The organism is Amycolatopsis sp. NPDC006125 (genome assembly GCF_040614195.1).
In the GTDB taxonomy this organism is placed as follows: Bacteria; Actinomycetota; Actinomycetes; order Mycobacteriales; family Pseudonocardiaceae; genus Amycolatopsis_E; species Amycolatopsis_E tucumanensis.
On sequence record NZ_JBEXTZ010000003.1, the window covers coordinates 1 to 54,087 of the forward strand.

Sequence of the window (54,087 nt, forward strand, 5' to 3'; positions counted from 1 at the left end):
CCTGATTGTGTTTCAGTCGCCGAGCAGGCTTGTCAAGGCGGGAAAGCGTGCCTTGACAACCCTGGTCGGCGACTAAAGATCGGCTGTGGATCGGGGGCGGGGGAGGTCTGGTTGGGTTGGTCGCTTGCTTTTCGTTGCCGGGTGGCGGTTGGGGTTAGCCGTGGACGACTACGCCTCGGATGTTTTTGCCTGCCACCAGGTCCTCGTAGCCTTGGTTGACGTCTTCGAGGCGGTACCGGTTGGTGACCAGCTCGTCCAGCTTCAGCGTGCCCGCCTGGTAGAGGTCCAGCATCTTCAGGATGTCCCGCTGCGGGTTGCCACTGCCGAACAGGCTCCCCTTGATCGTCTTCTCCCACAGGGTGAGCACCGCGCCGGAGACGTGGATCGTCGCCTTCGCGGGGTCCGCCAAGCCGGTCACCACGACGACCCCGCCCTTGCCGACGACGTCGAACGCCGCCGACATCACCTCTTCGTCCACCACCCCGACCGTGACCAGCGCTTTGTCCGCGCCCTGTCCCCGGGTCAGCTCGGTGACCACCTCGTGCGCCTCCCCCGCCGTCGCGAAGGCGTGGGTGGCTCCCAGCTTCAGCGCGGTGTCCCGCTTGAACGCCAGCGGGTCGACCACCACGACGTTCTTCGCCCCGGCGTGCGCCGCGCCCTGCACCGAGTTGATGCCGATCCCGCCGATCCCGTAGATCACCACGGTCTCACCCGGCCGCACGTCCCCCGCGTACACCGCCGTGCCCCACCCGGTCGGGACACCACAGCCGACGAGCACCGCGGTCTCCAGCGGCACGCTTTCGTCCACTTTGACCACCGAGTGCTGCGAGATCGTCGAATACTCGGCGAAAGTGCCGAGCATGCACATCTGCCCGTAGTCGACCCCGCCCTGGTGGAACCGGAAACTGCCGTCCGGGAAGCTGCCTTCCAGGATCGTCGCACCCATGTCGCACAAGCTCTGATGCCCCGTGGCGCAGTAACGGCACGTGCCGCAGTTCGGGATGAACGAGCACACGACGTGGTCACCGGGCTTGACCTTCGTGACCCCCGGCCCGACCTCTTCGATGATCCCGGCGCCCTCGTGCCCGCCCACGATCGGGAACCGCGGCGGCAAATCTCCATCGGACAGGTGCAGGTCGGAGTGGCACAAGCCGGCCGCGACGTAGCGGATCAGGACCTCGCCCTCCCGCGGGCCGTCCAGGTCCAGCTCGGTGATCTCGAACGGGGTCTTGAAATCGGTGAGTACAGCTGCCTTGACCTTCATGCGGATTCTCCTCAGAGCGCGACGTTGACGGCTTTGGTCTGGGTGTAGAGGTCGATGGCCTCGGCGCCGAGCTCGCGGCCCCAACCGGACTGCTTGTACCCGCCGAACGGGATCGCGGTGTCGAAGCCGTTGTAGCAGTTGACCCACACCGAACCGGCCTTGATCTGCTTCGCCACCCGGTGGGCGCGCGAGATGTCCCGCGTCCAGATCCCCGCCGCCAGGCCGTATTCGGTGTTGTTCGCGGCCGCGGCGAGACCGTCCTCGGCCGAGAACGGGATCGCGGCCACGACCGGGCCGAAGATCTCCTCACGCACCACGCTCATGTCGTCGCGCACGTCCACCAGCACCGTCGGCTCGACGTAGTAACCGGAGTCGCCGTGACGGCCGCCGCCGGTCAGGGCACGGGCGCCGTCCGCGATGCCCTGCCGCAGGTAGCTGGTGACGCGGTCGAGCTGCTCCTGCGACACGAGCGGGCCCAGCTGCGTCGTCGGGTCCAGGCCCGGGCCGATCTTGACCTGGCTCGCGAACTCCGCGACACCCTGGGTGAACTCGTCGAAGATGGACTCCTCGACGAACAACCGTGTGCCGGCCACGCAGCACTGGCCGTGGTTGAACAGCCAGGCGTTGGCCGAACCGGGGATCGCGGCCTCCAGGTCGGCGTCGGCGAACACGATGTTGGGGCTCTTGCCGCCCAGCTCCAGCGACACCTTCTTCAGGTTGCCCTTGGCCGCGTCCACGATCTTCTTGCCCACCTCGGTGGAACCGGTGAACGCGACCTTGTCGACGTCGTCGTGCGCGGCCAGCGCGGCGCCCGCGTCCCCGAACCCGGTGAGGATGTTGACCACTCCGTCCGGGAAACCGGCTTCGCAGAACAGCTCGCCGAGCAGCAACGCCGTCAGCGGAGTCTGCTCGGCCGGCTTCAGGATGACGGTGTTGCCGGCCGCGAGCGCCGGCGCCAGCTTGAACGCGGCCATCACCAGCGGGAAGTTCCACGGGATGATCTGCGCGCACACGCCGACCGGTTCCCGCAACGTGTAGGCGTGCCACTGGCTGCCCGGGATCCACGGCACGGACGGGGTGATCGTGCGGCCCTCGATCTTGGTCGCCCACCCGGCGTAGTAGTGGAAGATGTCGGCCGCCCAGGCGACGTCGACGCCCTGCGCGACCGCCACGGACTTGCCGTTGTCCAGCGCCTCCAGCTGCGCGAACTGCTCGGCGCGCTCCAGCAGCAGGTCGCCGATCCGCCAGATCAGGCGCTGCCGCTCCGACGGCGTGGTGCGGGACCACGGACCGTCCTCGAACGCGTGCCGCGCCGCGGCCACCGCGCGGTCGACGTCCTCGGCGGCGCCGTGTGCCACCTCGGTGATCTTCTCCCCCGTGGCGGGGTCGAAGGTGGGGAACGTCCGGCCCGACGCCGCGTTCACCCACTGCCCGCCGATCAGCAGCTGCTTGGTCCCGGACACGAACTCCCGAACCGCCGGCCGCACCGCCTGCTCCGCTACCGCAGTCACACCAACCTCCTCGTCGTGGACGTGGCGGTAATGGTGACCTGCGCAACAGCGGGCTAACCGTGTCAAGTTGACACAGTGACCTCACACCGCGCGGGGCTGCGTCGTCGGACGGGCATGGACATCGCGTTGTGGATCATCGCGGCCGCGCTGGCGGCCGTCTTCCTGGCCAGTGGGGCCGTGAAACTGGCTCAACCGGCCGAAAAACTGGCCGCCACCGGGCTCAGCGTGAGCCTCGGCAAGACCATCGGGGTGCTGGAGGTGCTCGCCGCGGCAGGGCTGATCCTGCCCGCCGCGCTGGACATCGCGCCGGTGCTGTCGCCGCTCGCGGCCACCGGGCTGGTGCTGCTGATGGCCGGGGCGGTCGTGCAGCACGTCCGCCGCCGCGAAACGAAAGTCGTGGCGGTGCCCGTGGTGCTGCTCGTGCTGGCCGCCGTCGTGGCCTGGGGGTGGTTCGCGTGACCGCGTTCGAGGATGCTCGCGTCCCCGCTCACGGCGGGCGGCCGCTGGCGCATCCCGCCCGCGACGAGACACCCCTGCCGGGCAAGGTCAGCTCAGCCCGAGGCTCCGCACCCGCCGGTGCAGCGTCGAGCGGCTGATGCCGAGCAGCTTCGCGGCGTGGGCCTTGTTGCCGCCGCAGTCCCGCAGCGCGGCGGCGATCGCGTCGTGTTCGAGCTGCTCGATCGGCGTGAGGTGGCGTGCCCGGGGACTGCCCTGGTAGGCCTCCGGCAGGTCACGCGGCAGCACGTCACCACACGCACGGCCGGCCGCGACGTGCCGCAGCAGCGCCTTCAGCTCGCGCAAGTTGCCCGGCCACGGCTGCGCGGCGAGGACCTCCAGCGTGCGGGGCACGAACCGGAGGGTCGAGCCGAGGTCGGCCAGCATCGCCGCGACCAGTGCGGGCAGTTCGTCCCGCCGGGAGCGGAGTGGGGGCAGCTCCCGGCGGGCGATGCAGCGGCTGGCGAGGTCGGCGGCGGGGCCGGTCAGCTCGGACGGCGGCGGGCCGGTGAACGCGAACCAGCCGCGGTCCATGGCGGCCCCGACCCGGGCGGCCGCGTCGGCGGGCAGCAGGGCGATGTTCTCGATCACCAGCAGCCCGGTGTGCGACGCGACGAGCTGGTCCAGAGTGGGGGCCCAGTGCTGGGCGTCCACCGCGTCGAGCACGGCCAGCGCGGACTCCCCCGCCAGCTCGCGGGCCACCGTCGAACGGCCGGTGCCGGGCTCGCCGCTGATGAGGACGTGCGTGCGTTGTTCGCGGTAGGTGGTGAAATCCCGCTGCACCGGCCGCGGGGTGGCGCGTCGCGGGATCGCCTGCACCGCGGGCGGTTCCAGCTCGAACAGCACGCCGGACGCGCCGGTGATGCGCTCGAAGGACACGTCCGCGACGCGACCGGAGGACAGCCGGACGCTGCGGGCCTGCCGGACGCCGAACGGGGCGTCCATGGCGAGCCCGCGGAGGATCGCGTGGTCGGGGGCGTCGAGCAGGTCGGTGGCGGCGGCGTTGGCGAGGACGACGTCGTCGCCCAGCACCAGGACCGGGCGCAGGCGGTTGAGGGCGGCTGCCTGGTAGGCGGCGAGCATGCGCTGCTCGGCCGCGCGGGAGCCCTCCAGCAGGCGCTGCTCGATGTCGGCGACCGCGCGGCGCAGGAACGGGCCGAGCAGCGGGCTGGCGTGGTCGGCCGGGCAGGTGATGTCGAGGACGCCCTCCAGGCGGCGGGTCACCGGGTGCGTGATCGGGTGGCCGTAGCAGGCGAAGGCCTTGAAGCTGTCGATGAAGTGCTCGTGCCCGTGCACGGCGAGGCCTTGGCGCAGCTCGAAGACGGTGGCGATCGAGTTGGTGCCGGTGTTCTCCTCGGTGAAGCGCCTGCCGGGGACGACGCCGAGCCGGTCGAGGGTCGATTCCAGCCGGCGCTCGCCGAACCGCCGGTCGACGATCCAGGCGTCGCGGTCGGCGAGGATGAGGCTGAACGCGGTGTCGGCGAGCTCGCGGGTGGCCTGGTCGAGGACGGGTTCGGCGGCGAGAACGAGCCTGCTGCGGCGGTCGATGTCCGCGACGGTGAGCCGGTCGACCGCGGCGTCCGGCCGGAGCCCGGACAGCTCCGCCCGGCGCCACGACTTGGCGATCTCGGGCCGCAACGCTGCGCTGTCCATCCTCGCCTCCCTTGGCGCCGATGCCCGAGCCACGTTAGCAACGGTTAACGCCACGGGTCGAGCGCTTGCCCCCGTCCGGGGGTGCCGCTCCCCCGCCGAGTGTGGACTCGCCGCGCTGGGATGGGGCCCGCACGTCGGAGGGTGGGACTCGCCGCTCAGCCGGGGGGTGTCCAGCCGACGGAGCGAGAGCCCCGCGCCCGCGCACCCTCCGAGGGCACCTCACCCGGGAAGCGAAACCGGATGCCGCTCCCCCACGGAACGTGAAATTCACCGCGCCGGAGCGGGGACCCGCGCGCGGGCGCGTGGGGCTTGCCGCTCAGGCGTCGGGGGTGTGTCCGGCCGACAGGGCGTGAGCCCGCGCCCACGCACCCTGCGAGGGCACCTCACCCCGGAAGCAAAACCGGGGATGCCGCTCCCCCGCCGAGTGTGGAACTCCCCGCGCCGAACGTGGAACTCGCGCGCCGGAGGGGAACTCGCCGCTCAGGCGCCAGGGGTGTCCAGCGCCCGCGCGAGTACCTGCGCCAGGTGCAGCGCCTGCCGTCCGGTGAGGTCGTCGATCTGGGTGCGGCAGCTGAAGCCGTCCGCGAGGACCATCGTGTCCGGGGGCGCGGCCTCCACCTCAGGCACCAGCACCCGGTTCGCCGCGGCGACCGACACCTCGTAGTGCCCCTTCTCGACCCCGAAGTTGCCCGCCAGCCCGCAACACCCCGAGTCCAGCGTCCGGTTCCGCACACCCACCCGGCGGAGCAACCGCTCGTCCGCCGCGTTGCCCATCACCGCGTGCTGGTGGCAGTGCTGCTGCGTAATGGCCGTCGCCTCGACCTCCGGGAACGACACGTCCGGCGCGTACTTCTCCAGGAACTCCGCCAGTGTGAACGCCTGCGACGGCAACCCGTGCAGCTCGGAGTCGTCCAGCAGCTCCCGCGAGTCGTGCCGGAACACCGCCAGGCAGCTCGGCTCCAGGCCCACGATCGGCGTCCCCGCCTCCAGTTCCGGCCGCAGCACCCGCAACGTCCGCCGCAGCACGCGGCGCGCCACCCCGAGCTGCCCGGTCGAGATCCAGGTCAGCCCGCAGCACACCGACGACGACGGCAGCACCACGTCGAACCCGGCGTGCTCCAGCACCCGCACCGCGTCGTGCCCGACCTCGGGCGACAGGAAGTTCGTGAACGTGTCCGGCCACAACACCACCCGCGGCCGCCCCCGCTCCCGCGCCCGGAACCCGCGCCGGAACGTCCGCGGCGCGAACCGCGGCAGCGACCGCTCCGGCGTGATCCCGCCCGCCTTCTTCACCAGCCCGGACAACCGACCGCCCAGCACGCGGTTCGCCAGCCGCGGCGCGCCCGACGCCAGCCGCGCCAGCACCGGCAGGAACCCGAGCGTGTAGTGGCTCGCCGGGCGCAGCCGCCCCGCGTAGTGCTGGTGCAGGAACTCCGCCTTGTACGACGCCATGTCCACGTTGACCGGGCAGTCGGACAGACAACCCTTGCACGCCAGGCACAGGTCCAGCGCCTCCAGCACCTCGCCGGAGCGCCAGCCGTCGGTGACCGTCTCGCCGCGCATCATCTCGAACAGCAGCCGCGACCGCCCGCGCGTCGAGTGCTCCTCGCGCCCGGTGACCATGTAGCTCGGGCACATCACGCCGGACGACTTGTCGACACACGCCCCGACGCCGACGCACCGGCGGGTCGCGGTCGCCAGGCTGCCGCCGTCGTGCGGGTACTTCAACGTCACCGGCAGCGACCGCACCGGCCCGTCGAACCGCAGGTCCGCGTCCAGCTTCCGGGGCCGCACCAGGTTGCCCGGGTTGAGCAGGTCCGCGGGGTCCCAGATGACCTTGAACCGCTCGAACAGCGCCAGGATCTCCGGCGGGTACATCCGCGACAACAGCTCCGCCCGCGCCTGCCCGTCGCCGTGCTCGCCGGACAGCGACCCGCCGTGCTGCACCACCAGGTCCGCCGCGTCCTCCATGAACGCCCGGAACTGCCGCCGGCCCTCGTCGCTGGTCAGGCCGAAGTTGATGCGCACGTGCACGCACCCCTCGCCGAAGTGTCCATACGGGACACCCCGCAGCCCGTACTTCCCCAGCAGAGCCCGGAAATCCCGTAGATAGGCCCCAAGATGAGCGGGCGGCACCGCGGAGTCCTCCCAGCCCGGCCACGCCTCGGAACCGTCCGCCATGCGGGTCACGATCCCGGCCGCGGCCTCCCGCACCGACCACAGCATCCGCTGGTCCGCCGGCCGCGTCTCCACCACGGTCGCGGCGCCGGTGTCCCGCTCCAGGGCAGCCGCGACTTCGGCAGCCCGCGCCGCCGCCTCCGCCGGGTCCGCTCCCCCGACCTCGACGAACAGCCAGCCGCGCCCCGCCGGCAGCAGGTCGACGGCCGGGTGCGACCGCCGCATCAACAGCGAGTCGATGAGGTCGCGGCCCATGCCCTCGACGGTCAACGGCTTCAGCGGCAGCACCGACGGCACGGCGTCGGCGGCCGCGATGTCGTCCGCGTAGCCCGCGACGACCAGCGCCCGGGCCGCAGGCGCGGGCACCAGCCGCACGGTGATCTCGGTCAGCAGCACGCACGTGCCCTCGGTGCCGACCAGGGCGCGGACCAGGTTCGTCCCGTTCTCCGGCAACAGCTGGTCCAGCGCGTACCCCGACACGCGCCGTGGGATCGACGGGAACGACGTGCGCAGCAGCGCCAGGTTGTCCAGCGCGAGCTGCTTCGACTCGGCGACCCGCGGATCGTCCGGCAGCGACTCCCCGATCGCCAGCCGCGTCCCGTCCGCGGTCAGCACGTCCAGCGCGACCACGTTGTCCGCGGTCCGCCCCCACGCCACCGAGTGCGAGCCGCACGCGTCGTTGCCCACCATGCCGCCGATCGTGCAGCGGCTGTGGGTCGACGGGTCCGGCCCGAACGTCAGCCCGTGCGGGGCGGCGGCCGCGCGCAACGCGTCCAGCACCACGCCGGGCTGCACGCGGGCGGTCCCCGCCTCCGGGTCGATCTCCAGCACCCGGTTCAGGTGCCTGCTGTAGTCGACTACGACACCCTCGCCGAGCGCCTGCCCGCCGATGCTCGTTCCGGCGCCGCGCGCGGTGATGGGGATCCGGAACTCCCGGCACAGCCGGACCGTCGTCTCCAGATCCTCCACAGTGGACGGGAACACGACGGCCAGCGGCACGTGCCGGTAGTTCGACGCGTCCATGCTGTAGGTCGCGCGCGCCGTCGTGCCGGACTCGACCTCACCGGTGAGCGCGCGGCCCAGCTCCGCGAGGAACCGGGCCACGCGCTCGTCCGCGACCACCGTCATGAACCCGATTCTCCCGGCACCGGATCGCCTGCGCGCAGCGGCGCCGCGGCGAAGCGCCCCTCGTGGGCGAGCACCGGACGGCGGTCGCCCGCCAGCTCCGGGTACTTCTGCTCCAGCTTCTCCCGCCGGGTCATCTGCTGGTGCCAGTGCCGCACCGTCTCCCGGTCGCCGTTGCCGGTGCCGCGCCAGCTCTTCGGCGCGTCGTCCCGGCTGGGCCCGGCCGAGGCGACGCCGCCGAGCCGCACCGCGGGTGGCAGGCGGCGTGGCGACGAACCGCACGCACAGCTCGGCGCGGGGCTGGCGGACGAGGGCACGAGCGCCTCGAACCGGTTCCCGCACTCGCACGCGTAGTCGTAGATGGGCATCCGATCACCAGTTCTCGATCGACTGGGCGAAGATCGCCTCCAGGTCTTCGCCGCGCACCGGCCGCGGCGAGATGGTCAGCAGCCGTTCCTGCTTGAGGGTGCCCTCGACCAGGTCGCCGATGTCGCTCTCGTCGTAGCCGACGCCGCCGATCCCGTTCGGCGTGCCGATGTCGCGCATCAGCGAGGACAGCACGAACGGCAGCTGGTCCACCGCGTCGTGCTGCTTCGGCGCGTGCGGGTCGAGGATCCGCGCGGCCCGCAGGTGCTTCTCGGGGTTCGTCGGGAAGGTGAACCGGAACGCCGCGGGCGCGGTCAGCGACACCGACTCGCCGTGCGGGACCATCGCCTCGTCCTGCGGGTAGTTCTTCGGCCGGTACTCCTTGACCTGCCCGGCGATCGGGTACGCGCAGGCGTGCGGGATGTGCACGCCCGCGTTGCCGAACCCCATGCCGGCGAACGTCGCCGCCAGCATCATGTCCGTCCGCGCCGCGAGGTCGCCGCCGTTCAGCACGGCCTTGCGGAACGAGCGGGCCAGCAGGGTCAGCGCCTGCTCGGTCCAGGCGTCCGAGATCGGGTTCGACCCGCAGTAGGCGACCCGGGTTTCCGCGCGGTGCCGCGGGAAGGAGTCGAACGGCTTGGCCGTGTAGGACTCCAGCGCGTGGCACAGCACGTCCATCCCGCTGGCCGCGGTCACCTCGGGCGGCATGCTCAGCGTCAGCAGCGGGTCGACCACCGCCATCGACGGCCGCAGCCGCGGGTGGCTGATGCCGGACTTCACCTTGAGGTCGAGGAAGTCCATGATGCACACCGGCGTCGTCTCCGACCCGGTGCCCGCGGTGGTCGGCACCGCGACCAGCGGCTTGAGCGGCCCGGCAGGCGCCTTGCCCTGCCCGATCGGCTTGTTGACGTAGTCGTAGAGGTCGGCCGGGTAGGTGGTCATCAGGTTGATGGCCTTGGCGGTGTCGATCGACGAGCCGCCGCCGACGGCGATGAACCCGTCCCACTCGGACTGCTTCGCGAAGTCCACCGCGGCCTGGATGCTGACGTCGGTCGGTTCGACGTGCACCTGGTCGTAGACCTCGACGGTCAGCCCGCCCGCCTTGGCGGCGTCGGCGACGCGCTGCGGCACGCCGGTGGCGGCGACGCCCGGGTCGGTGACGATGAGGACCCGTTCCGCGCCCATCTGCGCGAGGTCCCAGCCGATCTCGTCGACGGCGCCGGCGCCGAACTTCAGCGGCGTCGCGCCCCAGGTGAAGACGGTCTCGTTGAGGTATTCGGTCATGCCCGTGTGCCTTTCAGCCGAAGTACCCGTCGGGGGCGAACGGGAGCTTGGCGGCCTGCTCCGGGTCGTGCCCGAAGATCACCTCGGCGTTGGTCTCCTCGGCGATGCGGCGCAGCTTCTCCACCGACTCCAGCCAGCGCACGCTGTCCCAGACGATCGCGGCGCCGACGGCCGGCGGGCCCCAGCTCTCGCCGAGGTAGACCGCGTCGGAGGTGAAGATCTTGGTGCCCGCCTCCGGCAGGTCCACCCGCAGTGACATCGTCCCCCAGGTGTGGCCCGGTGTCTCGATGACGCTGACGCCCGGCGCGATTTCGGCGTCACCGGAGACGAGTTCGTAGTCGATGCCCTCGTAGTCGGCCTTGAGGTGCGCGCCCTTGAACGGCCCGTCGATGCCGAGCGCGCCCTCGTGCTCGTTGGCGTTGACGATGATGCGCGTCTTGCCGCCTGCGAACAGCTTCGCGTTCGCGGCGTGGTCGAAGTGCAGGTGGGACAGCACGAGCACGTCGATGTCGTCCGGCGTCAGCTCCAGCGCGGCCAGCGAGTCCTGCAGGTAGCTGGTGCCCTCCTGGACGGGGAAGAACTCCTGCAGCCCGGTGGGTGCCCAGCGGGTCTCCCAGTCCTGTGGAACGCCCGTGTCCCACAGGATTCGCCCGTCCGGGTGCTCGATGAGCACCGCGTGGGTCGGGCACGTCGTCCACACCGCTTCCTTGCGGGTGTTCGAGCGGTCGGTGATGGTCGCACCCGGCTTGAGCAGCAGCCAGGTCTGGTCGCATTCCATGGTTCCGGTCTTGAGCAGGTGAACCTTGCTCGGTGCCGTCATCTGCGCCTCCTTGCGCGTCAGGACAGAGCCGAGCACAGAGTGGCATGTAGCATGCTACTCGTCAACGACGTGGGTAGCCGGTCCACTCCAACGAGACCGGCGGGACCGGGTCGCCACTGGCCGCGGCTTCCTGGCCGATCAGCAGCCGGGCGGTGTTGAGCAGGTGCGCGCGCATGGACTCGGCGGCTTCGTCGGCCTTGCCCGCTTCGATGAGCGCGAAGATCTCCTCGTGCTCGGCGAGGATGTCGGACAGGCTGCGCGAGGTGTCGACGGTCGAGGCGCCGCGCAGCAGGACCATGTCGCGCAACGAGTCGATGTAGCGGGCGAGCCGCACGTTGCCGGACGCCTCGTTGATGATCTCGTGGAAGCGCCGGTCGGCGGCCATGAACGTGGCCTCGTCGCGTTTCTCGGCGGCGGCGCGCATCGCCTTGAGCTGGGCGCCCAGCTCCTTGACCCACGCGGCGGTCCGCTGCGTGACGGCGCGGTGGGTGGCCGGGACCTCCAGCAGCAGCCGGATCGCGAAGACCTCCTCCAGGTCGTGCAGGGACGTCTGGAGGATCCGCACGCCGCGGTTGCGCTCGAACCGCACCATTCCGCGCTCGGCCAGCTGGATCAGCGCCTCCCGCACCGGCGTCCGGGACACGCCGAGCCGCTCCGCGAGGTCGTGCACCGAGTACAGGCTGCCCGCGACGAGCTCGCCGTTGACGATGGCGCTCTTGAGCTCGTCGAGGATCTTCCCGGCGAGGTTGGCGTCGTTCCCGATCTGCCGCATCCGCGCATTTTCCCACGGCGGCGCGGTCCCGGCGGTGCCGCTGGCAGGATGTCGGCGTGGTGAACGACGCTCGGCGGCCGGGCCGCCCCAGGACGGGGGTGCGGGAGGCGGTGCTGGCCGCGGCCGAGGAGATCCTCGCCGAAGCCGGTGTCGCCCGCCTGTCGACGAAGGAGGTCGCGCGGCGCGCCGGCGTGGCCGAGTCGAGCATCTTCTACCACTTCCGAGACCGGCTCGGGCTGCTGCGCGCCGTGGTCCACCTGCACCTCCCGCGCTACAAGGAAGTGGCCGAGGAGCTCGGGCGGCGGGCCGGGCACGGCACCGTGCGGGACAACCTCGTCGAACTGCTCGGCAGCCTGGAGGCCTACTACACGCGCATCACGCCGGTCCTGGCCGCCGTCCAGGCCGACAGCGAGCTCCGTGAGCTGTTCACCCAGCGCAGCTCGGAGGCGAACATCGGCCCGCAGCGCGGACTGGCGCCCATCGCGGCCTACCTCGGCCGGGAGCGGGACCTCGGCCGGGTGCGCGCCGGCCTCGACCTGGACGCGGCCGCCCTGGTCATCCTCGGCGTCGCCCACCAGCGGGCCGTGCTCCGCTCGCTGGGCACTCCCGCCGTCGCGGGCGCCGCGCAGGTGGTGGACACCCTCCTGCCCGGCCTGCTCCCGGACTGAACCCGCGCGTCCACTGGACCACCCGCGGCCGAGCACGCTACATTTACTGAGTTACAACTCAGTAATAGGAGGCCTCGTGGTCCGGTTCGTCACCGCCTTCGCGTTGCTGGCCACCGGCCTGCTGGCCGGGGCCTTCGGCTACGGCGCCGTCAACCTGGTGTCCGCGTTCGGCGCGGTGCCGCTCGACGTGCGCCTGACCTTCCACACCGCGCTGATGCACATGAACGGCGTGGTCATGCAGACGACGATGGCCTTGGCGGTCCTGAGCTCGCTCGCGCTGGCCATGTTGAGCCGCGGCGCGCCGCGGTACCTGGCGGGCACGGCCGGGGCGCTGGTGCTGGCGTCGTTCCTGATCACGCGGTTCGGCAACGTGCCGATCAACGGGCGGATCAAGGTGTGGGCGGTGTCCGGCGCGCCGGCCGACCACGCGGCGGTCCTGCAGCGGTGGGAGGCGTTCAACGTCGCACGCACGATGACCGCACTCGTCGCGTTCGCGCTGATCATCGCGGTCGGAGTGCTGGTGGCCCGGACCCGGCAGGCAGAGCGCGCGGTTGCCGTTCCCGCCTGATCGCCGGTTTCGCGGCTGCCTCGCCGGGTACGCCCCACGTCATGGACGCGGAGATCACCTTGCGTGTCGACGGCGCCACCCACCGGCTGACGCTCGACAGCCGCACCACCCTCCTGGACGCCCTGCGCGAACGCCTCGGCGTCACCAGCCCGAAGAAGGGCTGCGACCACGGCCAGTGCGGGGCCTGCACGGTCCTGGTCGGCGGCCGCCGGATCCTGTCCTGCCTGTCGCTGGCCGTCGCGCAGAACGGGGCCGAGGTCACCACCGCCGCGGGGCTCGCGCCGGACGGTGAGCTGCACCCGGTGCAGCGCGCGTTCCTGGAGCACGACGGGTTCCAGTGCGGCTACTGCACGCCGGGCCAGATCTGCTCCGCGGTGGGCGTGCTGGACGAGGTCAAGCAGGGCTGGCCGAGCCACGCGACCCCGGCGGTGAGCGACCGCCCCGCGCTGACCCGCGCCGAGATCGCCGAGCGGATGAGCGGCAACCTGTGCCGGTGCGCCGCCTACGACGGCATCGTCAGCGCGATCGAGGAGGCGGCCGGATGAAGCCGTTCACCTACGACTCCCCCGCCGACGCGGACACCGCCGTCCGCACCGTCGCCGCCGACCCGTCCGCCGTGTTCCTCGCCGGTGGCACGAACCTCGTCGACCACCTCAAGCTCGGCGTCGCCCGCCCCGGCCGTCTCGTCGACATCACGAACCTGACCTCCGCCGAGATCACCGAGCGCGACGGCCTCCTGTCGATCGGCGCCGGGGTGCGCAACAGCGACCTGGCCGCCGACCCGCGGATCCGGTCGCGCTACCCGGTGCTCGCCGAATCGCTGCTCGCCGGGGCGTCCGGCCAGCTGCGCAACATGGCCACCACCGGCGGGAACCCGTTGCAGCGCACGCGGTGCGTGTACTTCCAGGACGTCACGACCCCGTGCAACAAGCGCGAGCCCGGCTCCGGCTGCTCCGCGATCGGTGGCTACACCCGCTACCACGCGATCCTCGGCGCGTCCGAGCACTGCGTGGCGACGCACCCGTCCGACCTGGCGGTCGCGCTGGCCGCGCTGGACGCCGAGGTGTGCGTGCTCGGACCGGACGGCGAGCGCACGATCCCGTTCACCGAACTGCACCGCCTGCCCGGCGACACCCCGGAGCGGGACACCGTGCTGGCGCACGGCGACCTGATCACCTCGATCGACCTGCCGGCGCCGCCCGCCGGGAAGCAGCGCTACCGGAAGGTCCGCGACCGGGCCTCCTACGCGTTCGCGCTGGTGTCGGTGGCGGCGGTGCTGGCCGTCGAGGACGGCACGGTCGTCGACGCGCGCATCGCGTTCGGCGGGGTCGCGCACAAACCGTGGCGCGCCTGGCAGGCCGAGGACGTGCTGCGCGGCGCGCCGGCCACCGACGCGACGTTCCGCGCCGCGGCCGAGGAGGAGCTGGCGCAGGCGCAGCCGTTGCCCGGCAACGAGTTCAAGGTCCCGCTGCTGACCCGGACCCTGGTCTCCGTGCTCCGGGAGCTGTCATGACCGCGATCGGCGAACCGCTGGTGCGGCGGGACGGCGCACGCAAGGTCACCGGCACCGCCACCTACGCCTACGAGACGCAGGCCGGCACGCCGGTGTTCTGCCACCCCGTGCAGGCCACTGTGGCGCGGGGCCGGATCGCCGCGATCCACACCGCCGAGGCCGAGGTGCTCGACGGCGTGCTGGACGTGATCACCTACCGCAGCGCCGAGCGGCTGGCGTCCACAGAGGACGCCGAACTGGCCGTGCTGCAGGACCGCGAGGTCGCCTTCCGCGGACAGGTGATCGGGCTGGTGATCGCGGAGACTTCCGAGGCCGCGCGGCACGGCGCGGAGCTGGTGTTCGCGACCTACGACGAGCGCGAGCACGACACCGAGCTTGCCGCGGACCGCGACGACCTGTACAAACCGGAGAAGGTCAACCCGGCGTTCCCCACGGACACCGCGACCGGCGACGTCGACGCGGCGATGGCGTCCGCCGACGTGACGGTCGAGCGGACCTATCGCACCGCGATGTACCACAACAACCCGCTGGAGCCGCACGCGACGACGGCGTTGTGGGACAACGACTTGCTGACGCTGTGGGACTCGACGCAGGGCGTGCACCCGTCGCGCAAGGCCATCGCGAAGGTGTTCGGCCTGCCCGAGGAACGGGTGCGGGTGGTGTGCCAGTACGTCGGCGGCGGGTTCGGGTCGAAGGGCCTGCCGCACGCGAACGTGGTGCTGGCCGCGATGGCTGCGCGCGCCCACCCGGGACGGCCGGTGAAGCTCGCGCTGACGCGGCAGCAGATGTTCTCGCTCGCCGGGTACCGGACGCCGACGATCCAGCGGATGCGGCTCGGCGCGACCCGCGACGGCAGGCTGACCGCGATCGGGCTCGACGTGGTCGAGCAGACCTCGCGCATCAAGGAGTTCGCGGAGCAGACGGCGTTGCCGTCCCGCATGATGTACGCCGCGCCGAACCGGCGCACCACGCACCGGCTGGCCGCGCTGGACGTGCCGGTGCCGTCGTGGATGCGCGCGCCCGGCGAGTGCCCCGGCATGTTCGGGCCCGAGGTGGCGATGGACGAGCTGGCGCACGAGCTGGGCATCGACCCGGTCGAGCTGCGGATCCGCAACGAGCCGGAGGTGGACCCGGAGTCGGGCAACCCGTTCTCCAGCAGGCACCTGGTGGAGTGCCTGCGCGAGGGCGCCCGGCGGTTCGGCTGGGACTCGCGCGACCCGCGGCCCGGCGTGCGGCTGGAGGACGGCTGGCTGGTCGGCACCGGAGTGGCGTCCTCGGTGTACCCGTCGTCGACGCGGCCGGGGTCGACCGCGGTGGTGCGGTTCGAGGGCGGCCGGTACGTCGTGGAGATCGGCGCGGCGGACTTGGGGACCGGAGCGTGGACGGTGCTGCCGCAGATCGCCGCGGAGGCGCTGGAGGTGCCGGCCGAGGAGATCGACATGCGGCTCGGCGACACCGCGTACCCGAAGGCGGCGGTGGCCGGCGGTTCGGCGGGCACGGGGACCTGGGGTTCGGCGGTGTTCGAGGCCGCGCGCACGTTCCGCGACAAGTACGGCCGCGACCCGGCCGACGGCGCCGAGGCCGACGCGACGACCGGGGACAACCCGGCGCGCAAGGAGTACGCGATGTACGCGTTCGGCGCGCAGTTCGCCGAGGCGCGGGTGCACGCGGACACCGGGGAGATCCGGGTGCCGCGGCTGCTCGGGGTGTTCGCCGCCGGGCGGATCGTCAACCCGCGGACCGCGCGGTCGCAGTTCCTCGGCGGCATGACGATGGGGCTGTCGATGGCGCTGCACGAGGAGAGCGTGTGGGACCCGCGGTTCGGGCAGGTGGTCAACCACGACCTGGCCGAGTACCACATCACGGTGAACGCCGACGTCGACGACATCCAGGCGCACTGGCTCGACGAGCACGACCCGCACGTGAACCCGCTCGGGGTCAAGGGGATCGGTGAGATCGGGATCGTGGGCACGGCCGCGGCGGTGGCGAACGCGGTGTTCCACGCGACCGGGGCGCGGATCCGGGACCTGCCGATCACGCTCGACAAGGTGCTGCCCGCGTTGCCGTGAATTGTCGGTGGGTCTCGTTATGGTCGGCGCGTGGAGAATTTTCGGATCGCTGTCGACGACCGTGAACTGGCGGACCTGAGGGACCGCCTGGAGCGCACGCGCTGGCCGGACGCCGAGACGGTGGACGACTGGTCGCAGGGGGTGCCGCTGGAGTACCTGCGGTCGCTGTGCGCGTACTGGGCGGACGGGTACGACTGGCGCGCGTTCGAGAAGCGGGTCAACGCGCTGCCGCAGTACCGGACGACGATCGACGGGGTGGGCATCCACTTCGCGCACGTGCGCTCGCCGCACCCCGGCGCGTTGCCGCTGGTGCTGACCAACGGGTGGCCGGGGTCGATCGTGGAGTACCTGGACGTGATCGGGCCGCTGACCGACCCGGTCGCCCACGGCGGGTCGGCCGCGGACGCGTTTGACGTGGTGCTGCCGACGCTGCCCGGCTACGGCTTCAGCGACAAGCCCGCGTCGCCGGGCTGGGGCGTGCAGCGGATCGCGGACGCGTGGGCCTCGCTGATGGCCTCGCTGGGGTATACGCGCTACGGGGCGCACGGCAGCGACTGGGGCAACAGCATCACCACCGCGATGGGGCAGCAGCACCCGGACGTGCTGGCCGGGATCCACGTGCAGCCGCCGATCGCCGCACCCGACCCGGCGACGTTCTCCGACCTGTCGCCGCGGGAGCGGGAGGCGCTGGACGCGCTGGCCGAGGCGGAGTCGCGGGAGTCGGGCTACTCGGCGGAGCAGTCGACGAAGCCGCAGACCGTCGGGTACGGGTTGGTGGACTCGCCGGTGGCGTTGTGCGCGTGGATCGTGGAGAAGTACCACTCGTGGGTGGACACCGGAAGCATCCTGACGCGCGACCAGCTGCTCGACAACGTGAGCGTGTACTGGTTCACCCGCAGCGGCGCGTCGTCGGCGCGGTTGTACTGGGAGAGCTTCAAGCAGGTGTCCGAGTGGTTCAGCAAGTCCACTTCGGACACGGTCCCGGTGCCGACGGGGTGCTCGGTGTTCCCGCGCGAGGTGCCGCGCCCGTCGCGCCGCTGGGCCGCCCGCCGGTACACCGACATCCGCTACTGGAACGAACCCGAGCGCGGCGGCCACTTCGCGGCGCTCGAAGAGCCGGAGGTGTGGGTGGAGGAGATCCGCAACTTCTTCCGCCTGGTGCGCTGATCGGCAGAGACCGCCACCAGGCGCCAAGCGGCGCGGCGATGCGCTGACGAGCCGCGTGTCGCTTGGCGGCATGCCCTCAGCCCGGGAGGCCTGCACCCCCGCTGGCCACGTTCACGGCGGCCCCGCCCCCGGCGATTGGCACCCGCTCCCGCCGGCGCGCGCCGCCGCGCCGACAGCCACCGGCAACCCCCCACCGGCGCGCACCCGGCCCAGCCCACCACGGCACCACCCCGGCAACCGCCCGCACCGGCGCACCCGGCCCAGCCCACCACGGCACCACCCCACAACCGCCCTCGCCCGAGTGAAGCGCCACGCCCACCGGCCGCCCGCGAGCCCCACCCTCCCGGCACGGCAAAGGTCGCCACTCGGCCGAGCCCACGGCAGCACCGCCCCCGGCAAAACCCCCACAGGCGCACCCGGCCCTACCCACCGCGGCATCGCCCCGGCAACCGCCCCCACAGGCGCACCCGGCCCAACCCACCACGGCACCACCCGACAACCGCCCCCACCGGAGTGAAGCACCACACCCACCAGCCGCCCGCGAGCCCCACCCTCCCGGCACGGCAAAGGCCGCCACTCGGCCGAGTCCACGGCAGCACCGCCCCCGGCAACCAGCAGCCGCTCCCGCCGGCGCGCGCCGCCCAGCCACCGGCAAACCCCACCGGGCGCACACCCAGCCCTCGAGCCACGACAGAGTCACCCGTTGCCGTTGGCGGCGTCGCCACGTCGAGGGTTGGTCGCTGCTGGTGCGCGGGCGCGTCGGCGACCTGCGTGAACTCCGGGCGAGCCTGGACGAGCTGCCGGTCGGGGCGTCCCCGCGCTGAGGCGCCGAGAACGCCCCCGGCGAGACTGCGAGGGCGTACTCCGGCGAGTCGTTATCGCTGCAGGTGCGCGGGCACCTCGTCGACCGGGACGCGGGTCTGCTCGCCCGACGTCATGTCCCGCACCGTCACCTCGCCGGCCTCCTGCTCGGCCGGGCCGTAGATCAGCACCGTGCGGGCCCGCTGGTCGTTCGCCCACTTCAACTGGCGCGCCAGCTTGCCGGAGGTGCCCAGGTAGACGCCCGTGCGCAGGCCCTGCGCGCGCAGCCGGTTCGCCAGCCGCAGCACCTCGTCCTCGGCGCCGAGCACGGTGAGCGCCACGTCCAGGCCACCGGCCTCGGCGTCGGCCGCGGCCTGCCCGGCGAGGATCCGCTCCAGGCCGATCGACCCGCCGCACGCGGGCATGTCCGGGCCGCCGAGCTTCGCGACCAGCCCGTCGTAGCGGCCGCCGGACGAGATCGACCCCGGGTAGCCGGCGGCGGTGACCTCGAAGATCGGGCCGGTGTAGTAGTCCAGGCCGCGCACCATCCGCGGCGTGAACACGACCCGCCCGGACGGCAGCCCGGCGGTCAGCTCCACGAGCTTGTCGACCTCGGCGAGGCCGGCGCGGCCTCGCTCGGTGGTGTCGAGCTGCTTGCGGATGCGGTCGGTGTCGGTGGCGACGACGTCCCCGACCAGGCTCTCCGCGGTCTGGGTGTCCAGGCCGCGGTCGGCCAGCTCGGCGATCACCGCGTCCGGGGTGGCCTTGTCCAGCTTGTCGAGGCTGCCGAGCACCTTCGCGCCCGCCTCCTCGGGGATGCCGTAGGCCTCCAGCAGGCCGTGCAGCGCCTGGCGGCTGTTGACCAGGAAGCGGAAGTCCTCGACGCCCAGCGCGGTCAGCGCGTCGTTGATCGCCCACAGCGTCTCGGCGTCGGCGAGCGGCGACGACGAGCCGACGGTGTCGAGGTCGCACTGGACGAACTCGCGGAACCGGCCCTGCGCGGGGCGGTCGGCGCGCCACACCGGGCCGATGGCGTAGCGCTTGTAGGGCGAGGGCAGTTTGCTGCCGTAGGTGCCGATCACGCGGGCGAGCGGCACGGTGTGGTCGTAGCGCAGCGCCAGGTCGGCCTCGCCGCTGGCCTCGTGCACCCCGCGCTTGAGGATCTTGAAGATCAGGGCGGACGCGTCGTCGCCGAGCTTGCCCGCGAACACCTCGAGGCGTTCGAAGGCCGGGGTCTCCAGGGGGTCGAAGCCGTAGCGCTCGAAGACCGCGCTGACGGTGTCGAACGCGGCCTTCCGGCGACGCACGTCGTCGGCCAGGAAGTCGCGGGTACCTGAAGGTGGCTCGGCGGCCTTCGCCATGAATCGGTCCTTTGCTGGTCGGGTGCGCCTGCCATTGTCCCGCGCCGGTGCGGGCGGGTGTGCACTACCCCTGGACAGACGGAAGCCCCGGCCCGCCGAGGGGGAGGTGGGCCGAGGCTTCCTGCTCCATCCGACGGCACCCCTGCGCGTCCACCGGATTTGCGACTCCGGCGCCTGACTACCCCGGCCGCCGGGCGGTAAACCACGGATGCGGAAAAAAATCTCCGCGGGGTGCGGGCGCGGTCTGGGATGATCGGGTTCCATGACGCCGACCCTGGTGCTGTGCGCGGCAGCGTGCGGATGTCGAACGGTTCCCCGGTGCCATCGCGGAGCGAGGCGGTGACCGGCCGCCGGGTCGACGTGTCGCGGCTGCCCCGGGAGGTCGCGGAGCTCATCGACGCCCTGCCGCCCGGTGAGGACCTCGTGGTCACGCGGGACGGCGAGGTCATCGCGACGATCTCCAGCACGGGCGGCGCGCCCCGGGCGGCAGGGCCGGAGATCGCCGACGACGTCACGGTGGTCGCCACGGCGATGCGGTTGTCGGAATCGGCGCGGGGGAAGCTGTCGGCCGAGCTCGGCACCGACTACATCGTGATCGACATGCACGCGGCGCCGGCCACGGCGGACGTGCTGCTGGTGCCGCCGGTGAGCCCGCAGCTGATCGGCAACCTCCGCCGGTCGTTCCCGAAGGCGCGGGTGGTGGTGGCCGAGATCGACGACGCGGAGCTCGGCGTCAGCTACCACGGCCCGGTCCGGCGCTTGCTCGACGCCGGCGCCACGACCTACCTGCCCTCGACGACCATCCCGCACCTGGCGAAGCAGCTCGACCGGACGGTCACCCACGAACGGCAGCTCACGGGCGGCGCCCCGGCACGACGGGAGATCGACGCCTCCCCGCGGCCACCGCACGATGCGGAATGACCCGGCCAGGACAACTGGGCCACGACGGCTGAGGGCACGCGGGGTCGCGGTGCCTGGTCAGCGGCGCCGCACTCGGGCCAGCAGCAACCAAGCCTCAACGCGGCGACGCCCCGAACGGCAACTCGCCCAGGCTCGCCCGGAGTTCACGCAGGTCGGTGAACGTCCGGGCGGCGCCGGCGTCGGTGAGCTCCGCCGCGGAGAACCCGCCGGTGAGCAGCCCGACCGACGGCAGGCCGATCCGCCGGGCGGCGACGCAGTCCCACACCGAGTCGCCGATCACCACGGCCTCCTCGCCCCGCACCTTCTCCAGCGCGACCTCCAGCAGGTCCGGCTCCGGTTTGGTGGCCTCGACGTCCTTCGAGCTGGTCCAGTCGGCCGCCAGCTCGCGGCCGTCGATCAGGTCGAGGTAGTGGTCGACGTGGTCGGGCTTGCCGGAGCTGGCCAGCACCACGCGGTAGCCGGCGTCGTCCGCGGCCTGGAGCAGCTCGTGGGCGCCGTCGAGCGCGCAGACCTCCGGCAGCATCCCGTCGACCAGTTCCTTCCACTTGGCCCGGACGTCGTCGCCGCAGGCGTCCTCGACCTCCTGCCCGGCGACCTCGGGCACCAGCTGGTCGCCGCCCATGCCGATGGCGCGGTGCAGGCGCCACACGGGCACCGTGACGCCGTGGCCGCGGAAGGCGCGGAACCACGCGAGCGCGTGGTGGTAGTTGGTGTCCACCAGCGTGCCGTCCACATCGAGCACGAGAACCTTGGCCATGCCCGGCAGATTGCCCACCGCGCCCGGCCCGGAAACGCTCACCCGAGCGTGCTGACGTAGGCGAGCAGCCCCACCACCGGCACCGCGACGGCCACCAGCCGGAAGTCCGGCCGCGGCGCGACGCGGATCAGGCGCACCCCCTCGGGCACGAGCGCCACGGCCACGCCCGCCACCGCCACGAGGGACAGCACGGTCGTCCCCTTGAGCACGCCGAGCGGCAGGGCCGCCATCGCCGCCAGCCCCACCGCCTGGACCGCGTGCAGCACGCGCGCCCGCCAGGCGGCGAACGCGAGCACCGGCCAGCCGAGCAGGATCGTGAACGACAGGTAGCTGAACAGGTGCGGATCGCCGTAGGCGTCGCCGACGAACGCGGTGGCGAACCCGGCCCCGCGGTGGCGGGCCAGCGCGAGGGCGGCCTGGTCGAACCCGGCGTGGAAGACCCGCGCGAACAGCCCGGTCACGACGAGAACCGCGCCCCAGAAACCCCACCGGAACCTGATCCGCGCGGCGAGCGCGAGCACTGCCGGGCACAGCAGGAGCGTCCCGGCGAGCACGCAGGTGTAGGCGGCGCTCATCCGGCCGGGGTGGTCGGCGGCCGCGGTGAGCTGGTGCGGGAAGAAGAAGGGGACCGGGAGGCGCAACAACATCCCGGTGAGCAACAGCAGCGGTGCGGCGATCATCGCCAGGCCGGCGATCCAGCGCGGTTCACGAGTCATGCGGCCGAACCTGCCAGTGCCCGGACCGCGGCGGATCGGACCGCGGCGGACACTCCGGCCGCGGACATCAGACCCTGGTATGACCGCCGTGGACGGACGCGGCGGGCGCGGTACCCGGATATCGTGCGACGAATGGGCCCCTCGCCATGGCGTTCGCGCGCCGCCGCCGTGCTGCCGGCCGTGCTCCTGATCGCGGTGGACGTCGCCGTGGGCGGGAACCTCCTGCGCGACGACACCGGCTGGCGGCTGGGCGGCTCGGTGGCCGTGGCGGTCGTGATCGGGCTGGCCGTGCTGGTCCGGCGGCGGTTGCCGGTCCCGGTGCTGGTGTTCGTGCTGGCCGTGTCGGTGGCGGCCGCGTTCCTCGGCGTGCTCTGGGATCCCTTCGCGGGCGCCGCGCTGGTGCTGCACGTCGTCGCGCTCGGCCGGGACCGGCTGCTGCCCCTGCTGGGCGCGTGCGCCGTCGCCGCGGTCGCCGGCTTCGCCGCCTGGTGGTATGTCCTCGGGGTGCCGCTGCTGGTCGCGGCGTGGGCGGCCGGGCGGGCGGCGCACGCGCACCGGGCGCAGGCCGAGCGGCTGGAACTACAGCGGCAGCACCAGATCCGCACCGACGAGCGCCTGCGCATCGCCCGGGAACTGCACGACGTCGTCACCCACGGAATGGGCCTGATCGCGGTGAAGGCGGGCGTGGCCAACCACGTGGCGGAGTCCCGGCCGGACGAAGCCCGCGAAGCGCTCCGGATCATCGAGGAGACCAGCCGCGAAGCGCTCGGCGAGATGCGGCGGTTGCTCAGCGCGCTGCGGGACGACACCGAGCCGCCGGGCGAGCTCGCCGATCTACCGCGGCTGGCCGAACGGGCGGCGCCCGCGGGGGTCGCGGTGGAGCTGGACGTCGACGCGCCGGACCTGCCGCGGCCGGTGGAGCTGGCGGCGTTCCGGATCGTGCAGGAGGCGGTCACGAACGTGGTGAAGCACGCCGCCCCCGCGCGCTGCCGGGTGGTCGTGCGGGCACACGCCGGCGAGGTGCGGATCGAGGTCACCGACGACGGCGCCCGGCAACGCGGACCGGTGCGGCCGGGCCACGGCATCGTGGGCATGTCCGAACGCGCCGCGCTGTACGGCGGTGAGCTGAGCGCGGAACCGTTGCCGGGTGGCGGTTTCCGCGTCGCGGCGCGGCTGCGCGCGTCGGCGGAGGTGCCCGTTGCCTGAGCCGCTGCGGGTGGTGATCGCCGACGACCAGGCACTGCTGCGCGGCAGTTTCCGATTGCTGGTGGACAGCGAACCGGACATGGCGGTGGTCGGCGAGGCGGCGACCGGCGCGGAGGCGGTCGAGGTCGTGCAGGCGACGCGGCCGGACGTGGTGCTGATGGACGTGCGGATGCCGGGCATGGACGGCATCGCGGCCACGCGGCTGCTCACCGAGCGGGTGCCGTCCGCGCGGGTCCTGATCCTCACGATGTTCGACCTGGACTAGCACGTCTTCGACGCGCTGCGCGCGGGCGCGGCCGGATTCCTGCTGAAGGACACTCGGCCCGCGGACCTGTGCGCCGCCATCCGCGTGGTCGCGTCCGGTGAAGCGCTGCTGGCGCCCGCCGTCACGCGACGGCTGATCGCCGAGTTCGCCCGGACCACCGCGCCCCGCCCGGCCCTGAGCCGCGACCTCGACGTCCTCACGCCGCGGGAGACCGAGGTGCTGACGCTGATCGCGCACGGGTTGTCGAACACCGAACTCGCCGAGCGCCTGCACCTCTCCCTGGCGACGGTGAAGACCTACATCGGGCGGCTGCTGGCGAAACTGCACGCCAGGGACCGCGCGCAACTGGTGGTCATCGCCTACGAAACCGGGCTCGTCACCGCGTCAGGAGCGCGGTCAGCGGAACCGCGGTGAGCCACGCCCAGCCGCCGAGGCCGACCACGTGCGCGGCCCGCCAGGCGAGCGGCGCGGCCCGCACCACGCGGCCCACCAGCAGCAGCTCGCACAGCCACCGCGCGCCCCAGAACACGGTCTGTGCCGCAAGCACGGTCGTGGCCAGCGCGCCCGGCGCGAGCAGCTCGTCGACCGGCCACAGCAGCGCGCCGAGGACCACGCAGGTCAGCCCGATGAACCCGGTGTGCAGGCCGACGACAAGCCGGGACAGCGGGCTTACCGCGACGAGACCGGCGGGCCACCCGAGCAGCCGCGGCAGCACGAGGTGCGCGAGCCCGAGCACTATCGCGACCACACCGGCCACACGCATCTGCAGTTCCAGCATCACGCCGCCTCGAACGCCGTCGCGGTGACCAGGGGCGTCCGCCGCACCCACGCGACGCGCGCGAGTCCCGCACGAGCAGCGACGCGCTCCCACTCCGCGCGCGGGTAGAAGTGCCACGCGCCCGGCCCGAACGCCAGCACGTTCGGCAGGTCGCGGTGGTGCTCCACCAGCACCAGCCGGCCGCCCGGCCGCAGCACGCGGCGCGCCTCGCGGAACAACGCCTCCCGCCCGGCCGGGGTGCGCAGCTCGTGCGCGGCAAGCACCGCCAGCACGACGTCGACCCCGCCGGTCGCCAGCGGGAGCGCCTCCGGCCGCACCGGCAGCGCCCTCGCCGGGTAGCGCCGGCGAGCCCGCCGGATCGACGCCTCGACCGGGCCGCGCGGATCGAGCACGTCCAGCACCACGCCGGCGGACTCCGGCAGCAGGGCGGGCAGCGTGGGCGAGACCTCGTCGAACCCGGCGGTGACCAGCACGTGCCGGCGCACCCGCGCGGGCAGCACCGGCCGCAGCCACGTCCACCGGTAGAGGCCGGAGACGTCGTAGACCCACCAGGACGCCGCCAGGCTCGCGACCGTGAACCACGCCGCCCCGGCCCGCGCCGGTTTCGGCAGCGGCGCCGCGGCGACCACCGCGCCGGCGAGCACCTTCGGCCAGTTGAACGCCAGGACCTGCGCGACCCCGCGCATCACCGGAGCTCACCCCGGTGCCAGCCGTAGTCCACATCGGACACGTGAAAAGCGTTGGCCAGCACGGCTCCGCCGAAGCGCCCCAGGAAGGCGACCTCGTGCCGCGGGATGCCGACGGGTTCGGGCCGCCAGCCGCCGCGGAACGCCTTGACCACCACGATGCCCTCCTTGTCCGGCGAGAACGTGTACGGCAGCGGCCCGGCGAACCGCCGCGCGTCGGCCGGGGTGGCGAACACCCTGTCCCACAACGGTTCCCGCTCGCCGAGATCGGCGGTGACGTCGAGATCGCCCTGCCCGTCCCGCGACCGCACGGTGAACCGCAGCGTGTCGTCCTGCCGGGAAACCCGGGCCGCGCTGCGGTGGTAGTGGTAGCCGGTGAGGACGTTCCCGCCGAGCGCGAGCAGGGCGCGGTCGGTGTCGCTGCGCAGGATCCGCAAGCCGCGCATCGTCCTCCCGCCCGGGGTGCGCAGCCTGGCGAGGATCCGGTAGCCGGTCATCACCGAACGGAACCCGAGCGGCGCGGGCAGGACCGACGGCCGCAGGTGCCGCAGCGCGACCAGGGCGACCGCCACGAAGGCGTGCTCGGCGCCGTCCGGGCCAGTGTAGGTGTCCAGCGTCAGCGGTTCCGGCAGCAGCGGCGCGACCTGCGAGGGATCGACGGCGTACGTGAGGACGAGGGAGTGGTCGAACCTGGTCCGCATGGGCAGCGGGTGCCGGTTCAGCGCGGTCATGGACACCTCCGTACTTCCACTACGCCCCAGAGCATCGAGCGGTCGGGCGGGCCGGGATCCTCGCCGGGACGTGGTTCGCGGAACGAGCGGGACACCACCACGCCCCCTGGCCGCAGGGCGTGCCGCACGGCGGCGGCGAGCCGGGCCGCGTACCGCGCGTCGGGGCCGTCGAGGACGTTCGACAGGGAGATGCCGTCGTAGCAGCCGCGGGGCGCCTGTTCGAGGTGCTCGGCGACGTCGGCGTGGACGAGCGTGGCGGCGGCGCGGGTGTCGCGGGCGAGTTCGTCGTGTCCGGCGAGCAGCCGCCACGCCCACGGGTTGTCCGCAGGGGCGTGTGCGAGGCCCCGGCGGAGGCGGGCGAGCAGCACACGGTCGAGACGCGGCGGGATCGCGTGCCGGAAGGCGGGCAGCAGGAGGCCCAGCGGCGCGAGCCCGGTCGCGAGCAGGCACTGGAGGCGGCGGGATTCCAGGAGCGCGACGGGATCGCCGTCGCGGAGGACCTCGTCGACGTGGCGCCAGCGGGGGTCGAGCACGCGGAGGGCGGCGCGCCCGGCGGCGAGCAGGCGTTCCGCCCGGCCGGTGGCCGCGGGGGTGCCGGCGAGGCGGTCCCGGCAGTAGGCCAGTTGCGCGGGGTTGATGTCCACGGCGGTGACGTCGTACCCGGCGCGCGCGAGGGCGGACACGGTCTCCCCGGCGGCCGCGATCGCGAGGACGCGCCCGCGGGGCAGGGCGCGGAGTTCGACGTCCGGGTCCTCGTAGCCCCAGCCGAACAGCAGGCCCCGCCGGCCCGCCCAGGGGTTCACCGGTGCCGCCGGAGTGCGACGAGCCAGGCCAGGACGAGCAGGACGACGTTGTGCAGCACCAGGTTCAGCGGTTCGGCGATGTGCCCCCCGCCGAAGGCGAGGCCGCCGGCGTTGAACCCGGCGAGCAACGCGGTCTGCACGGCCGCGGCGGTCCGTGGCGCCCAGCCGGTCAGCACCCACCCGCCGAGGGCGACCTCGGCGAGACCGATCAGCAGGAGGACGACCCCGGCGGCCCCGCCGAGCACCGGCACGGACTCGACGATCGCCCGCTCGTCCGGCCGGGCGCCCACCACCTTGGCGACGAGCCCTTCGTAGATCCACACGGCGGCCACCGCCCCCGGCGGCACCCATCGGGCCGCCCACTCCCCCACGCGCACGGGTCGACTCTAGATCTCGCTCGGCTCAGGCGAGTGCGGCGGCCAGCAGGGCGAAGGCGCCGATGATGACGGCGACGCGGATGTAGTGGAAGCGGTCCCAGCGCTGCGACTGCTGCTTCCAGTCCGCGGGCCGGTTCTCCGGGGTCCACGTCTTGCTCTGGTTGTTGATCGGGACGAGCAGCAGGACCGACATGATCACACTGACGATCAGCAGCGCGCCGGCGGTGATGACGAGGCCGGTGCCGTCCTGACTCCACCCGGCGATCGCCCAGACCGCGACGAGGGCGAGCGAGGTGAGGTACCAGACCGGCATCACGGCGCCGAGCATCCGGCCGCCGTGGGCGCGGCCGAGCAGGGTGCTCTCGTCCGGCAGGCGGGCGAGGATCGGGTTGATGACGAAGGCGACCGAGAACTCCACCCCCACCATCACGCCGACGACGACGGTCGTGAGCACCTCGAGTGCGTTGAGCATGACTACTCCTCCGAGAATCTAGCGTTGCTAGCTGATGTGGCAACGCTAGCGCAACCATTGCTCGCTTGTCTAGCAGTGCTAGGATCGACTTGTGTCGGTACAGGAACGCAAGGAGCGCGAGCGGGCGAACCGGGAACGCCTGATCTTGGCGACGGCCCGCGAACTCGCCGAGAAGCAGGGCTGGGACGCGGTCACGACCCGCAGGCTCGCCGAGCGCATCGAATACAGCCAGCCGGTTCTCTACAGCCACTTCCGCGGCAAACGCGAGATCATCGGAGCCGTCGCGCTGGAAGGCGCCACCGAGCTGGCGACGGCGTTGCGGGCCGCGGCCGCCGCCGCGGACGGGCCGCGGGCCCGGGTCACCGCGATCGCCCGCGCCTACCTCGACTTCGCGGCCCGCCACCCGGCGGTCTACGACGCGATGTTCCAACTCGACGGCGGCCTGGCGTTCGCGCGGGACGACACGCCGGAACCGCTGAAGGACGGCTTCGCCGCGCTGCTGGAGAACCTCGGCGAGGTCGCCGGCGACGGCGTGCACCCGGGGCTGTTCACCGAGGTGTTCTGGGCGGCCCTGCACGGGCTGGCGACGCTGACCCGGGCGGGACGGCTGCCGCCGGCGGACGCCGAGCGGCGGACGGAACTGCTGGTGGACCGGCTCGCCGTGTTCTGACGCCGGTCAGATCCCGAAGAGCGGCAGGCAGGGCGGCAGGTTCTCGATCGTCACCGGGATGTCGTCGCGCCACGCGTCGCGGCCGAGGCGCAGCCGGTGCTCGACGGCGAGCGCGTCGCGAACCACGTGCCGCGCGACGCCGTCCGGGCGGTAACCGAGCTTGCGGGAGACCGCGAGGGAGGCGGCGTTGTCCTCGAACGCGCCGGACGCGGCCTCTTCCGCGCCGAGGCCCGCGAAGGCGAGGTGCAGCACCGCGCGGCGCATCTCCGTGCCGATGCCCTGGCCCTGGTACCGGCGGCCGACCCACGAGCCGGTGTGGACCTCGCGGGTGATGGTGAACTGCTTGGCGCTGACGCTCTGCTGGCCGACCACCTCGCCGTCCCGGAAGACGACGAGGTCGAGGCCCCAGTCGTCCGGGCTCCACCGGCCCAGCCGGAGCCAGTGGAACTGCACGAGCGACCGCGCCACGAGCGCCGGTTCCTGGTCGGTCCACGGAACGAGGAACGGCATGCTGCCCGGCTCGTGCACCCCCTCCGAGGCGAGCTCAGCCAGCGCGGCGAGCTCCTCCGGCGCAGGCAGGCGCAGTTCGAGCCGCGGGGTCCGCACCCGCAGCGCGAGCAGAGGGAAGTGATCGGCCAGCATCGGCCCATCCTGGCAGAGGTCAGGACTACCCGAGGTGAGACGAATGCGCGGCGAGACCATCACGGTGCTGCGGCGAGGCGGCGAGCAGTGGTACATCGGCATCGCCGCACTCGCTGTCGCAGTCCTGTTCGTCTGGGTGGTGACCGACGGCGTCTTCCGCGGCGATGCCTTCGGCAACGTCGCCGAGCTGATGATCGCCACCGGTTGGGGGTTCTGGGGGCCGATCAGGTACCTGCAGGTCAGGGTCGAGGTCAAGGAGAGCGGTCTTGTCGTCCACAACTTCTTCACCCGGTACTCGATCCCGTGGGCAGCGGTGACCAGGCTGGAAGCTCAACCAGCTCTGCGAATCGTGTTGTCCGACGGCAAAGTCGTGACACCGGGGACCGGCGCGGAATCGCTCGCCTCCACCATCCGCCACAACCGCACGCAACGCGCGATGCAGGAACGCATCGAGGCGGCACGACAGCGCGCCCCGGACCGAACCTCGGCCGAGGTGGTGACGAAGCGGGTCTGGGCAGGCAACCTCGCCATCCTGGCCGGGGCCTACGCGGGCATGTTCGCCGTCGCGGGGATCGCCTGGCTCGTCAAGTAGATCACTCCTCCACGAAGACCATCTCCGGGTAGCGCGGCGATGGGCCGTCCAGCAGGTGGTCGTTCCGGTCGCGCAGCCACCGGTCGAAGAACGACGCCACGTACGCGCGCTGCGTGCGCACCGCGGTCGCCGGGTCGAGGGTGCCCAGCGGGACGCCCAGCTGCGGCACCAGCGCCGCGGCATCGGTGAACGTCGCGTGTTCCGAGCCGAGCAACCGCAGCTGCGCCGTCCAGCCGTGCGTCGCCGCGCGGAAGGCTTTCCAGCCGGGGCCCGTGTCGGTCTCGCCGTCCTTGCCGACCAGCAGGAACGGCCCCCGCAGCCCCTCCGCGGCCGGCGGCATCAGGCTGCCGTCGAACCACGTCAGGTTCCCGTCCAGGTTCACCCCGGCCACCACGCGCGGGTCGGCGGCCATCGTCAGCGCCGCGGCCGCCCCGCCCATCGAGTGCCCGATCATGCCGACCCGGCTCACGTCCAGCCGCCCGGCCAGCGCGTCCAGCACGAACCGCGTGTCCGCGACCCGCACGTCGAGCGCCTTGCGCAGGAACGCGTCCGGATCACCGGGGTCGACCATGGTCCGCACCGAGCCGTCCGGGAACTCCACCTCCGGCGACTCCCACGTGTGGTCGATGCTGATCACGACGTACCCGCGGCTCGCCAGGTCCTCGGCCGTCGCGGTGCCCCACGTGCGCGGCTCCCCCAGCCCCGGCGAGTACACGACCACCGGCCGCCGCCCGGGCAGCGGCACGGCGTCGCGCCGCGCGTTGGTCCGCACGCCCGCCCAGTCCGCCGACGGCACGCCCAGTCCCAGCAGACCGTTCGCGGTGACGGCGTCGAAGTGCGCGGCGGCGCCGGGCAGCATGTACGGCGCCGCGCGCCCCGGGCCGGGCAACGCCGGGTAGTGCAGGCTGACCATCAGCTCCCGCGGCCCGCCGCGCCACGGATCGGTCCGCGACGCGTCCACGAGGTGCAACTCGGTCTGCCCCACCCGGTACGGGCCGGTGGGCCGCGGCAGCACGAGGTCCGTCGTCGCGGACGCGGGCACCACCGACGCGAGCAGCACCGCCACGGCGAGCACGAAGGATCTCCGGATCATGCCGATCATGCTGCTCGGCCGCGCGTGGCACGGCATCCGGGAAAAACCCGGGTAGGTTCACACGGTGGCGGAACGCAGGCACGGCACCCCGGCTCCCACGACCGGCTCGACGGTCACCGGTCAGGACTGGGAGGGCACGCACCTCAGCGGCGAACGGCACGAGCGCGTCGCGTTCGTCCGGGCCGACCTGAGCGAGGCGGTCACCGAGGGCGCGGTCTTCACGGAGTGCACCTTCCGGGACAGCCGGTTCAACGCCTCCCGGCACACCGGCGCCGCGTTCCTGAACTGCACGTTCACCGGCTGCTCGTTCTTCGACGCCACCTTCACCGACTGCAAGACCACCGGCTCGATGTTCGACCGCTGCACCTTCGACCTGCTGACCGCCGAGGGCGGCGACTGGTCGTTCACCGGCCTGCCCGGCGCCGACCTGCGGCGCGCGTCGTTCAGCGGTGTGCGCCTGCGCGAGGCCGACCTGACCGGCGCCCGGATCGGCGGCACGGTGCACCGGTGCGACCTGTCGGGCGCCTGGCTGCACGCCGCCGATCTGTCCGGTTGCGACCTGCGCGGCAGCGAGATCACCGGGCTGAACCCGCTGGAGACCAAGCTCGCCGGCGCGACGATCGACCCCGAGCAGGCCCTCGTGCTGGCCAGCGCGCTCGGCGTGCGGATCCGCTGACCTCCGCGCTCACCCACGGCCGTCGTGGACGACCTCGATCGACCACGGCCGCTGCTGCGTGTGCAGGTCCCAGTAGTGCTCGGCGATGTCGTCCGGGTCGAACGCGGTGCCGGGCGCGACCGGCCCGGCGACGGTCACCGACGCGACGTGCACCCCGGCCGGCCCGTACCGCGCGTCGAGCAGGGCGACGAGCGTGCGGACCCCGGCCTTGCCCAGGGACAGGCTCACGTACTCCGGCTTGGGTTCCGGCATCCCGCCGGTGACGAGGATCGTGCCGCTGCCGCGTTCGGCCATCGCCGGGGCGACGTGCGCCGCGGCGGTCAGCGCGCCGACGACGTTCACCGCCCACGCGTCCAGCTGCGCCCGCGCCGGGAGTTCGCCCGGCGCGTCCGGCTGGATGACCGCCGCGTTGTAGACGAGCACGTCCGGCGTGCCGAACTCGGCGGCCGCCGCGTCCAGTGCGGCCCGCAGCGCGTCCTCGTCCGTGCTGTCGGCGACGAAGCTCCGCGCCCCGGGCATGGTCCGTTTCGTGCGTGCCACGAGCGCGATCGGCAGGCCCTCGCGCGCGAACCGCCGCGCCACCGCCTGCCCGATGCCCGGGCCCGCCCCGATGATCACCACTCCACTCATGCGGGCGACGGTAGAAGCCTGACACGGTGACAAGGTCAAGCTGCGCCGGGACCGGCTCACGACCTGACGCGGTCGCGAGCCGGTCCGGGCCGTGCGGTCAGTTCGTCACGCGCACGTAGTCGACGACGAGCTGCTGCGGGAACTGGGTGCTGCCGTCCGGGTCGCCCGGCCAGTAGCCGCCCACGGCGAGGTTGAGGATCAGGAAGAACGGGTGGTCGAACACCCACCGGTCGCCGCCGAGGTCGGCGGGTGTCCTGGTCTGGTAGAGCACGCCGTCGACGTACCAGCGGATCTGGTTCGGCGCCCAGTCGACGGCGAAGGTGTGGAAGCCGTCGGAGAAGTTCGGGCCGGAGTAGGCGGCGCCGATGCCCTCCGCGCCCGAGTAGCCGGGGCCGTGGATGGTGCCGTGCACGGTGTTCGGCTCGAACCCGACGTTCTCCATGAAGTCGATCTCGCCGCAGTTCGGCCAGCCGTTGGTGCCGATGTCGTTGCCCAGCGCCCAGAACGCCGGCCACATGCCCTGCCCGCGCGGCAGCTTCATGCGGGCCTCGAAGTGCCCGTAGGTCTGGGTGAACCGGCCCGCGGTGTTCAGCCGCGCCGAGGTGTACTCGCACGGCCCGTACCAGCAGTTGTAGCCGCCGGGGTTCTCGCGGCGGGCGGTGATCACGAGGTTGCCCTGGCCGTCGAGCGCCGCGTTGGCGGCGCCGGCCGTGTAGTACTGCCGCTCGTGGTTGTTGACGTTGTCCCCGGTCTCCAGCTGCCACTTCGCCGGGTCGACCGCGCTGCCCGCGGGGCCGTTGAAGTCGTCGTTGAACGTCACCGTGGCCGCCTGCGCCTCCGGCGCGGTGAGGGTGGCGGCGGCGACCAGTGCGGGGAGGAGGAAACGGAGCCAGCTCGACATCTTCATCGACATCACGCCTTCCGGCCGTTTGTTGTGGGGAAGAACAAAGTAGCGTGGACTAGACCATTCCGACAAGGCGTCCGGGTGGGAACTTTCCACCCGGATCCCCTCGCGTGAGTGACCCGCGTGCGGGGGATCCGGCGTTTCCGCAGTTCCGGGCCGGGTAGCCGGGGCGCCTAGGAGGTGAGCCATGAACATGTTCGACAAGGCCAAGGACGCTCTGGGCAAGAACCCGGACAAGACAGACCAAGGGATCGACAAGGCCGCCGAGGCCGCCAAGGGCCGGTTCGGCGAGCACGCCGACAAGATCGACCAGGCGTCGCAGAAGGCCAAGGACTTCGCGCGCGGGCAGCAGGAGCAGCCACCGCCGCAGTGAGGAAGTCCACAGTGGAATGAGTCCTTCGGGGCGAGGTCTTCGTCCCGAAGGGCTCTTCCCCTCATCGCACGCCGAGGAGGATGCTGGGCCGCGTGTCCAGACCCGACCTGAACCCGGTGGCCCTGCGCCCCGGCGTCATCGCCTTCCACCAGCCGCCCGGCGGCTGGTTCGTCAGCAACGCGGGGCTCGTCGTGGGCCGTGACGCGGCCCTGCAGGTCGACACGTTCGCGACCGAGCCGCTGAACCGGCGGCTGGAGACCGCGATCGACGCCTACCTCGCGCCCGGCACGCCCCGCACGGTCGCGCTGACCCACGCGCACGGCGACCACGCCCACGGAGCCGGCCGCCTGGCCGCGGCAGGCGCGACGGTGCTGGCCACCCCGCCCGCCGCGGGCGAGGTGCTGTCCGGCCCGCACACCTACGACATGCTCTTCAGCTGCGACTGGGGCGCCATCGACCCGCCCGCGGACATCTCCCCCGTCACCGAGCCGCGGACCCTCGACCTCGGCGGCACGTCGGTGGCGGTCGTACCGGTGCCCGGGCCCGCGCACACGCACGGCGATCTGGTGGTGTGGCACGAGGAGTCGGGCACGCTGTTCACCGGCGACCTGCTGTTCCTCGGGGTGACGCCGCTGGCGATCTCCGGGTCCATCGCCGGATGGCTGGAAGCGCTGACCTGGCTGGAAACCTTCGGCGCGGCCACGTACGTGCCCGGGCACGGCCCGGTGACCGCGGCGGCCGAGAACCCGGTGGCAGACGTGCGCGAGTACTTCGAGTGGCTGCGGGAGGCCGTCGCCGCGTCGGCGGACTACGCGGCGATCGAGGAGGCCGCCAGAGCGCGCTGGCCGGAGTGGGGCGCCGGCGAACGGCACGGCGTCAACGCGCGGATCGCGTACGCGCAGGCGCACGGGACCGAGCTGGACTTCCCGGCCGGGGTCAGGGACCTGCTCACCAGCGCCGCCGCCCACGGGGAGCGGATGACCGAGACGGGCCTGATCCGCCTCGACATCTGACCCGCGGGCCTCACGCCCGCGGGCGCGAGTTCCGCAGTCGCGGGCGCGAGTTCCGCACTCGTGGGCGCGAGGCCTGCGCTCGTGGGCGCGAGTTCCGCGCACACGCCCGCGAGTCCCGCGGGTGCGAGTCCGACGCTCGCGGCGCGAGCCTCACGGCCGCGAGTCGCGCCCTCGCGGGCGCGAGTTCCGCGTTCGAGCCGGTGCGGTCAGCGGATCTTCTCGCCGTAGACGCGCTCGACCTTCAGCGTCATGAGCACCCGGCGGTCGGACACCATGACCTCGCGGTACTCGGCCCAGTCCGGGTGCTCGCCCGCGGCCTTGCGGTAGTAGTCGACCAGCGCCTCGACCTCGGGGCCGTGCGGGTCGGTGCCGGGACCGGTGAGGGTGACCGGGCCCTCCGCGGTCGCCCACGCCCAGCCGTCGGAGCTGGTGACCTCCAGCGCGGCGCGCGGATCGCGGCGGAGGTTGCGGGTCTTCGCCCGGCCCTCCGTCATGGACACGTAGATCACCCCGGCGTCGCGGTCGTAGTACGGCGTGACGGGCGACAGCTGCGGCAGGCCGTTGGCCTTGATCGTGGCCAGTACGGCGATCCTGGCGTCGGCGAGCAGGTCGTGGGGATCGAAGGTCATGCTCCGATCATGCACCCTCACACTGATGTGAGGGTCAATCGCACAACCGCTCCTGCCGGAGCCGCCCTTCGGCTACGCTGCCGTCCGTGCCCGAACAGACCTGGTCCCCCGATCCCCAGACGCCCGTCGTCGAGTACCGGTCTGGCCGATGGGTGTTCATCGGGGGGCTGGCCATGTTCGTCGTCTTCGGGTTGGTCGCCCTCTTCCCGGACGTCGGGCATGCCTCAGGTTCGTCGAAGTCGAAGAACCTGACTCCGACCGCCGCGTCGTTCCTCTTCGGCGCGCTCGCGCTGGGCGGCCTGATGATCATGATCGGCTCCGTCCCCCGCATGCACCGCTTCGTCGTCGATCAGCGTGGACTGTGGTGGGGAGCCGGTCGCAAATCCGACCTGATCGCGTGGGAGGAGTTGCGAGCGGTGCGCGGACGGGAACCGCGCCCGCCGGTCAAGGGCGACCCGAACTCGAAGCCCGTGCTGCCGGCCCTCGTGTTCACCCCCGCGGACGGCCGTTTCGCGACCCGCCACAGCGCGCTGGTGAAACCCCTGCCGGACGCCGGTCCGGACGTGCAACTGAGACTGCCGAACTTCGCCACGGTCCGGCAGCTGACCCAGGAGATCGCCAGAGTCCGGCCGGATCTGCTCCGCTGACGCCCTTGGCAGGTCTGGCCTGCGATCGGCGTCATGAGCACCCCGCGTGAGGGCCGACGCGCGCTGGCGGGGCGTCAGTGGTCGTTCACGAACGGCCAGGCGCCGCAGCCGTAGCTGCACGCCGTGACGGTGAACTTCTGCCCCTCGGGCAGGTTGTAGACACCGCCGAGCGAAGCGCTCTTCGAGACGCAGCTGCCGCTCCCGCCGGTCACCCGGAACGAGTACCGCGTCGTCTCCCCGGTGCCGGGGCCGACCCACACCGTCGGGGTTTTGCCGTCCGCCTTCGTGTCGCAGGCGGAGATCAGGTCGCCGTGTTCCTCCACGTACACCTTGAAATCGCCGGACGCGCCGGACCAGACGTGGTCCCAGCCGTCGCCGGGCGGCACCGGGGCCGCCGAAGCCGTGCCCTGGAAGGCCAGTACCGCAAGTACACCGGACGACAGAGCCACCGCGGCGCGAATTCCCCTGTGGGACTTCATCGGATTTCCTCTCCTGCCGGAAGCAATGGCGCAGCCTAGCGCGACGTTGATCGAGACGACAAGAGGATCGTTCAACAATTGCTGGCGGAATCTAGGGGCGAGCCGCAAAGGGGTCGGGACTGGGGCATCGGGACTGGGGCAGGTGTGGGCAAGCCTGGGCTATCCGCGGCAGGTGTGGGCAAGCCTGGGCTATCTGCGGCAGGGGCGGCGAGCCTGGGCTATCCGCGGCAGGGGCGGCGAGCCTGGGCTATCCGCGGCAGGGGCGGCGAGCCTGGGCTATCCGCGGCAGGTGTGGCGAGCCTGGGCTATCTGCGCTGCGAGCAAGTGCTCTGTGTTCGGCCTGCTGCCCTCGGCACCATCACCGGCCAGGGCAGGCTGCAGGTCAGCCCGGGCAACCTGCGCACGCTCGGCGACAGCCTGCTGCCTCGGCACCATCGCTACGAGGCCGGGTACAGGCGTCCCATCAGTTCGAGGACCTCGTCGATCATCCGGCGCGCCTTCGCCTTCGACGACGCGGCCGCCACCTCGCGCCCCGCCTCCGTGGCCATCGCCGTCAGGCACAGCACCAGCATGTCCGACAGCGGCCGCGTGTGGCCGTTCACCAGCGTCGAGTTCGCGTGCAGCCACTCGCGGAACCGCTGCCGCGTCAGCAGGCCGAACCCGGCGGGCCCGCTGCCGGACAGGAAGATCCGCGCCAGCTGCCGCTCCTCCCAGCACCCCTCGAGGTACGCGCGGGTGCCGGCGATGAACAGCCGCAGCGCGTCCTCCTCCCCCGCGGCCAGCGCGGTCCGGAACGCGCGCGCCGACCGGTGCTGCTGCCGCCGTGTGTACTCGTCGTACAGCGTGATCCACAGGTCCGACTTCGCGGTGAAGTGGTGGTAGAGGCTGCCGATGCTGGCACCCGCCCGGTCGGCGATGTCGACGAGCTTGGCGTCCTCGTAACCGGAGGCGACGAACACCTCGCGGGCTGCGTCGAGCAGGGCGGCGCGCGTGATCTGCGCCCGCGTGCTCCCGGTGGTGGCCTCGGTCATACCCCGATTGTGCCGGACCGCACGGCTCGCGCCGGTCCCGGCGTGACGTGAGCCCCGCCGGGACGCGGCGCCCACCTCACGCCGCCGGCACGCCGTTGGCCGGCGCCGCCGGTTGCGGCTGCGTGTACGGCACCACCGGTCCGTCACCGTCGTCGGTGGTCAGCGGCGTGCCGGACAGCACCTGCTGCCCGCCGCGGATGGTCGAGATCTGCCCGCCGGTGTAGCCGGCGTGCGAGTCCGGCCCGTACCGGAACGGCACCAGCCCGGGCCCGGTGAACCCGCCCTTGTTCAGCGCGTCGATCAGCCCCTGCCGCGTCAGGTCCTTGCCCGCGGCCTGCAGCACCTGCGCGAACGTGTACGCGTACGACATCGCGTAGATGACGTTGCCGTCGAACGGCAGGTTCGGGATGTAGGTGTCGTGCACCTTCTTGAACAGCTGGATCCACGAGTTCTGCGCGTTGCTGCTGGCCGGCAGGTAGGCGCTGCTGACCAGCCCCTCGACCAGGTCGCTGCCCTTGACCGACGCGCCGCTCTGCTTGGCGAAGTTCTCCAGCAGCCCGGCCACCGTCACCGGGTCCGCGCCCACGCTCGAAGCGACCAGTTGCGGGTTGTAGCCCAGCTTCAGCGCGGTCAGCTTGAACAACGCGGTGTAGGCCGGGATCGTCTCCAGCACCACCACCTCCGCACCGCTGCGCGCGATCGCCGACACCTGGGCCGCGACGTCGGTGTTGCCCGGCTGGTAGGGCTGCCGCGACACGACCAGGCTCTGGTCGATGAACTTGTCCAGCCCCTTCATGCCGTCGGCGCCGAAGTCGTCGTCCTGGTAGAAGTAGGCGACCTTCTTGCCGGCGAAGTTCTTCGCGACGTAGTCGCCGAGGATCTTGCCCTCGACGGTGTAGTCGGGCTGCCAGCCGTAGGTGTAGGGGTTCTTGTCCGGCTGGTCCCAGCAGGTGCAGCCGGACGCGACGAACAGGTCCGGCACGCGCGAGCTGTTCAGGAAGTCCACGACCTTGGTGTGCGTCGGCGTGCCGAGCGCGCCGACCATCGCGAACACCTTGTCCTCCAGCACCAGCTGCTTGGTCAGGGTGACCGTGTTCGCCGGGTTGTAGGCGTCGTCGACGTACTTCAGGTTGATCTTGCGGCCGTGGATGCCCCCGCTGGCATTGATGTAGTCGAACATCGCCTTCGCCGCGGGCCCCTGCTCGCTGTAGCCGGGCGCCGCGTTGCCCGTCAGCGGCAGGGTGCTGCCGATCAGCACCTCGGTGTCGGTCACGCCGGGCGTGCTGCCGCTACCCGAACCTCCACCGCCGCACGCGGTCAAGGTGAGCGCGAGCGCCGCGGCGATCGCGACCGCCGCGCGCGGGCGTCTGGACAGGACCATCTCGTCTCCTTCAGTTCTTCCGGTTACGGCGGAGCAGGCGGCCGATCCGGCGCACCCCGGACTGGATGCCGCCGGGGAAGGCCAGGATGACCAGGATCAGCACCAGTCCATAAAGGACCAGCGGGATGTTGGCGTAGACCGCGCGCGGCAGGTCGGCCTGCTGCGCGAGGTCGGTCGACCAGTTCGGCAGCAGCGTCACGATCACCGCGCCGTACACCGCGCCGGCGAGGCTGCCGAGCCCGCCCAGCACGGCGGCGGTGAGCAGGGACAGCGACAGGGCCAGCGTGAACGCCCCCGGCGCGGCCAGGTTGTTGACGATCGCGAACAGGCCGCCGGCCAGCCCGGCGCACCCGGCGCTGACGCAGAACGCGAGGATCTGGGTGCGGGCGACGTGCACGCCGGACAGGGCCGCGGCGTCCTCGTCCTCGCGCACCAGCCGCATGTCGCGGCCGAGGCGGCTGCGGCTGAGGTTGGCCAGCAGGAACAACACGACCACCAGGCAGATGCCGCAGATCCAGGACTGCCACCGCTCCAGCGGGAACGTCTCCCCGAGCGACAGCGGCGGCACCGGCGGGCTGACGATCAGGCCGTTCGCGCCGCCCAGCAGGTCGCGCAGGCCGTGGTAGTCGGCCAGCGAGGGCAGCCCGACGGCCAGCGCGAGCGTCGCACCGGCCAGGTACGGCCCGCGCAGCCGAGCCGCGGCCACGCCGACCAGCGTGCCGACCAGCGCGGTGCCCGCAGTCGCGACGATCAGCACCGGCGCGAGGCTCCACTCGGCGTTCTCCAGCAGCAGCGCGGCCGTGTAGGCGCCGACCGCGACGAACGCGCCGTGCCCGAGCGAAATCTGTCCACTGAGGCCGGACAGCACGGTGAGCCCGGCGACCGCGATGGCCGTGTAGGCGATCTGGGCCAGCTGCAGGTTCGCGAACGGGTCCAGCGCGATCGACAGCAGCCAGAACCCGAGCAGCCCCAGCACCGCCCAGCACGCGTGACGCAGAAAAGTGGACCGTCGCCACAGCGGCGCCGTGGACGCCTCCCGCTGGGGCACCTGCGTTTCCGTCATCGTCATACCCGCCGCCTCGCTCCCGCGCCGAACAACCCGTGCGGCCGCACCATCAGCACCACGATGAGCACGACCAGCGCGCCCAGCGTCACGATGTCCGGGCCCAGGTAGCCCGAGACGAAGCTGAGCACCAGGCCCAGCGCGACCCCGCCGACGACCGCGCCCGGCGGGCTGTCCAGTCCGCCGATCACGGCGGCGGTGAACCCGAACACCAGCACCGCGTCGAACGCCGTCGGGCTGACGAACGTGCTCGGCGCGATCAGCACCCCGGCGACCGCGCCGACCACCGCCGCCAGCGCCCAGCCGACCGTCAGCATCCGGCCGACCCGCACCCCCAGCAGGCGGGCCACCTCCGGCGCGAACGCCGTCGCGCGCATCCGCAGGCCTGCCGAGGTCCGGCGGAACACCACCGCCAGCACCACCATCACGGCGAGCACCACGCCGACGATCCACAAGTCGTTGGGCGAGAACAGAATCTGTCGCCCGCCGGACTGGAACCCGGCGATGGAGAACGCGGGCGGGTAGGACTGCGGGGTGCCGCCGAACACCATCCCGGCGACGCCCTGCAGCCCGACCAGCAGGCCGAACGTGACCACCACCGCGTCCAGCGGCGGCCGCTTCGCGACCGGCCGGATCAGCACCCGCTCCACGACCGCGCCGAGCACCAGCCCGGCGGCGATCGCGACAGCCAGCGCCAGCCAGTAGGACCCGCCGTGGCTGACCACCGTGTAGCCGAGGAACGTGGTGATCATCATCATCCCGCCCTGCGCGAAGTTCACGATTCGCGTGGAGCGCCAGATCAGCACCAGGGCCAGCGCGACCGCGGCGTACACCGCGCCGCTGGTCAGCCCGGCGAGCGTCAAGTCGAGGAACCGTCCCATCACATCTCCAGGTAGGCCCGGCGGACCCGGTCGTCGGCGGCCAGCCGGGCGGCTTCGTCGTCGGCGACCTTGCGGCCGACGTTGAGCACGACGGCGCGGTCGGCCACCGACAGCGCCGTGCCCGCGTTCTGCTCGACCAGCAGCAGGGTCAGGCCGGTTTCGGCGCGCAGGCGATGCAGGGTCGCGACGATCTGCGCGGCGGTGCGCGGCGCGAGGCCCAGCGACGGCTCGTCGAGCAGCAGCAGGTCGGGACGGCTCATCAGGGCGCGCCCGATCGCGAGCATCTGCCGCTCACCGCCGGACAGGGTCTCCGCGCGCTGGTGCCGCCGCTGTTCGAGCGGCGGGAACAGCTCGAACATGCGCGCCACGCCGGTGCGCAGCCACGCCCGGTCGCGCCGCCACAGCCCGCCGAGGCGCAGGTTCTCCTCGACCGTCAGCTCGACGATCACCCCGCGCCCCTCGGGCACGTGCGCCACGCCCAGCCGGACCAGGTCCTCCGGGCCGTGCCGGGTGATGTCCCGGCCGCCGAGGCGCACCGAACCGGACTTCGGCCGCAGCAGCCCGGACAGCGAGCGCAGCAGCGTCGTCTTGCCCGCGCCGTTGGCACCGAGCACCGCGGTGATCGAGCCGCGCTCGACCGTCAGGTCGATGTCGTGCAGCGCGCGCACCGGCCCGTACTCGGCGACGAGGCCGCTGACCTCAAGCATCGGCCGCCACCGCCTCGCCGAGGTAGGCGCGCTGGACGGCCGGGTCCTCCCGTACCTGGGCGGGCGTGCCGGTGGCGATCACCTCACCGAAGTCCAGGACGACGAGCCGGTCGCAGAGGTTCATCACGAACTCCATGTGGTGCTCGACGAGCATGACGGTGGTGCGCTGCCGCAGCCCGCGCACGATGTCGGCGAGCTCGGTGATCTCGGTGGCGGACAGGCCCGCCGCGGGCTCGTCGAGCAGCAGCAGGCGCGGTTCGCTGATCAGCGCGCGGGCCAGCGCGACCCGTTTGCGGATTCCGTAGGGCAGGCTCGCGCACGGCCGCTGTGCGGCGTCGGCGATGCCGAACTGCTCGAGCATGCCCATCGCCTGGTCCCGCAGCCGCAGCTCGTGCCGCTCGGCCCACGGCGAGGCCAGCAGCGCGCCGACCGGGCCGGTGCGCGAGCGGTGGGTCGCGCCGGCGGCGACGTTGTCCAGCGCGCTGAGGTTGGGGAACAACCCGAGGCCCTGCAGGGTGCGGGCGATCCCCAGCCGGGTGAGCCGGTGCGGGCGGGGCAGGAGGCGGCGGCCGTCGAACGACAGCGCGCCGGAGTCCGGGCGGACGAACCCGCAGATCGTGTTGAACAGGGTCGTCTTGCCCGCGCCGTTGGGACCGATGACGCCGAGCACCTCCCCTTCGGCCACTTCGAGCGAGACCGCCTGGAGGACCCGCAATCCGCCGAAGGACACGTTCAGCTCGTCCACTCGTAGCAACGGGGCTTGCTGCGCCATTTCTCGCGACCACCGCCTCTTCGCAGGTGTGCAAAAACAGAATCAGGTTCGGTTTGGAGGGACCGTACACAGCCTGGGGCGTCTTGCACAGCCCCTTCGGACAATCTGGTCAAGCGTGATCGAACAGAACCCAGTTCTGGACTTTTGCGGTGACCGGACCGCGTGCTATACCCGACGCGGGCGCCACGACGAGGTGGCGCACGAGCCCGGGGGTGCTCCCTTGCTGCGTGCACTGGTGCTGACCGCCGCGTGTGCGGCGTCGCTGCTCACCGTTCCGGCGGCGGTCGCGGCGCCGCCGCGGCTGACCGTCGAATCCGTCTCCAACCCGCACCCCGACCTGGTCAGCGGCGGGCAGGTGCTGGTGCGGGTGCCGGCCGCGCGGGACGTGCGGGTGACGGCCAACGGCCGTGACGTCACCGGCGAGTTCAAGCAGACCGGCGACACCCTGCTCGGCCTGGTCGGCGGCCTGCGGGACGGGACGAACGAGATCGTCGCGAGCGCGCCGGGCCGGGGACGCGCGAGCCTGCGGGTGACCAACCACCCGATCACCGGGCCGGTGTTCTCCGGACGGCAGCAGGAGCCGTTCTACTGCGAGACGCAGGCCTACGGGCTGCCGGCCGCGACGCCGCCGTTGTGCAGCGCGCCCACCCAGGTGAGTTACCAGTACCGCACGACCGGCGGGCAGTTCCGGCCGCTGGCCGATCCGGGGTCCCGGCCCGCCGATCTCGCGTCGGTCAACGGGATGCCCTACATCGTGCGGGTGGAACGCGGCACGATCGACCGCGCGGTCTACGAGATCGCCGCGCTCACCGACGGGACCGCGCCGTCACCGTTCACTGTGGAGCGCGGCTGGAACGAGCGGCTCGTCTACACCTTCGGCGGCGGCTGCAACTCCGGGTTCCACCAGGGCGCGTCGACCGGCGGTGTGCTGAACGACCTGTTCCTGTCCCAGGGGTACGCGGTCGCTTCGTCGAGCCTGAACGTGCTGGACAACAACTGCAGCCCGATCATCTCCGCGGAGGCGGCGATGATGGTCAAGGAGCACTTCACCGAGACCTACGGGCCGGCGCGGCACACGATCGGCTGGGGCGGGTCCGGCGGCGCGATCCAGCAGTACGACATCGCCGAGAACTACCCGGGCATCCTGGACGGCATCATCCCCGGCATCTCCTACCCGGACCCGCTGAGCACCGCCGGGCCGGTCACGGACTGCCGCCTGCTCAACCGGTACTTCGCCGGAGCGGGCAGCTCGTTCACGCCGGAGCAGCGGCTCGCGGTGGCCGGGTTCCACACCTACAGCACGTGCGTGTCGTGGGAGCAGACGTTCGCCAACCGCGCGACGGCGACCGGCAGCTGCACCCCGCTGCTGCCGGTGTCCGAGCGGTGGGACCCGGTGTCCAATCCGGACGGTGTCATCTGCAACTCCAACGAGCAGCTGGTGAACCAGCTCGGGCGTGATCCGCGAACCGGGTTCGTACGCAGCACGCTGGACAACACCGGGGTGCAGTACGGCCTGTCGGCCCTGCGGTCCGGGCAGATCTCGGCGGCGCAGTTCGTGGACCTGAACGCCGCCATCGGCGGGCTCGACTACACGGGCGCCCCGGTTCCGGCGCGGAGCGCGGCCGACCCGAAGGCGTTGTCGGCGGCCTACCGGTCCGGGTTGTTCAACTCGGCGTCGCTCGGGTTGCGCACGACGCCGATCATCGACCAGCGCACGGACCTCGACCTGGCCGGGTTCGGCGCCGACATCCACACCACGGAGTGGTCGTTCGTGATGCGGGAGCGGTTGCGGCGCAGCGGGGCGGCGGACAACCAGGTGATCATCGCGAGCCGCCCGGCGGACGCCGCGGTGGCGGCGGCTTACGAGCTGGACGCGATGGACCGCTGGCTGACGGCGATCGGGAACGACCGGTCGGGGCGCGGCGCACAGCAGAAAGTGGTCGCGAACCGGCCCGCGGACCTGGGCGACGGGTGCTACGTGTCGGCGACCGAGCGCGTGCGGGAGCGGCTGACCTACCCGTCGAGCGGGCGGTGCGGTGAGCTGTTCCCGGTCGCGGCGAACACGCGTCTCGTGGCCGGGTCCGGGCTCGCGATGGACGCGCTGAAGTGCCGGTTGAAGCCGGTGGACTTCCGCGACTACCTGCCGGTCACGTTCACCCGGGAGGAGCAGCGGCGATTGCGGGCGGCGTTCCCGGACGGGGTGTGCGACTGGAGCAAGCCCGGGGTGGGCGCACGGAAGCCCGCCGGGGTCTGGCAGCGGTACTGATGACCGCGTCCGTCGACTTCGGGCACCTGGTCCGGCGGCGGCCGTCCGCGGTGCTGCGGCCACGCTCGGCCGGGGAAGTCGGCGAGATCGTTCGCACCGCGGCCGCGGACGGGGTGCCGGTCGCGGCGCGGGGACGGGGCCATTCCGGGTACGGGCAGGCGCTGACCGACGGTGTCGTGGTCGACATGTCGTCGCTGGCCGCGGTGCACGAGGTCGCCGAGGACCGGATCGTGGTGGACGCGGGCGCCGGCTGGGACGCGGTGCTCGCGGCGGCGTGGGAGCGCGGCCGCACGCCGCCGGTGCTGACCGACTACCTGAGGTTGTCCGTGGGCGGCACGTTGTCGGTGGGCGGGATCGGCGGGACGAGTTTCCGGCACGGGCTGCAGACCGACACGGTGATCGCGCTGGAGGTCGTCACCGGTGACGGGGCGGTGCGGACGTGCGGCCCCGGGGACGAGTTGTTCGCCGCGGTGCTGGGCGGGCTGGGCCAGTGCGGAATCATCACGCGGGCGACGTTGCGGCTGACCGGGGCGCCGCCGCGGATCAGCCGGCACGAGGTGGACTACGACACGGTGGCGGCCGCGGCGGCGGACCAGCTTCGGTTCGTCGAGGAGGGGCGGTTCGACTTCGTGCAGGGCCAGGTCCGCTTCGGCGAGGCGGGCAGGCGAGTGTTCCTGGAAACGGCCGCGTACTCCGGCGGGGACTTGTCCTATGTGGAGTTCCAGCACCGGTTGGACGCCGCCGAGGAGCTGCTGACCGAGACCGGGGCGTGGTTTCACCCGCACCCGTGGTGGAACTGCTTCCTGCCCGCGTCCACCGCCGTGGGTTTCCTGACCGCGCTGGTGGAGCGGCTGACGCCCGCGGACCTCGGGCCGGCGGGGTGCGTGTTGTTCTACCCGGTGTTCACCGGTGAGGTGCACGCGCCGCTGGTCCGCCTGCCTGCCGAGCGGATCGCTTTTCTCGTGGCGATCCTGCGTTTTCCGCCGGATGACGCCGATTTGGTCGCCAGGCAGGTCGCCGAGAACCGCCGCCTCTACGAGGAGGCGCGCGACCTGGGCGGGTTCACCTACCCGGTCGGCGCGATCCCCTTCACGCAGGCGGATTGGCGCCACCACTTCGGTTCGCGGTGGCCCGCGCTGTGCGGGTGGAAGTCGCGTTACGACCCGGCCGGCGTGCTGACCCCGGGGCCGGGGATCTTCTAGCTCTCGGCGAGTTTTTCCGCCACCCGCGCGAGGCCGCCGCGGATCATGCGCCCGTAGCCGTCGTCCTGGAGGGTGTCGATGACCGCCTCCGCCGCGGCGAGGTGCTCGCGTGCCTTGGCGAAGTCGCCGAGGCGGCGGTAGACGTCCGCGAGGTTGAGGTGCAGGGAGGGGAAGAAGCCGTGCACCTCGGCGGGATCCGCGGCCTGCGCGACTTCGAGCGCGCGGAGGTCCCAGAGCAACTCGTCGCGCGGCTCGTCCTGCCGGTCGGCGAGGAAGTGTGCCGCGGCGCAGCGGTCGACCGCCGAGCCCTCCTCCCAGAGCCGCAACAGGATGCGCTTCGCCTCGGCGGGTTCCTTGGTCATCGCCAGGGCGAGTTCTTCTCTCGACATGTGTCAACGATGCACCTTCGAGCGCCTGGAAGGTCAAGCCGCGGCGCGGGCGAGTTCTTCAACGAGGTCATCGAGGTCCGCCTCCGTGGTGACTATCAGAATGAACCGCCTGCATGAGGAGGTCGCCAGCCCGCTGGTCACGCCCTGCCGGCCATACCCTCCATGAAGTCCGCACCTCAGCAGCAGCGGTCGGCTGCACCCCAGCATCGCCGCACTCCCCAAGCTATCCCCGAACCCACGACCCGCAAGGTCAGACCCCACCAGCCAACCTCCCGACATCCCACCAAGATCCGCCTCCCGAGCAGGTCGCCAGCCGACGAGTCAAAGTCCGCGGACATTCCCTCCATGAAGTCCATACCCCAGCAGCAGCGATCAGCCGCACCCCACCATCGCCGCAACCCCCAAGCCATCCCCGAAACCACGACCCGCGAGGTCAGACCTTGTCGGTCAACTCCCCGACAACCCCCTCGAGATCCGCCTCCGCGGTGGCCACCGCGAGCCGCTCGTGGTCGTTCCACGGGAGGACCACCAGGGCGATCCGGTCGCACCTCACGACGACCTGCCGGGACGCACCGCCGTCGAGGACGTTGCTCACCCGCAGTGCCAGGCTCTGCAGCACCGCGGCCATCGAGGCCAGGTACTCGGCGTCGGTGGGGTCCAGGCCGGCCGAGTGGTCCAGCACCAGACCGTCGGCGGAGAGCAGCACCGCGTGCCGCACCTGTGGGAGTTCGCGGACGAGACCTTCGATGATCACGTGCCGATCGTGCTGGCCCCCTCACGCAGGGCTTTCCCGCGGACGCACCATGGCGTGGTGTATCGCGGCAGCCGCGGCCCGCGGATCATCCGCGTAGAACTTGATCACCCGCGCCTCGCCGGGCCGGCCCAGCGGGCGGGTGAAGGGCACCGGCCGGCTCAGCTCCAGCACGACGTTCGTCTGCCAGGACAGCGCCACCGTGAACGTCTCGCCATCCAGGTCGAACCCCGGCCTGCCCGAGTGGTCCTCGGTCCGGGCGCGCACCGCCGCGATCGCGCTCACCGGGACCCGCACGTCGAGGAACGCGCCGTACCGCACGCGGACCTCGTCCGCCGACACCGAGTGCGGGTACACGGTGATCGAGCAGAGCAGGCCGACCACCAGCAACAGCGAGTACAGCTCGACCGCCGCCAGGACGAGGTGCACCACGATCCCGAACCCGACCAGCGCGAACAGCAGCCCCTCGACCACGGTCAGCACGACGAACACGACGAGCAACGGCCGCTGCGCCCGCGAATAACCGGCCGCGACGGCGCAAGGCGCAAGCGCTTTCCGCCGCCGCAAGGCGAGTCCGATGGACGCGAGCAAACGGCGCTCGTTGCGCAGGTAATGCCCTACCCCCATGATCCCGACGCTACTCGTCGGACTCCAAACCCCGCCGCGGCAACAGCAGTGGCGTGCCGAGCAGCAGCACGCCGGACACCGTGATCGCGAACAGCGGGCTCGTCAGCGTCCCCAGCACGCCCCACCCCGCCATCAGCCCGGCCTGCAGCAGCTTGCTGCTCACGCTCCACGTGCTGAGCACCCGCGCCGCGTGGTCCGCCGGCGTGCGGTGCAGCCGTTCCGTCGCGTGGATCGGGTTGAAGACGCCCATGCAGGTGATCAGCAAGCCCTCCACGACGATCACCGTGACGAGCCCCGCCACGCCAGGGCCCACGAACGCCAGCCCCAGCGGGAAGATCGACCGCAGCCAGCCGGAGGCGGTCAGCACCCGGTGCCGCCCGTAGCGCCGCGCCAACCGGGCCGACAGCCGGGCGCCCGCGAAACCGCCGAGCGCCGGGACGCCGAACGCCAGCCCGTACTCCCACGCGGAAAACCGGTACTCGCCGAGCAGGAGGACCGCCAGGAGCGGCGTGGTGGCCATGATCAGTCCGCTGACCAGAATCGAATTGAGGAACAGCCGCCGCAGCACGGGATCCCGTGCGATCACGCGCGCGCCGGCGAGCAGGTCGGCCAGACGGAACCGCGCGACCCTGGACGCCGCGACATCACCGCCGCGGATGCGCAGCACCCCGAGCGCCGACAGCAGGTAGCTCAGCGCGTCGGCGAGCACCGTCACCACCGGGCCGAGCAGGGCCACGAGCGCGCCCCCGACGGGCGGGCCCGCAGCGGTCGCCACCCAGCTCGTGCCCTCGAACCGCCCGTTCGCCGCGAGCAGCCGCGCCCGGGGCACCAGGTGCTTCAGGTACGCGCCGGACGCGGCGGTGAACGCGATGTTCGCGGTCCCGGCGACGACCGACACGACCAGCAACTGGCCGTAGGACAGCACATCGAAGGCGTACGCCGCGGGCACGCTGGCCATCGCGGCGAACCGGGCCAGGTCCATCGCGATCATCACCGGCCTCTTGGGCCGGTGCTCGACCCACCACCCGAGCGGCAGCGCGCAGACCGCCGCCGCGGCGAGCCCGGCCGCCTCCAGCAACGACACCGCGAACGCCGGCGCGTGCAGCACCCGCACCGCGATCAGCGGGAACGCCCCGAAGGCGAGCCACGTGCCGTACGTGCTCACCGCGTAGGCCGACCACAGCCGGCGAAGATCGGCTTCCACGCCGCAGATCACACCGGCCAGTGCGGAGGCGGATCAAACAACCGCCGCCCGGCGAGCCACAACCGGGAGTTGACCCTGCCTAGGCTGGCCCGGTGGACACCGAGGCAGTGCGATCGTTCGTCCGGGCGGCGGAGCTCGGGCAGTTGCAGCACGCGGCCGACGAGCTGGGCGTGACCCAGCAGGCGGTCTCGAAGCGGATCGCCGCCCTGGAGCGCGAGCTGGGCGTCCGCCTGTTCACCCGCACCGCCCGCGGAGTCGAGCTGACCGCGGACGGCCAGGCGTTCCTCCCGCACGCGCGAGGGGTCGTCGCGGGCGTGGACCGTGGCATCGCCGCCGTCCGGCCGGGCTCCCGTGCCCTGCGGATCGACGTCCTCGGCCTGCGCAGCGCACAGGCCGTCGTCCTGCACGACTACTGGCGATCACACCCCGGCACCGAACTGGACGTGGTGACGCTGCGCGTCGACGACCCCCGCGTGGCGGCGGCCGCCGTGCGGTCCGGCGAGGTGGACGCCTCGTTCCGCACCCTCCCCGATCCGGCCGCGCTGCCCGCCGACGTGCGCATGATCCACGTCTTCGACTCCGCGCTGGAACTCCTCGCCGGCCCCCGGCACCCGCTGGCCGACGCCCCGTCGGTGACGCCGGAGGAGCTGCGCGGGCTCCGGATCCGGGTGCCCGGCATCGCGCCGCGCAGCGAATGGGCGGAGTTCTACGACCAGCTGGTCACGGCGTTCGGCCTGTGCATCGACGCGGCGGGCCCGCACTTCGGTGACGAGGTGCTGCTCGAAGCGCTCGCCGAATCCGCCGAGGTGGCCACCCTGGTCGGCGCGCGCGACCGCTACACCTGGCCCACCCGGTTCGGCCTGCGCCGCATCCCGGTCGTGAACCCGGTGCTCGCCTACCCGCTCTCCCTGCTGGTCCCGGCGCACCCGCACCCGGGTCTGCGGCCGGTCCTCGCCCACTTCGCGAACCTGGCGCCACTGCCCGAACCGGTGTGGCGCCCGTCCTGGATTCGTCAGGAAGTCCAGCTCAGGGTCTCGCAGTCGACGAGCGCCCAGACCGTCTTGCCGCCGTCCGCCCGCGGCCGGTAGCCCCACGACAGGGCCAGCTTGTCCACCAGCACGAGGCCCCGCCCGCGCACGGCCCTCGGGTCCCCGTCCCCCAGCACGGGCGGCGACGGGGAACCGTCGTCGACTTCCACCAGCATGCGGTTCGCGTCCCGGGACAGCCGGATCCGGCCGGTCCCGCCACCGTGGTCGTACACGTTGGTGATCAATTCGGTCGCGATCAGCTGCACCGCGACCACCCGGTCGTCGCCCAAGTCGGAAAGCTCGGCCGCCACCCACTGACGCACCCGCACCAGCGGCGGCACCGTGTGCGGCAGGTCGAGCACCAATGCGCCCATCACCGACGCGTCATCCATCCCGCTCACCCACGCCCTGTCTGCTCAAAGCGTCACGAGCGATTGTCCCCGCTCGCCGAACCGCGGCGTGTCCATGGCACACCCTCCGGGCCGGAAACGCCAGCCCTGGCCCCCGTTGTGATCACGACCATCTGGACTGCGAACCCAGGCCTACCTAATTTAGGATCGGCTTACCTAATCCGAGAGGCTTCCCCATGCGTTTCCCCCGGCCGCGTGCGCGCGGTTCCCTCCTGGCTCTCCTCCTGGGCGCGGTCCTCGTGCTCGCGGGCTGCGGCTCGTCCGCGGAGCAGAGCGCGACCGAGCCGGCGACCCCGGCGAGCGGTCAGTTCCCGGTCACCATCCCGACCGCGTTCGGCGACGTGACGATCGAGCAGCAGCCCAAACGGGTCGTCGCGCTCGGATGGGGTGACGCGGAGGTCGCGCTGACCCTCGGCGTGCAGCCGGTCGGCGCCGCGGACTGGCTGCCGATCGGCGGCGACGGCGTCGCGCCGTGGATGCCGCAGGACAAGCACTACACGACCGCGCCGACGATGCTCGGCACGCTGGAGGTCAGCGCCGAGCAGGTCGCCGCGCTCAACCCGGACCTGATCCTGGACACCCGCGCCAGCGGCGACAAGGCCCGCTACGACCAGCTGGCCGCCCTCGGCGTCCCCGTGCTGAGCATCCCGGCAGGCGGCGAGGCCTACGCGACCACCTGGCAGCAGCAGCTCGACATGATCGGCAAGGCGCTCGGCCGGACCGCCGAGGCCGCGCAGGTGCGCAACGACCTGGACGCCAAGTTCCAGCAGGCCGCCGACGCGCACCCGGAGTTCAAGGGCAAGACCGTCGCGGTCGGCGCGAAGATGGCCACCTCCTACGGCGCCTACGTCAACGGCGGCGCGCGCATCGAGTTCATGGAGCGCCTCGGCTTCGCCCAGTCGCCCGCGGTGCAGGCCCTGGCCGGGAAGGACTTCTACATCACCGTCTCGCCGGAGCGGATGGACCTGTTCAACGCCGACCTGACGGTGATCTCGCCGATCGGCATCGACGCGAGCCAGATCGACAGCGACCCGCTGTTCCAGGCGGTGCCCTCGGTCAAGGCCGGGCACGTGGTCGTGCTGTCGGACAAGACGATCTCGCAGGCCTTCGCCAGCGCGACCCCGCTGGGCCTGAGCTACGCGATCGACAAGGTGGTGCCGATGATCACCGAAGCGCTGGCACGCTGACCCGGTGCTCCGCGAAACCACGACCGCGCTCCCCCAGCGCCGCCGGGCCCCGCTCGGCCTCGGCCTGATCCTCGGGCTGGTGGCGCTGGGGCTGGCCGTGGTGGCCAGCATGGCGGTGGGGGCCAAGGGGCTCCCGCCGTCGGCTGTCGTCGACGCCCTGCTGCACCACGACCCCACGAACCCGGATCACGTGATCGTGTGGGAGGTCCGGATCCCGCGCACCCTGATCGGGGTGCTCGCGGGAGCCGCGCTCGGCCTGGCCGGGGCGATCATCCAGGGCGTCACCCGCAACCCGCTCGCCGATCCCGGGATCCTCGGCGTCAACGCGGGCGCGTCGCTGTGCATCGTGGCCGCCATCAGCCTGGCCGGGATCCAGTCGATGACCGGTTACGTCTGGTTCGCGTTCCTCGGCGCGGGCCTCGCGGCGGTCCTGGTCTACGGGATCGGCTCGCTCGGCCGGGACCGCGCCACCCCGTTGAAGATCGCGCTCACCGGCGCCGCGTGCGAGGCCGCGTTCCGGTCGCTGACCACCGGCATCCTGGTCACCGACAACGCCACCTACGAGCAGTTCCGGTTCTGGCAGGTGGGCGCGCTGGCCGGCCGCGATTCGTCGGTCGTGACGCAGGCCCTGCCGTTCCTGGTCGTGGGTTTCGTGCTGGCGCTGGCCTCCGCGCGCGCCCTCAACGGGCTGGCGATGGGTGACGACGTGGCCCGCGGGCTCGGGGTGCACGTCAACGCCGGCCGGGCGTTGTGCGCGCTGGCCGTGGTGATCCTGTGCGGCACCGCGACCGCGATGGCGGGCCCGATCGCCTTCGTCGGCCTGATGGTGCCGCACGCCGCGCGGCTGATCACCGGCCCGGACCACCGGTGGCTGCTGCCGTACTCGATGGTGCTGGCGCCGCTGGTCCTGCTGGCCGCCGACGTCGTCGGGCGGGTGCTCGCGCAGCCCGGCGAACTGCAGGTCGGCATCGTGACGGCGGCGATCGGCGCGCCGGTGTTCATCGCGCTGGTGCGGCGGAAGCGGGTGCGTGGATGACCAGCGTCGTCGAGGTCCACCGCCGCACGGCTCGGCGCACCGCGGCCGTCACCGCCGTGCTGGCCGTCGCGGTGCTCGCGGTCTTCCTGCTCGCACTGTCCATCGGGGACTTCCCGATCGCCCTGCCCGACGTGGTGCGCACGCTCTTCGGCGGCGGCGCCGTGCGGGACGACTACATCGTGCTGCGGCTGCGCCTGCCGCGCGCGCTCGCCGGCCTGCTGGTCGGGTTCGCGTTCGGCCTGTCCGGCGCCCTGTTCCAGCGGCTGCTGCGCAACCCGCTCGCCAGCCCGGACGTCATCGGCGTGACCGCGGGCTCGTCGCTGGCCGCGGTGCTGTGCCTGATCACCCTCGGCGTGTCCGGGCTGGTCGTGCCGGCCGCCGCGCTCACCGGCGGTCTCGCCACGTCGGTCCTGATCCACGCGCTGGCCTGGCGGCGCGGGGTCACCGGGCACCGGCTCGTGCTGGTCGGCATCGGGGTCGCCGCGCTGGCCGCGAGCGCCATGTCCTACCTGCTGACCCGCGCGGACGTGCGGATCGCCGCGCAGGCGCTGGTGTGGATAACCGGCAGCTTCAACCGCGTCGCCTGGGGCGAGGTGCGGATGGCCGCGGTGTTCCTGGTCGTGCTCGTGCCGGCCGCGTTGCTGCTCGGCCGCACGCTGACGGTGCTGGAGCTCGGCGACGACGCCGCCAAGGGGCTGGGCCTGCGGGTGGAACGGGTGCGGCTCGCGTTGCTGGCGCTGGCGGCCGCGCTGTGCGGGGTGGCGACGTCGGTCGGCGGGCCGATCGCGTTCGTGGCGTTCCTGTCCGGGCCGATCGCGACGCGCGTCCTGCGCACCGGCCGTCCCGGGCTGGTCCCGTCCGCGCTCGTCGGCGCGCTGGTCACGCTCCTCGCGGACTTCGCCGCGCAGCACCTGCTCAGCGGCGCCCACCAGCTGCCGGTGGGGGTCGTCACCGGCGCCGTCGGCGCGCCCTACCTGCTGTACCTGCTGGCCACCGCGAGCCGAGGAGCACGTTCATGACCGTCTGGCGCCCCGAGGACGCCGAAGTCGTCACCAGCGAGGCGGAACTGCGCGAGGTGGTCAGCCCGCCCGCGCCGGTGATCGCCGCGAAGGGCCTGGCCGGGATCGACGGGCTGAGCCGGAAGTTCATCGACGCCGCCACGCTGTACTTCGTCGCGACGACCGCGCCGGACGGCAGTCTCGACCTGTCCCCGCGCGGCGACCCGGCCGGCAGCGTCCTGGTCTTCGACGACAGCCGCGCGCTGGCCTTCGCCGACCGGCCCGGCAACCGGCGGCTGGACACGATGCGGAACCTGCTGCGGCACCCGCGCGTGGGGATGCTGTTCGTGGTGCCCGGCAAGGAGGACGTGCTGCGGGTCAACGGCCGCGCGACGATCGTGCGCTCGGCCCCGTTCTTCGGCGAGCTGGCCGAGGGCGGGGTGAAGCCGGCGCTGGCCGTGGTGGTCGAGGTCGAGGAGCTGTTCGTGCACTGCGCCAACGCCTTCCGCCGCTCCGGCGTGTGGGACCCGGCGACCTGGCCGGACCAGGCGGACCTGCCCACCGGCGGTCAGCTGCTGAAGAACCAGCTGGAGACGGCGAAGCTCACCGGCTGGTGAGTGGCGCGGAGTACCAGCGCCATTCGCTGAGGCGAGCTCGTCCCGGCAGCTCGCCCCGGCCGGTCGCCCACAGCAGCGTCGGCCACGGCTCGTCCGGGGCGACGTGCGGGAAGAGCCGTCGCAGCACGGGCTCGCACAGCTCCCCCGGCGGCTCCCAGGCCAGGCCGAGCCCGGTCGCCAGGTCGTGGGTGTGCACCAGGGTCTCCACGATCCCCATCGCCGCGAACCCGGCCGGGTCGGCCTCGCCCCAGACGTGCCAGGCCCGCACGTGCGCCGGGGTGGTGCGCACCATCGCGGTCAGCAGCGCCGCGCTCGCCTCCACGACGCGCAGCAGCCCGGCCGGGCCCGCGGAGCGGTCCGCGTGCACGGCGTTCGACGGGCCGCCCGGCCGCAGCCGCTGCCACAGGTAGGGCACCTCCCCGTGGCGGGGCGGGATGCGCGGCCCGAGCCGGACCGCGTAGCCGAAGAAGTCGTCGGAGAGGTGCTCGGCGGTTTCCCAGCAGCTCCAGTCGAGATCGCCCGCGGGAACGTCCCAGTCGGCGTCGATCGCGGTGCGCAGCGTGCCGAGCGCGAGCTGGACGGCGTCGTCGAGGTGGTCGGCGTTCATCTCACTCATGATCCCCCGAGCGGCATCCGCCAGGTGTAGCGCCGTTCCCCGTCTCCGGTGTCGAGGGTCAGGGACCCGCCGAGCTGGTCCGCGCGCCGGGCCAGCGCGGTCAGGCCCAGTTCGGCGATGCCGGCGGGCAGGACGAGCCCGCGGACCGTCAGCTCGCCGACCACGTGGGGCGGCTGGACGCCCACCGATACCGTCACCTGCGCAGTCCGGTCCCGCACCTCGCCGACCAGCACTTCGGACAGGACC

Annotated in this window: 58 protein-coding genes and 1 pseudogene (1 of these 59 only partly in view); 23 read left to right on the forward strand and 36 right to left on the reverse strand. The window is 72.5% G+C overall.

Annotated elements, in window-relative coordinates; all coding sequences use genetic code 11:
• Window positions 1-154: 154 nt before the first annotated feature.
• Both ABZ193_RS02375 and ABZ193_RS02380 read right to left on the reverse strand, forming a co-directional pair.
• Window positions 155-1,264: an NDMA-dependent alcohol dehydrogenase gene (locus ABZ193_RS02375; RefSeq protein WP_354708562.1), complete on the reverse strand. Its 1,110-nt coding sequence runs from the start codon at window positions 1,262-1,264 to the stop codon at window positions 155-157.
• A gap of 11 nt (window positions 1,265-1,275) precedes the next feature.
• On the reverse strand, window positions 1,276-2,775 hold the full coding sequence (locus ABZ193_RS02380; protein ID WP_354708563.1) for an aldehyde dehydrogenase family protein: 1,500 nt from the start codon (window positions 2,773-2,775) through the stop codon (window positions 1,276-1,278).
• Window positions 2,776-2,889: 114 nt separating this feature from the next.
• Between ABZ193_RS02380 and ABZ193_RS02385 the strand changes: the two genes are divergently transcribed.
• A complete protein-coding gene (locus tag ABZ193_RS02385; RefSeq protein ID WP_354708690.1) occupies window positions 2,890-3,234 on the forward strand; it encodes a DoxX family protein in 345 nt (114 codons plus the stop codon).
• An 87-nt stretch (window positions 3,235-3,321) separates the two neighbouring features.
• Here ABZ193_RS02385 and ABZ193_RS02390 read toward each other — a convergent pair whose 3' ends face one another.
• From ABZ193_RS02390 to ABZ193_RS02415, 6 genes are all read right to left on the reverse strand, one after another.
• Window positions 3,322-4,923: a helix-turn-helix domain-containing protein gene (locus tag ABZ193_RS02390; protein ID WP_354708565.1), complete on the reverse strand. Its 1,602-nt coding sequence runs from the start codon at window positions 4,921-4,923 to the stop codon at window positions 3,322-3,324.
• 480 nt (window positions 4,924-5,403) lie between these two features.
• A complete protein-coding gene (locus ABZ193_RS02395; protein ID WP_020416707.1) occupies window positions 5,404-8,229 on the reverse strand; it encodes an FAD-binding and (Fe-S)-binding domain-containing protein in 2,826 nt (941 codons plus the stop codon).
• Complete coding sequence (locus ABZ193_RS02400) at window positions 8,226-8,594, reverse strand: zinc ribbon domain-containing protein (protein WP_020416706.1); 369 nt, start codon at window positions 8,592-8,594, stop codon at window positions 8,226-8,228. Before ABZ193_RS02400 ends, ABZ193_RS02395 begins: the two co-directional genes overlap by 4 nt.
• Window positions 8,595-8,598: 4 nt before the next feature.
• Window positions 8,599-9,876: a hydroxyacid-oxoacid transhydrogenase gene (locus ABZ193_RS02405; protein ID WP_020416705.1), complete on the reverse strand. Its 1,278-nt coding sequence runs from the start codon at window positions 9,874-9,876 to the stop codon at window positions 8,599-8,601.
• A 13-nt stretch (window positions 9,877-9,889) separates the two neighbouring features.
• A complete protein-coding gene (locus tag ABZ193_RS02410) occupies window positions 9,890-10,696 on the reverse strand; it encodes an N-acyl homoserine lactonase family protein (protein ID WP_020416704.1) in 807 nt (268 codons plus the stop codon).
• 61 nt (window positions 10,697-10,757) lie between these two features.
• Window positions 10,758-11,468, reverse strand: a complete 711-nt coding sequence (locus tag ABZ193_RS02415) for a GntR family transcriptional regulator (RefSeq protein ID WP_020416703.1) — start codon at window positions 11,466-11,468, stop codon at window positions 10,758-10,760.
• A 56-nt stretch (window positions 11,469-11,524) separates the two neighbouring features.
• Here ABZ193_RS02415 and ABZ193_RS02420 point away from each other — a divergent pair, with 56 nt between their 5' ends.
• The 6 genes from ABZ193_RS02420 to ABZ193_RS02445 all read left to right on the forward strand — a co-directional run bounded on the left by ABZ193_RS02420 (window position 11,525) and on the right by ABZ193_RS02445 (window position 17,453).
• Window positions 11,525-12,136 (forward strand): TetR/AcrR family transcriptional regulator, encoded by a 612-nt coding sequence (locus tag ABZ193_RS02420; RefSeq protein WP_354708566.1) that lies wholly within the window; start codon window positions 11,525-11,527, stop codon window positions 12,134-12,136.
• Window positions 12,137-12,212: 76 nt separating this feature from the next.
• Window positions 12,213-12,704, forward strand: coding sequence for a DUF1772 domain-containing protein (locus ABZ193_RS02425; protein ID WP_354708567.1), 492 nt, complete (start codon window positions 12,213-12,215; stop codon window positions 12,702-12,704).
• Between the two features lie 41 nt (window positions 12,705-12,745).
• Entirely contained in the window at window positions 12,746-13,249 is a 504-nt protein-coding gene (locus ABZ193_RS02430; RefSeq protein WP_354708568.1) for a 2Fe-2S iron-sulfur cluster-binding protein, read from the forward strand.
• Complete coding sequence (locus ABZ193_RS02435) at window positions 13,246-14,217, forward strand: xanthine dehydrogenase family protein subunit M (protein WP_354708569.1); 972 nt, start codon at window positions 13,246-13,248, stop codon at window positions 14,215-14,217. Before ABZ193_RS02430 ends, ABZ193_RS02435 begins: the two co-directional genes overlap by 4 nt.
• On the forward strand, window positions 14,214-16,286 hold the full coding sequence (locus tag ABZ193_RS02440) for a xanthine dehydrogenase family protein molybdopterin-binding subunit (protein ID WP_354708570.1): 2,073 nt from the start codon (window positions 14,214-14,216) through the stop codon (window positions 16,284-16,286). Before ABZ193_RS02435 ends, ABZ193_RS02440 begins: the two co-directional genes overlap by 4 nt.
• A gap of 30 nt (window positions 16,287-16,316) precedes the next feature.
• Window positions 16,317-17,453, forward strand: a complete 1,137-nt coding sequence (locus tag ABZ193_RS02445; RefSeq protein WP_237338283.1) for an epoxide hydrolase family protein — start codon at window positions 16,317-16,319, stop codon at window positions 17,451-17,453.
• Window positions 17,454-18,328: 875 nt separating this feature from the next.
• Here ABZ193_RS02445 and hisS read toward each other — a convergent pair.
• Window positions 18,329-19,615, reverse strand: coding sequence for a histidine--tRNA ligase (gene hisS / locus ABZ193_RS02450; protein ID WP_020416696.1), 1,287 nt, complete (start codon window positions 19,613-19,615; stop codon window positions 18,329-18,331).
• 318 nt (window positions 19,616-19,933) lie between these two features.
• On the opposite strand from hisS, the gene ABZ193_RS02455 reads away from it, so the two are divergent.
• A complete protein-coding gene (locus tag ABZ193_RS02455) occupies window positions 19,934-20,536 on the forward strand; it encodes a hypothetical protein (protein ID WP_237338284.1) in 603 nt (200 codons plus the stop codon).
• Window positions 20,537-20,630: 94 nt separating this feature from the next.
• Here the strand turns inward: ABZ193_RS02455 and ABZ193_RS02460 are convergent, their stop codons facing one another.
• Together ABZ193_RS02460 and ABZ193_RS02465 are read right to left on the reverse strand one after the other, a co-directional pair.
• Window positions 20,631-21,293, reverse strand: coding sequence for an HAD family hydrolase (locus tag ABZ193_RS02460; RefSeq protein ID WP_237338285.1), 663 nt, complete (start codon window positions 21,291-21,293; stop codon window positions 20,631-20,633).
• Between the two features lie 38 nt (window positions 21,294-21,331).
• Complete coding sequence (locus tag ABZ193_RS02465) at window positions 21,332-22,009, reverse strand: hypothetical protein (protein ID WP_020416692.1); 678 nt, start codon at window positions 22,007-22,009, stop codon at window positions 21,332-21,334.
• Between the two features lie 132 nt (window positions 22,010-22,141).
• Between ABZ193_RS02465 and ABZ193_RS02470 the strand changes: the two genes are divergently transcribed.
• Both ABZ193_RS02470 and ABZ193_RS02475 read left to right on the forward strand, forming a co-directional pair.
• On the forward strand, window positions 22,142-23,215 hold the full coding sequence (locus ABZ193_RS02470; RefSeq protein WP_354708572.1) for a sensor histidine kinase: 1,074 nt from the start codon (window positions 22,142-22,144) through the stop codon (window positions 23,213-23,215).
• A gap of 10 nt (window positions 23,216-23,225) precedes the next feature.
• Window positions 23,226-23,894, forward strand: a pseudogene (locus ABZ193_RS02475) (response regulator transcription factor).
• On the opposite strand, the gene ABZ193_RS02480 reads toward ABZ193_RS02475, so the two are convergent.
• Genes ABZ193_RS02480 through ABZ193_RS02505 form a run of 6 tightly spaced genes read right to left on the reverse strand, consistent with a single transcriptional unit; the run spans window position 23,857 to window position 27,327 of the window.
• Window positions 23,857-24,258 (reverse strand): hypothetical protein, encoded by a 402-nt coding sequence (locus tag ABZ193_RS02480; RefSeq protein WP_237338287.1) that lies wholly within the window; start codon window positions 24,256-24,258, stop codon window positions 23,857-23,859. The pseudogene ABZ193_RS02475 and the gene ABZ193_RS02480 sit on opposite strands and share 38 nt — an antisense overlap.
• Window positions 24,258-24,944 (reverse strand): methyltransferase domain-containing protein, encoded by a 687-nt coding sequence (locus tag ABZ193_RS02485; RefSeq protein ID WP_354708574.1) that lies wholly within the window; start codon window positions 24,942-24,944, stop codon window positions 24,258-24,260. Before ABZ193_RS02485 ends, ABZ193_RS02480 begins: the two co-directional genes overlap by 1 nt.
• Window positions 24,944-25,675, reverse strand: a complete 732-nt coding sequence (locus tag ABZ193_RS02490) for a DUF2071 domain-containing protein (RefSeq protein ID WP_354708575.1) — start codon at window positions 25,673-25,675, stop codon at window positions 24,944-24,946. The genes ABZ193_RS02485 and ABZ193_RS02490 overlap by 1 nt, the downstream gene beginning before the upstream one ends.
• Window positions 25,672-26,478, reverse strand: a complete 807-nt coding sequence (locus ABZ193_RS02495; RefSeq protein WP_354708577.1) for a hypothetical protein — start codon at window positions 26,476-26,478, stop codon at window positions 25,672-25,674. The genes ABZ193_RS02490 and ABZ193_RS02495 overlap by 4 nt, the downstream gene beginning before the upstream one ends.
• Window positions 26,475-26,855: a DoxX-like family protein gene (locus ABZ193_RS02500; protein WP_354708578.1), complete on the reverse strand. Its 381-nt coding sequence runs from the start codon at window positions 26,853-26,855 to the stop codon at window positions 26,475-26,477. The genes ABZ193_RS02495 and ABZ193_RS02500 overlap by 4 nt, the downstream gene beginning before the upstream one ends.
• A 25-nt stretch (window positions 26,856-26,880) precedes the next feature.
• Window positions 26,881-27,327, reverse strand: coding sequence for a DUF1772 domain-containing protein (locus ABZ193_RS02505; protein WP_020416684.1), 447 nt, complete (start codon window positions 27,325-27,327; stop codon window positions 26,881-26,883).
• 91 nt (window positions 27,328-27,418) lie between these two features.
• On the opposite strand from ABZ193_RS02505, the gene ABZ193_RS02510 reads away from it, so the two are divergent.
• A complete protein-coding gene (locus ABZ193_RS02510; RefSeq protein WP_354708579.1) occupies window positions 27,419-27,997 on the forward strand; it encodes a TetR/AcrR family transcriptional regulator in 579 nt (192 codons plus the stop codon).
• Between the two features lie 6 nt (window positions 27,998-28,003).
• On the opposite strand, the gene ABZ193_RS02515 is transcribed toward ABZ193_RS02510, so the two are convergent.
• Window positions 28,004-28,639 (reverse strand): GNAT family N-acetyltransferase, encoded by a 636-nt coding sequence (locus ABZ193_RS02515; RefSeq protein ID WP_354708580.1) that lies wholly within the window; start codon window positions 28,637-28,639, stop codon window positions 28,004-28,006.
• Between the two features lie 43 nt (window positions 28,640-28,682).
• Here ABZ193_RS02515 and ABZ193_RS02520 point away from each other — a divergent pair, with 43 nt between their 5' ends.
• Window positions 28,683-29,231 carry a PH domain-containing protein gene (locus ABZ193_RS02520; protein WP_354708582.1) on the forward strand — a complete coding sequence of 183 codons (549 nt, stop codon included), beginning with the start codon at window positions 28,683-28,685 and terminating at the stop codon, window positions 29,229-29,231.
• Between the two features lies 1 nt (window position 29,232).
• Here the strand turns inward: ABZ193_RS02520 and ABZ193_RS02525 are convergent, their stop codons facing one another.
• Complete coding sequence (locus ABZ193_RS02525; protein WP_354708583.1) at window positions 29,233-30,324, reverse strand: Tat pathway signal protein; 1,092 nt, start codon at window positions 30,322-30,324, stop codon at window positions 29,233-29,235.
• A gap of 64 nt (window positions 30,325-30,388) precedes the next feature.
• Here ABZ193_RS02525 and ABZ193_RS02530 point away from each other — a divergent pair, with 64 nt between their 5' ends.
• Window positions 30,389-31,000 carry a pentapeptide repeat-containing protein gene (locus tag ABZ193_RS02530; protein WP_354708585.1) on the forward strand — a complete coding sequence of 204 codons (612 nt, stop codon included), beginning with the start codon at window positions 30,389-30,391 and terminating at the stop codon, window positions 30,998-31,000.
• 9 nt (window positions 31,001-31,009) lie between these two features.
• Here ABZ193_RS02530 and ABZ193_RS02535 read toward each other — a convergent pair whose 3' ends face one another.
• Both ABZ193_RS02535 and ABZ193_RS02540 read right to left on the reverse strand, forming a co-directional pair.
• Window positions 31,010-31,630 (reverse strand): SDR family NAD(P)-dependent oxidoreductase, encoded by a 621-nt coding sequence (locus ABZ193_RS02535; RefSeq protein WP_354708586.1) that lies wholly within the window; start codon window positions 31,628-31,630, stop codon window positions 31,010-31,012.
• 97 nt (window positions 31,631-31,727) lie between these two features.
• Window positions 31,728-32,543 (reverse strand): glycoside hydrolase family 16 protein, encoded by an 816-nt coding sequence (locus ABZ193_RS02540; RefSeq protein ID WP_354708587.1) that lies wholly within the window; start codon window positions 32,541-32,543, stop codon window positions 31,728-31,730.
• Window positions 32,544-32,721: 178 nt separating this feature from the next.
• Here ABZ193_RS02540 and ABZ193_RS02545 point away from each other — a divergent pair, with 178 nt between their 5' ends.
• Both ABZ193_RS02545 and ABZ193_RS02550 read left to right on the forward strand, forming a co-directional pair.
• Window positions 32,722-32,907, forward strand: a complete 186-nt coding sequence (locus tag ABZ193_RS02545) for an antitoxin (RefSeq protein ID WP_237338297.1) — start codon at window positions 32,722-32,724, stop codon at window positions 32,905-32,907.
• A 92-nt stretch (window positions 32,908-32,999) separates the two neighbouring features.
• Entirely contained in the window at window positions 33,000-33,920 is a 921-nt protein-coding gene (locus ABZ193_RS02550) for an MBL fold metallo-hydrolase (RefSeq protein ID WP_354708589.1), read from the forward strand.
• Between the two features lie 206 nt (window positions 33,921-34,126).
• Here ABZ193_RS02550 and ABZ193_RS02555 read toward each other — a convergent pair whose 3' ends face one another.
• The gene (locus ABZ193_RS02555; RefSeq protein ID WP_020416675.1) at window positions 34,127-34,549 is read right to left on the reverse strand and encodes a PPOX class F420-dependent oxidoreductase; all 423 of its coding nucleotides are present in this window, start codon (window positions 34,547-34,549) and stop codon (window positions 34,127-34,129) included.
• A gap of 86 nt (window positions 34,550-34,635) precedes the next feature.
• Here ABZ193_RS02555 and ABZ193_RS02560 point away from each other — a divergent pair, with 86 nt between their 5' ends.
• A complete protein-coding gene (locus ABZ193_RS02560; RefSeq protein WP_354708590.1) occupies window positions 34,636-35,196 on the forward strand; it encodes a hypothetical protein in 561 nt (186 codons plus the stop codon).
• 74 nt (window positions 35,197-35,270) lie between these two features.
• On the opposite strand, the gene ABZ193_RS02565 is transcribed toward ABZ193_RS02560, so the two are convergent.
• From ABZ193_RS02565 to ABZ193_RS02595, 7 genes are all read right to left on the reverse strand, one after another.
• On the reverse strand, window positions 35,271-35,675 hold the full coding sequence (locus tag ABZ193_RS02565) for a hypothetical protein (RefSeq protein WP_148085687.1): 405 nt from the start codon (window positions 35,673-35,675) through the stop codon (window positions 35,271-35,273).
• Between the two features lie 437 nt (window positions 35,676-36,112).
• Window positions 36,113-36,706: a TetR/AcrR family transcriptional regulator gene (locus tag ABZ193_RS02570; protein WP_017981298.1), complete on the reverse strand. Its 594-nt coding sequence runs from the start codon at window positions 36,704-36,706 to the stop codon at window positions 36,113-36,115.
• 76 nt (window positions 36,707-36,782) lie between these two features.
• Complete coding sequence (locus tag ABZ193_RS02575; protein WP_354708592.1) at window positions 36,783-38,087, reverse strand: ABC transporter substrate-binding protein; 1,305 nt, start codon at window positions 38,085-38,087, stop codon at window positions 36,783-36,785.
• 10 nt (window positions 38,088-38,097) lie between these two features.
• Window positions 38,098-39,150, reverse strand: coding sequence for a branched-chain amino acid ABC transporter permease (locus ABZ193_RS02580; RefSeq protein WP_354708593.1), 1,053 nt, complete (start codon window positions 39,148-39,150; stop codon window positions 38,098-38,100).
• 2 nt (window positions 39,151-39,152) lie between these two features.
• On the reverse strand, window positions 39,153-40,031 hold the full coding sequence (locus ABZ193_RS02585) for a branched-chain amino acid ABC transporter permease (protein WP_354708594.1): 879 nt from the start codon (window positions 40,029-40,031) through the stop codon (window positions 39,153-39,155).
• On the reverse strand, window positions 40,031-40,738 hold the full coding sequence (locus ABZ193_RS02590; RefSeq protein WP_354708595.1) for an ABC transporter ATP-binding protein: 708 nt from the start codon (window positions 40,736-40,738) through the stop codon (window positions 40,031-40,033). Before ABZ193_RS02590 ends, ABZ193_RS02585 begins: the two co-directional genes overlap by 1 nt.
• On the reverse strand, window positions 40,731-41,510 hold the full coding sequence (locus tag ABZ193_RS02595; protein ID WP_027935657.1) for an ABC transporter ATP-binding protein: 780 nt from the start codon (window positions 41,508-41,510) through the stop codon (window positions 40,731-40,733). Before ABZ193_RS02595 ends, ABZ193_RS02590 begins: the two co-directional genes overlap by 8 nt.
• 220 nt (window positions 41,511-41,730) lie before the next feature.
• On the opposite strand from ABZ193_RS02595, the gene ABZ193_RS02600 reads away from it, so the two are divergent.
• The gene (locus tag ABZ193_RS02600) at window positions 41,731-43,776 is read left to right on the forward strand and encodes a DUF6351 family protein (protein ID WP_354708596.1); all 2,046 of its coding nucleotides are present in this window, start codon (window positions 41,731-41,733) and stop codon (window positions 43,774-43,776) included.
• Window positions 43,776-44,978: an FAD-binding protein gene (locus ABZ193_RS02605; protein ID WP_354708597.1), complete on the forward strand. Its 1,203-nt coding sequence runs from the start codon at window positions 43,776-43,778 to the stop codon at window positions 44,976-44,978. Before ABZ193_RS02600 ends, ABZ193_RS02605 begins: the two co-directional genes overlap by 1 nt.
• On the opposite strand, the gene ABZ193_RS02610 is transcribed toward ABZ193_RS02605, so the two are convergent.
• The 4 genes from ABZ193_RS02610 to ABZ193_RS02625 all read right to left on the reverse strand — a co-directional run bounded on the left by ABZ193_RS02610 (window position 44,975) and on the right by ABZ193_RS02625 (window position 47,961).
• Complete coding sequence (locus ABZ193_RS02610; RefSeq protein ID WP_237338307.1) at window positions 44,975-45,367, reverse strand: hypothetical protein; 393 nt, start codon at window positions 45,365-45,367, stop codon at window positions 44,975-44,977. The two genes, ABZ193_RS02605 and ABZ193_RS02610, sit on opposite strands and share 4 nt — an antisense overlap.
• A 433-nt stretch (window positions 45,368-45,800) precedes the next feature.
• Entirely contained in the window at window positions 45,801-46,121 is a 321-nt protein-coding gene (locus ABZ193_RS02615) for a roadblock/LC7 domain-containing protein (RefSeq protein ID WP_237338308.1), read from the reverse strand.
• A gap of 21 nt (window positions 46,122-46,142) precedes the next feature.
• Window positions 46,143-46,745 (reverse strand): hypothetical protein, encoded by a 603-nt coding sequence (locus ABZ193_RS02620; protein ID WP_354708600.1) that lies wholly within the window; start codon window positions 46,743-46,745, stop codon window positions 46,143-46,145.
• A gap of 10 nt (window positions 46,746-46,755) precedes the next feature.
• On the reverse strand, window positions 46,756-47,961 hold the full coding sequence (locus ABZ193_RS02625; protein ID WP_354708602.1) for an MFS transporter: 1,206 nt from the start codon (window positions 47,959-47,961) through the stop codon (window positions 46,756-46,758).
• Between the two features lie 80 nt (window positions 47,962-48,041).
• On the opposite strand from ABZ193_RS02625, the gene ABZ193_RS02630 reads away from it, so the two are divergent.
• A complete protein-coding gene (locus tag ABZ193_RS02630) occupies window positions 48,042-49,037 on the forward strand; it encodes a LysR family transcriptional regulator (protein ID WP_354708604.1) in 996 nt (331 codons plus the stop codon).
• On the opposite strand, the gene ABZ193_RS02635 is transcribed toward ABZ193_RS02630, so the two are convergent.
• Window positions 48,962-49,369 (reverse strand): ATP-binding protein, encoded by a 408-nt coding sequence (locus ABZ193_RS02635; protein ID WP_354708606.1) that lies wholly within the window; start codon window positions 49,367-49,369, stop codon window positions 48,962-48,964. The two genes, ABZ193_RS02630 and ABZ193_RS02635, sit on opposite strands and share 76 nt — an antisense overlap.
• 194 nt (window positions 49,370-49,563) lie before the next feature.
• Here ABZ193_RS02635 and ABZ193_RS02640 point away from each other — a divergent pair, with 194 nt between their 5' ends.
• Genes ABZ193_RS02640 through ABZ193_RS02655 form a run of 4 tightly spaced genes read left to right on the forward strand, consistent with a single transcriptional unit; the run spans window position 49,564 to window position 53,225 of the window.
• Window positions 49,564-50,574 carry an iron-siderophore ABC transporter substrate-binding protein gene (locus ABZ193_RS02640; protein ID WP_354708607.1) on the forward strand — a complete coding sequence of 337 codons (1,011 nt, stop codon included), beginning with the start codon at window positions 49,564-49,566 and terminating at the stop codon, window positions 50,572-50,574.
• 4 nt (window positions 50,575-50,578) lie between these two features.
• The gene (locus ABZ193_RS02645; RefSeq protein WP_354708608.1) at window positions 50,579-51,610 is read left to right on the forward strand and encodes an iron chelate uptake ABC transporter family permease subunit; all 1,032 of its coding nucleotides are present in this window, start codon (window positions 50,579-50,581) and stop codon (window positions 51,608-51,610) included.
• Complete coding sequence (locus ABZ193_RS02650) at window positions 51,607-52,629, forward strand: iron chelate uptake ABC transporter family permease subunit (protein WP_354708609.1); 1,023 nt, start codon at window positions 51,607-51,609, stop codon at window positions 52,627-52,629. The genes ABZ193_RS02645 and ABZ193_RS02650 overlap by 4 nt, the downstream gene beginning before the upstream one ends.
• Window positions 52,626-53,225 carry an MSMEG_1061 family FMN-dependent PPOX-type flavoprotein gene (locus ABZ193_RS02655; protein ID WP_354708610.1) on the forward strand — a complete coding sequence of 200 codons (600 nt, stop codon included), beginning with the start codon at window positions 52,626-52,628 and terminating at the stop codon, window positions 53,223-53,225. The genes ABZ193_RS02650 and ABZ193_RS02655 overlap by 4 nt, the downstream gene beginning before the upstream one ends.
• Here the strand turns inward: ABZ193_RS02655 and ABZ193_RS02660 are convergent.
• Window positions 53,212-53,832 carry a hypothetical protein gene (locus tag ABZ193_RS02660; RefSeq protein ID WP_237338314.1) on the reverse strand — a complete coding sequence of 207 codons (621 nt, stop codon included), beginning with the start codon at window positions 53,830-53,832 and terminating at the stop codon, window positions 53,212-53,214. The genes ABZ193_RS02655 and ABZ193_RS02660 overlap by 14 nt on opposite strands.
• A 5-nt stretch (window positions 53,833-53,837) precedes the next feature.
• A protein-coding gene (locus ABZ193_RS02665) for a PAS domain-containing protein (RefSeq protein ID WP_237338315.1) crosses the window boundary here: on the reverse strand, window positions 53,838-54,087 show its final stretch. Its footprint extends 1,253 nt past the window's final position; only the last 250 of its 1,503 coding nucleotides appear in the window; the start codon falls outside the window, past its right edge; it ends in the stop codon at window positions 53,838-53,840.

Excerpts from the sequence above, each read along its gene's own strand:
- ABZ193_RS02375 (WP_354708562.1), bottom strand. The coding sequence starts at position 1,264 with ATGAAGGTCAAGGCAGCTGTACTCACCGATTTCAAGACCCCGTTCGAG.
- ABZ193_RS02385 (WP_354708690.1), top strand. The coding sequence starts at position 2,890 with ATGGACATCGCGTTGTGGATCATCGCGGCCGCGCTGGCGGCCGTCTTC.
- ABZ193_RS02390 (WP_354708565.1), bottom strand. The coding sequence starts at position 4,923 with ATGGACAGCGCAGCGTTGCGGCCCGAGATCGCCAAGTCGTGGCGCCGG.
- ABZ193_RS02395 (WP_020416707.1), bottom strand. The coding sequence starts at position 8,229 with ATGACGGTGGTCGCGGACGAGCGCGTGGCCCGGTTCCTCGCGGAGCTG.
- ABZ193_RS02400 (WP_020416706.1), bottom strand. The coding sequence starts at position 8,594 with ATGCCCATCTACGACTACGCGTGCGAGTGCGGGAACCGGTTCGAGGCG.
- ABZ193_RS02405 (WP_020416705.1), bottom strand. The coding sequence starts at position 9,876 with ATGACCGAATACCTCAACGAGACCGTCTTCACCTGGGGCGCGACGCCG.
- ABZ193_RS02410 (WP_020416704.1), bottom strand. The coding sequence starts at position 10,696 with ATGACGGCACCGAGCAAGGTTCACCTGCTCAAGACCGGAACCATGGAA.
- ABZ193_RS02415 (WP_020416703.1), bottom strand. The coding sequence starts at position 11,468 with ATGCGGCAGATCGGGAACGACGCCAACCTCGCCGGGAAGATCCTCGAC.
- ABZ193_RS02430 (WP_354708568.1), top strand. The coding sequence starts at position 12,746 with ATGGACGCGGAGATCACCTTGCGTGTCGACGGCGCCACCCACCGGCTG.
- ABZ193_RS02435 (WP_354708569.1), top strand. The coding sequence starts at position 13,246 with ATGAAGCCGTTCACCTACGACTCCCCCGCCGACGCGGACACCGCCGTC.
- ABZ193_RS02440 (WP_354708570.1), top strand. The coding sequence starts at position 14,214 with ATGACCGCGATCGGCGAACCGCTGGTGCGGCGGGACGGCGCACGCAAG.
- hisS (WP_020416696.1), bottom strand. The coding sequence starts at position 19,615 with ATGGCGAAGGCCGCCGAGCCACCTTCAGGTACCCGCGACTTCCTGGCC.
- ABZ193_RS02460 (WP_237338285.1), bottom strand. The coding sequence starts at position 21,293 with ATGGCCAAGGTTCTCGTGCTCGATGTGGACGGCACGCTGGTGGACACC.
- ABZ193_RS02465 (WP_020416692.1), bottom strand. The coding sequence starts at position 22,009 with ATGACTCGTGAACCGCGCTGGATCGCCGGCCTGGCGATGATCGCCGCA.
- ABZ193_RS02470 (WP_354708572.1), top strand. The coding sequence starts at position 22,142 with ATGGGCCCCTCGCCATGGCGTTCGCGCGCCGCCGCCGTGCTGCCGGCC.
- ABZ193_RS02480 (WP_237338287.1), bottom strand. The coding sequence starts at position 24,258 with ATGCTGGAACTGCAGATGCGTGTGGCCGGTGTGGTCGCGATAGTGCTC.
- ABZ193_RS02485 (WP_354708574.1), bottom strand. The coding sequence starts at position 24,944 with ATGCGCGGGGTCGCGCAGGTCCTGGCGTTCAACTGGCCGAAGGTGCTC.
- ABZ193_RS02490 (WP_354708575.1), bottom strand. The coding sequence starts at position 25,675 with ATGACCGCGCTGAACCGGCACCCGCTGCCCATGCGGACCAGGTTCGAC.
- ABZ193_RS02505 (WP_020416684.1), bottom strand. The coding sequence starts at position 27,327 with ATGCTCAACGCACTCGAGGTGCTCACGACCGTCGTCGTCGGCGTGATG.
- ABZ193_RS02515 (WP_354708580.1), bottom strand. The coding sequence starts at position 28,639 with ATGCTGGCCGATCACTTCCCTCTGCTCGCGCTGCGGGTGCGGACCCCG.
- ABZ193_RS02520 (WP_354708582.1), top strand. The coding sequence starts at position 28,683 with ATGCGCGGCGAGACCATCACGGTGCTGCGGCGAGGCGGCGAGCAGTGG.
- ABZ193_RS02525 (WP_354708583.1), bottom strand. The coding sequence starts at position 30,324 with ATGATCCGGAGATCCTTCGTGCTCGCCGTGGCGGTGCTGCTCGCGTCG.
- ABZ193_RS02535 (WP_354708586.1), bottom strand. The coding sequence starts at position 31,630 with ATGAGTGGAGTGGTGATCATCGGGGCGGGCCCGGGCATCGGGCAGGCG.
- ABZ193_RS02540 (WP_354708587.1), bottom strand. The coding sequence starts at position 32,543 with ATGTCGATGAAGATGTCGAGCTGGCTCCGTTTCCTCCTCCCCGCACTG.
- ABZ193_RS02545 (WP_237338297.1), top strand. The coding sequence starts at position 32,722 with ATGAACATGTTCGACAAGGCCAAGGACGCTCTGGGCAAGAACCCGGAC.
- ABZ193_RS02555 (WP_020416675.1), bottom strand. The coding sequence starts at position 34,549 with ATGACCTTCGATCCCCACGACCTGCTCGCCGACGCCAGGATCGCCGTA.
- ABZ193_RS02565 (WP_148085687.1), bottom strand. The coding sequence starts at position 35,675 with ATGAAGTCCCACAGGGGAATTCGCGCCGCGGTGGCTCTGTCGTCCGGT.
- ABZ193_RS02570 (WP_017981298.1), bottom strand. The coding sequence starts at position 36,706 with ATGACCGAGGCCACCACCGGGAGCACGCGGGCGCAGATCACGCGCGCC.
- ABZ193_RS02575 (WP_354708592.1), bottom strand. The coding sequence starts at position 38,087 with ATGGTCCTGTCCAGACGCCCGCGCGCGGCGGTCGCGATCGCCGCGGCG.
- ABZ193_RS02580 (WP_354708593.1), bottom strand. The coding sequence starts at position 39,150 with ATGACGGAAACGCAGGTGCCCCAGCGGGAGGCGTCCACGGCGCCGCTG.
- ABZ193_RS02585 (WP_354708594.1), bottom strand. The coding sequence starts at position 40,031 with ATGGGACGGTTCCTCGACTTGACGCTCGCCGGGCTGACCAGCGGCGCG.
- ABZ193_RS02590 (WP_354708595.1), bottom strand. The coding sequence starts at position 40,738 with ATGCTTGAGGTCAGCGGCCTCGTCGCCGAGTACGGGCCGGTGCGCGCG.
- ABZ193_RS02595 (WP_027935657.1), bottom strand. The coding sequence starts at position 41,510 with ATGGCGCAGCAAGCCCCGTTGCTACGAGTGGACGAGCTGAACGTGTCC.
- ABZ193_RS02605 (WP_354708597.1), top strand. The coding sequence starts at position 43,776 with ATGACCGCGTCCGTCGACTTCGGGCACCTGGTCCGGCGGCGGCCGTCC.
- ABZ193_RS02610 (WP_237338307.1), bottom strand. The coding sequence starts at position 45,367 with ATGTCGAGAGAAGAACTCGCCCTGGCGATGACCAAGGAACCCGCCGAG.
- ABZ193_RS02620 (WP_354708600.1), bottom strand. The coding sequence starts at position 46,745 with ATGGGGGTAGGGCATTACCTGCGCAACGAGCGCCGTTTGCTCGCGTCC.
- ABZ193_RS02635 (WP_354708606.1), bottom strand. The coding sequence starts at position 49,369 with ATGGATGACGCGTCGGTGATGGGCGCATTGGTGCTCGACCTGCCGCAC.
- ABZ193_RS02640 (WP_354708607.1), top strand. The coding sequence starts at position 49,564 with ATGCGTTTCCCCCGGCCGCGTGCGCGCGGTTCCCTCCTGGCTCTCCTC.
- ABZ193_RS02650 (WP_354708609.1), top strand. The coding sequence starts at position 51,607 with ATGACCAGCGTCGTCGAGGTCCACCGCCGCACGGCTCGGCGCACCGCG.
- ABZ193_RS02655 (WP_354708610.1), top strand. The coding sequence starts at position 52,626 with ATGACCGTCTGGCGCCCCGAGGACGCCGAAGTCGTCACCAGCGAGGCG.
- ABZ193_RS02660 (WP_237338314.1), bottom strand. The coding sequence starts at position 53,832 with ATGAACGCCGACCACCTCGACGACGCCGTCCAGCTCGCGCTCGGCACG.